The sequence below is a fragment of the Gilliamella sp. wkB108 genome (assembly GCF_001690195.1).
Lineage (GTDB): Bacteria > Pseudomonadota > Gammaproteobacteria > Enterobacterales > Orbaceae > Gilliamella > Gilliamella apicola_L.
This window is the reverse complement of the sequence record NZ_LZGM01000117.1, coordinates 1-41071: the sequence shown is the minus strand read 5'-3', so window position 1 is coordinate 41071 and position 41071 is coordinate 1. Positions and strand designations below refer to the sequence as shown.

30 protein-coding genes and 5 tRNA genes are annotated in these 41071 nt (G+C 34.7%); 5 read left to right on the top strand and 30 right to left on the bottom strand.

Going from position 1 to position 41071, the window contains the following annotated elements:
- Nucleotides 1-412 precede the first annotated feature (412 nt).
- Nucleotides 413-1213 carry a YdgH/BhsA/McbA-like domain containing protein gene (locus A9G11_RS12480; RefSeq protein WP_065619922.1) on the top strand — a complete coding sequence of 267 codons (801 nt, stop codon included), beginning with the start codon at nucleotides 413-415 and terminating at the stop codon, nucleotides 1211-1213.
- 232 nt (nucleotides 1214-1445) lie between these two features.
- Here the strand turns inward: A9G11_RS12480 and A9G11_RS12475 are convergent.
- The 7 genes from A9G11_RS12475 to A9G11_RS12445 all read right to left on the bottom strand — a co-directional run bounded on the left by A9G11_RS12475 (nucleotide 1446) and on the right by A9G11_RS12445 (nucleotide 3827).
- Nucleotides 1446-1520 (bottom strand) — tRNA-Gln (locus tag A9G11_RS12475).
- A 20-nt stretch (nucleotides 1521-1540) separates the two neighbouring features.
- Nucleotides 1541-1625: transfer RNA gene (locus tag A9G11_RS12470), tRNA-Leu, on the bottom strand.
- 76 nt (nucleotides 1626-1701) lie between these two features.
- A tRNA-Gln gene (locus tag A9G11_RS12465) sits at nucleotides 1702-1776 on the bottom strand.
- 25 nt (nucleotides 1777-1801) lie between these two features.
- Nucleotides 1802-1886, bottom strand: a tRNA-Leu gene (locus tag A9G11_RS12460).
- Between the two features lie 37 nt (nucleotides 1887-1923).
- Nucleotides 1924-2000: transfer RNA gene (locus A9G11_RS12455), tRNA-Met, on the bottom strand.
- 117 nt (nucleotides 2001-2117) lie between these two features.
- On the bottom strand, nucleotides 2118-3215 hold the full coding sequence (locus A9G11_RS12450) for a hypothetical protein (protein WP_065619921.1): 1098 nt from the start codon (nucleotides 3213-3215) through the stop codon (nucleotides 2118-2120).
- Nucleotides 3216-3827 carry a TIGR04211 family SH3 domain-containing protein gene (locus tag A9G11_RS12445; protein ID WP_065619920.1) on the bottom strand — a complete coding sequence of 204 codons (612 nt, stop codon included), beginning with the start codon at nucleotides 3825-3827 and terminating at the stop codon, nucleotides 3216-3218.
- 233 nt (nucleotides 3828-4060) lie between these two features.
- Here A9G11_RS12445 and A9G11_RS12440 point away from each other — a divergent pair, with 233 nt between their 5' ends.
- The 3 genes from A9G11_RS12440 to A9G11_RS12430 all read left to right on the top strand — a co-directional run bounded on the left by A9G11_RS12440 (nucleotide 4061) and on the right by A9G11_RS12430 (nucleotide 10988).
- On the top strand, nucleotides 4061-6178 hold the full coding sequence (locus A9G11_RS12440; RefSeq protein ID WP_065619919.1) for an alpha-galactosidase: 2118 nt from the start codon (nucleotides 4061-4063) through the stop codon (nucleotides 6176-6178).
- Nucleotides 6179-6532: 354 nt separating this feature from the next.
- A complete protein-coding gene (locus tag A9G11_RS12435; RefSeq protein WP_065619918.1) occupies nucleotides 6533-7537 on the top strand; it encodes a substrate-binding domain-containing protein in 1005 nt (334 codons plus the stop codon).
- Nucleotides 7538-7898: 361 nt separating this feature from the next.
- Complete coding sequence (locus A9G11_RS12430; protein WP_065619917.1) at nucleotides 7899-10988, top strand: beta-galactosidase; 3090 nt, start codon at nucleotides 7899-7901, stop codon at nucleotides 10986-10988.
- Between the two features lie 195 nt (nucleotides 10989-11183).
- Here A9G11_RS12430 and recB read toward each other — a convergent pair whose 3' ends face one another.
- The 3 genes from recB to A9G11_RS12415 are packed head-to-tail and all read right to left on the bottom strand — an operon-like array spanning nucleotide 11184 to nucleotide 15398.
- Nucleotides 11184-14654 (bottom strand): exodeoxyribonuclease V subunit beta, encoded by a 3471-nt coding sequence (gene recB / locus A9G11_RS12425; protein ID WP_065619916.1) that lies wholly within the window; start codon nucleotides 14652-14654, stop codon nucleotides 11184-11186.
- Entirely contained in the window at nucleotides 14633-15076 is a 444-nt protein-coding gene (sixA, locus tag A9G11_RS12420) for a phosphohistidine phosphatase SixA (RefSeq protein ID WP_176701279.1), read from the bottom strand. Before sixA ends, recB begins: the two co-directional genes overlap by 22 nt.
- 25 nt (nucleotides 15077-15101) lie before the next feature.
- Nucleotides 15102-15398: a YfcZ/YiiS family protein gene (locus tag A9G11_RS12415; RefSeq protein ID WP_065619914.1), complete on the bottom strand. Its 297-nt coding sequence runs from the start codon at nucleotides 15396-15398 to the stop codon at nucleotides 15102-15104.
- Between the two features lie 289 nt (nucleotides 15399-15687).
- Here A9G11_RS12415 and A9G11_RS12410 point away from each other — a divergent pair, with 289 nt between their 5' ends.
- Nucleotides 15688-17088 carry an MFS transporter gene (locus A9G11_RS12410; protein WP_065619913.1) on the top strand — a complete coding sequence of 467 codons (1401 nt, stop codon included), beginning with the start codon at nucleotides 15688-15690 and terminating at the stop codon, nucleotides 17086-17088.
- Between the two features lie 242 nt (nucleotides 17089-17330).
- On the opposite strand, the gene A9G11_RS12405 is transcribed toward A9G11_RS12410, so the two are convergent.
- The 20 genes from A9G11_RS12405 to A9G11_RS12315 form a co-directional block, all read right to left on the bottom strand.
- A complete protein-coding gene (locus A9G11_RS12405) occupies nucleotides 17331-19112 on the bottom strand; it encodes a DEAD/DEAH family ATP-dependent RNA helicase (protein ID WP_081298571.1) in 1782 nt (593 codons plus the stop codon).
- A gap of 394 nt (nucleotides 19113-19506) precedes the next feature.
- Complete coding sequence (nlpI, locus tag A9G11_RS12400) at nucleotides 19507-20358, bottom strand: lipoprotein NlpI (protein WP_065619912.1); 852 nt, start codon at nucleotides 20356-20358, stop codon at nucleotides 19507-19509.
- Between the two features lie 24 nt (nucleotides 20359-20382).
- Complete coding sequence (pnp, locus tag A9G11_RS12395) at nucleotides 20383-22497, bottom strand: polyribonucleotide nucleotidyltransferase (RefSeq protein WP_065619911.1); 2115 nt, start codon at nucleotides 22495-22497, stop codon at nucleotides 20383-20385.
- A 315-nt stretch (nucleotides 22498-22812) separates the two neighbouring features.
- On the bottom strand, nucleotides 22813-23082 hold the full coding sequence (gene rpsO, locus A9G11_RS12390) for a 30S ribosomal protein S15 (RefSeq protein ID WP_065619910.1): 270 nt from the start codon (nucleotides 23080-23082) through the stop codon (nucleotides 22813-22815).
- A gap of 148 nt (nucleotides 23083-23230) precedes the next feature.
- Nucleotides 23231-24154 carry a LysR family transcriptional regulator gene (locus tag A9G11_RS12385; protein ID WP_065619909.1) on the bottom strand — a complete coding sequence of 308 codons (924 nt, stop codon included), beginning with the start codon at nucleotides 24152-24154 and terminating at the stop codon, nucleotides 23231-23233.
- Between the two features lie 85 nt (nucleotides 24155-24239).
- Complete coding sequence (locus tag A9G11_RS12380) at nucleotides 24240-24992, bottom strand: TSUP family transporter (protein ID WP_065619908.1); 753 nt, start codon at nucleotides 24990-24992, stop codon at nucleotides 24240-24242.
- Nucleotides 24989-26062: a chorismate synthase gene (gene aroC / locus A9G11_RS12375; RefSeq protein WP_065619907.1), complete on the bottom strand. Its 1074-nt coding sequence runs from the start codon at nucleotides 26060-26062 to the stop codon at nucleotides 24989-24991. Before aroC ends, A9G11_RS12380 begins: the two co-directional genes overlap by 4 nt.
- Nucleotides 26063-26076: 14 nt before the next feature.
- Nucleotides 26077-26982, bottom strand: a complete 906-nt coding sequence (prmB, locus tag A9G11_RS12370; protein ID WP_065619906.1) for a 50S ribosomal protein L3 N(5)-glutamine methyltransferase — start codon at nucleotides 26980-26982, stop codon at nucleotides 26077-26079.
- Between the two features lie 592 nt (nucleotides 26983-27574).
- On the bottom strand, nucleotides 27575-27907 hold the full coding sequence (locus tag A9G11_RS12365) for a tail fiber assembly protein (protein ID WP_065619905.1): 333 nt from the start codon (nucleotides 27905-27907) through the stop codon (nucleotides 27575-27577).
- A 1-nt stretch (nucleotide 27908) separates the two neighbouring features.
- Complete coding sequence (locus A9G11_RS12360) at nucleotides 27909-29291, bottom strand: hypothetical protein (RefSeq protein WP_065619904.1); 1383 nt, start codon at nucleotides 29289-29291, stop codon at nucleotides 27909-27911.
- Between the two features lie 791 nt (nucleotides 29292-30082).
- Nucleotides 30083-30334 (bottom strand): hypothetical protein, encoded by a 252-nt coding sequence (locus tag A9G11_RS12355; RefSeq protein WP_065619903.1) that lies wholly within the window; start codon nucleotides 30332-30334, stop codon nucleotides 30083-30085.
- 76 nt (nucleotides 30335-30410) lie between these two features.
- A complete protein-coding gene (locus A9G11_RS14710; RefSeq protein ID WP_255308548.1) occupies nucleotides 30411-30536 on the bottom strand; it encodes a hypothetical protein in 126 nt (41 codons plus the stop codon).
- A 21-nt stretch (nucleotides 30537-30557) separates the two neighbouring features.
- Nucleotides 30558-30890 (bottom strand): tail fiber assembly protein, encoded by a 333-nt coding sequence (locus A9G11_RS12350; protein ID WP_065619902.1) that lies wholly within the window; start codon nucleotides 30888-30890, stop codon nucleotides 30558-30560.
- A 1-nt stretch (nucleotide 30891) separates the two neighbouring features.
- Nucleotides 30892-32610 carry a hypothetical protein gene (locus A9G11_RS14640; protein WP_065619901.1) on the bottom strand — a complete coding sequence of 573 codons (1719 nt, stop codon included), beginning with the start codon at nucleotides 32608-32610 and terminating at the stop codon, nucleotides 30892-30894.
- 45 nt (nucleotides 32611-32655) lie between these two features.
- Nucleotides 32656-36456: a TipJ family phage tail tip protein gene (gene gpJ / locus A9G11_RS12340; protein WP_065619900.1), complete on the bottom strand. Its 3801-nt coding sequence runs from the start codon at nucleotides 36454-36456 to the stop codon at nucleotides 32656-32658.
- A 7-nt stretch (nucleotides 36457-36463) separates the two neighbouring features.
- Nucleotides 36464-37081 (bottom strand): tail assembly protein, encoded by a 618-nt coding sequence (locus A9G11_RS12335; protein WP_065619899.1) that lies wholly within the window; start codon nucleotides 37079-37081, stop codon nucleotides 36464-36466.
- Nucleotides 37071-37793: a C40 family peptidase gene (locus A9G11_RS12330; RefSeq protein ID WP_065619898.1), complete on the bottom strand. Its 723-nt coding sequence runs from the start codon at nucleotides 37791-37793 to the stop codon at nucleotides 37071-37073. Before A9G11_RS12330 ends, A9G11_RS12335 begins: the two co-directional genes overlap by 11 nt.
- 1 nt (nucleotide 37794) lies before the next feature.
- Nucleotides 37795-38529, bottom strand: coding sequence for a phage minor tail protein L (locus tag A9G11_RS12325; protein WP_065619897.1), 735 nt, complete (start codon nucleotides 38527-38529; stop codon nucleotides 37795-37797).
- A gap of 62 nt (nucleotides 38530-38591) precedes the next feature.
- The gene (locus A9G11_RS12320; protein ID WP_065619896.1) at nucleotides 38592-38933 is read right to left on the bottom strand and encodes a phage tail protein; all 342 of its coding nucleotides are present in this window, start codon (nucleotides 38931-38933) and stop codon (nucleotides 38592-38594) included.
- Between the two features lie 214 nt (nucleotides 38934-39147).
- On the bottom strand, nucleotides 39148-40854 hold the full coding sequence (locus A9G11_RS12315) for a phage tail tape measure protein (protein ID WP_065619895.1): 1707 nt from the start codon (nucleotides 40852-40854) through the stop codon (nucleotides 39148-39150).
- Nucleotides 40855-41071: the final 217 nt, after the last annotated feature.

Here is a 41071-nt window from a genome sequence, read left to right as displayed (position 1 = left end):
AAGTTATTAATAAAAAATGACACTTAAAAAAATTCTACTAATAAACTTATTGAATAATAGCAAATTTTTCCTGCTATAAAGATAGCGATTAGAAATTAAAAAACTGAATATGCAGTAATTTTTATCAATTTTTAGCACTTTTTTGCAAAAAATGCGGAAAAAGAGATGTTTTTAACAGAAATACCTTGAGAATCATCCTTAAAATCTTATATATATACTGTAAGTTGTTTAAATATTCTTTTATAAACAACTTTGTGTCTAAACGCTTTTAAAAAGTAGAAAAAGGACAAAACATCTAGGAGCACCTCGAGATCTCAATACTCTCTAAATTATATCGTTACATCTGCCAATTAAGTAAGCGTTAAACAATGATATTTAATTTTTACCAACTTATAAAATAAAGGATATTATCATGAAACGTTTTAATAAATCTTCTATTGCATTAGCTGTATTACTATCTTTACCTGTTGCTAATCTTTATGCAGCAGAGTCTTTATCAGCAACTGAAAGCAGTCGTTTAGTACCAATGAAAGAAATTTCTGTCACAGGTAATTATTTACAAGCGCAAAATGCTGCTAACGATATTTCAAGAGAGGCTGATTTAGCAGGTGCTAAATATTATCATATTAAAGCGATTGAAAATGCCACAACCGGAGATTCATCAGATCGTGCTATAGTTTATGCGGATATTTATCAATCCAATGCACCAACCGCAGTAAAAACAGATGAAACAACTTATAACGGCGTTGTTGCATACGAACGAAATAAAGCCCTATATTATCTACCATTTGAAGTTGCTAAATTCAAAGGCAACTATAACAATGTTTCTGAAATTACCAATACTGCAAGTAAATTAGCTGCAGAAAGAAATGCTTATGCATTTTATATTTACTCTATTGCCCCTGATGATATAAAAAATCAAGCACAAGATATCGAAGTAGCTTTCTATAAAAAAGATGCTCCTACTAGAGATTATATAGTTCAAACCGCCACTAGTGACCAAGATGCCTACGAAATCAGTAGTGATGCATTCAAAATCATGACTCCATATGAAACCATCGTTTTCCATGGTGCATTTAATAATACAACTGAAATTAGTGCTGCTGCGCAAAAACATGCTATTGCTAATAATGCACATTTTTACTATGTTAAAGAAGTTGCCGCTAACGCAGCAGGCACCGCGCAAACTGTTTATGTAAATTTATATAAATAGTCTTTTCTCCCTTTCATGGTTTTCCACGTGTAAAGTTGATACTTAAACACGTGGAAATATCATGTTCTGATAAATAACCGCAGTTAGGTCAAGTTAATAAAATAAAGCAGGTTGTATTTGAATCTAAGATCTAAACTTCAAACGCTTATAGTCATATAAAGAAAATGCATTTATGGATTAGAGCTTGATATTAGAATTGGAATTGGAATTAATTTGTTATCAATTTTGACAATGGCTGGGGTACAAGGATTCGAACCTTGGAATGGCGGAATCAGAATCCGCTGCCTTACCGCTTGGCTATACCCCAACATAAACAAGGAAGATATCTGGTACGGGTAGTGAGATTTGAACTCGCACACCTTTCGGAACTAGAACCTGAATCTAGCGCGTCTACCAATTCCGCCATACCCGCGTAGAATATTGGAAAAGCTATATGCTAAAAAATAATACAGATTGAACTAAGATATCATCAAATATGCAGATTGGAATGGCTGGGGTACCAGGATTCGAACCTGGGCGTGGCGGGATCAAAACCCGCTGCCTTACCGCTTGGCTATACCCCATTAGAGTATGGATATTAAGATTAAATGGTGCGGGTGGAGAGACTTGAACTCACACACCTTGCGGCGCCAGAACCTAAATCTGGTGCGTCTACCAATTTCGCCACACCCGCAATGTATACTTCCGGTAAAAGTACAACTTAATCTTAATGGTGGCTACGACGGGACTCGAACCTGTGACCCCATCATTATGAGTGATGTGCTCTAACCAACTGAGCTACGTAGCCATTTCATTCGCAACGTCATAACCAACACTGCGAGGCGCATTATGCTTGTGTTACGCCAAATCGTCAACCCTTTTTTTTGCATATTTTAAAAAAAAATCGCGATTGATTAAGATGCAATCAAATCCAGTTTAATAACACTTCAATTCGCTGTTTCTGTAATTCAATCTGTATCAATTTACCTGTAAACCCTTTAGCAATAATATCTTGAACATTGACTGTTTGAGTTATTTTATAGGCTTCTTCAAGATATTGAGCTTGCAAATATGTTTCACTTTCAGCAAACGCCCGACTGGCTATAATCAATTGTTTAAGATGCTGAGGGTTACGCCATACATCAATCTTATTGAATAAGTCGAGTATTTGTTGAGCCGTAAGTTGTTTGACATTTTCTACTTGTTTGTGGTGTTGCTGAACCATAACAGCCATTTTGCTAAAATGATTGGGTGTTTTAATTTTTCTGCATAGAGATTCAACCGCAGTTTGAGTTAATATCTCTCCACACAATACACCAAAACGAATGGTTAAATCATCCGTCAATAAAACTGAGCGCTTTAGCGCTGCAATAATATTTGCTGTTAAGCTCAATTCAGGAAATAAATAAGTTAGCGCCCCACATTGTTCAAGAACTTGAAAGTAGATTTGCGGATTTTGAGTTGATAATGCCTTTTCAGTCTCTTTCCAGATGCGTTCAGAAGTGAGATAACTAACCTCACCTGCTACTACCATTTGCTGCATCAAAGACATGGTCTCTTTGGCAATAACAAAACCTAACTGATGATAACGTGCAGCAAAACGGGCAATACGTAAAATCCGAAGTGGATCTTCCCGAAAAGCTAGTGAGACATGTCGAAGAATTTTATGATTAAGATCATCAAGTCCATGATAGGGATCAATAATATTCCCTTTATCATCCATAGCCATAGCATTGATAGTAAGATCGCGTCGAATAAGATCTTGCTCTAAGGTGATTTCTTTTCCAAAGTCACAAATAAAACCAGTATAACCTTTGCCAGATTTCCGCTCGGTACGTGCTAATGCATATTCTTCATTGGTAACGGGATGTAAAAATACAGGAAAATCTTTACCTACTTGTTGATAACCTAAGGATATCAACTCATCAGGTGTAGCGCCAACAACGACCCAATCATGATCAACGACAGGCAGTTGTAATAATCTATCCCGAACGCTACCCCCTACAAGATAGATTTTACTCATTTAACGCATCCAATTACTTCTGCGCCGTCTTGGTATGATAATCGGTAACAGCAGACCTAAAAGGAAGCCACCACCAGCAACAAGACCACCATAAGTAAACCAAGTCATAATCAGATCGCGACGTTTATCATCCACTTGATTTAACATAGATTCGATTTGTTTACTCTGCTCTTTTACTTGTTCTTCTAATTGACTATTTTTAGTTTGGAGGGTTTGAACTGATTGCTCTGCTGTTTTTAATTTTTGAGCATAATCATTAATCTCATTTTGGTGATACTGATCAGCATTATCAACTTTATCTTTATATTCAGCTAACTGAGCTTCAAGTGAAGGGAATATCTCTTTATAGCTCGGTTTTTCATTTAGTTTGTTTGTCTCAATCCATGCCACAATACCGTCACTAGTTTGAATACGTGTAAATCTGCCATCTGCGTTTTTTTCAAGTTCAGTAACTTTGTCACCCGTTTTAACTGAGTAAGAGTAAGCATACTGACTACCTGGTCCTCGTCGCAAATGAACATCAACATCATCTGTTACATATTTATCAATAGCGTGAACATTAAAAGCAATCGTAAAAAAAGAAAGTAATGTAATAAAATTTTGTTTTTTCATGAAATTTCAATTAATCGCCCATAAATGCCCACATAATAGCACAAAAAGTCTACTTTTCGCATAATCATTTTAAAATATCTATCTATAAAGTTATTTTTATTAAAAATAATCTTCAAAAATGAAATCGATTACATTTAATGAGATCTTTATCACAAAACAGTGAATTAATGATATTCATTTTAATAAATTGTCATTATCTTATAGTAGTTAATGGATAAATTCTTGGAGACATTATGAACTACCGACTAAGTAATAGTAATATAGATATTCTTCTACGTACTCAACCTTATGCTGAACTCTGCTATTTTGGTAAACGATTACAAAGCCTGCAACCTGAAGCCATTGAGATGTTAGTTCCTGCCGTACCAAATTCTCGAATCGATATAGATGTACCATTTACCCTTTGTCCTGAAGAAGGTCGAGGTAATTTTAGTACACCAGGACTTGAAGGCCATCGAAATGGTAAAGACTGGTCACCTATTTTTATCACTAAAGAAGTTATCAAAAAAGAAAACGATATCACAATTATTAGTGAAGACGCTATTGCTAAACTGCGTTTAACCTCTCATCTGATTTTAGATGATAGTGGAGTTTTACAATGTCAAAATAGCCTAACAAATTTAGGCGAAGAACCTTATCAAGTTAATCGTTTTTCAATTACCTTACCTGTACCGGAACGCGCTCAAGAATTAATGGCATTCAGTGGTCGTTGGATCAAAGAGTTTTATCCACACAGAACCAAAATTGAACATTGTGGTTATTTACAAGAAAATCGTCGTGGTCGTACATCGCATGAATACTTCCCTGGAATGATTGTCGGCACAGAAGGCTTTAAAGAACAAACAGGTGAAGTGTGGGGAATTCATCTAGCTTGGAGTGGTAATCACCGTATTCAAATTGCCGTGAAAAGCAATGGTAAGCGTTTTATTCAAGCAGAAGCATTATACCTTGCTGGCGAAATATCTTTAGCAAAAGGCGAAACGCTTAGTACACCTTGGTTATACACAACTTATAGCGATCAAGGCTTAAATAAAATGAGCCAACATTTTCATCAATATCTACGAAATAATATTATTCATTTTCCAAATAATAACATTCGTCCTGTTCACCTTAATACATGGGAAGGGATCTTTTGGGATCACAATCCTGAATATATTATGCAAATGGCTACTAAAGCTGCACAAATTGGTGTTGAACGTTTTATTATTGATGACGGCTGGTTTGGACGACGTGATGATGATTATCAAGGATTGGGAGATTGGTATCTTGATGAGCGCAAATACCCGAACGGATTAGAGCCAATTATTAAGCATGTCAAAGATCTTGGTATGGAGTTTGGCATTTGGGTAGAACCTGAGATGATCAACAAAAATTCAGATCTTTATCGCTCTCATCCAGATTGGTTACTTGAGTTACCTGGCTATCAACAACCACCTGGACGACATCAATTCTTACTTGATCTACAAAATCCAGCGGTATTTGAATACTTATTAGAACGATTAACATGGTTACTTGGAAGCTACGATATTGATTATATCAAATGGGATATGAACCGAGAAATTTGCCAAGGAGGTCATGACGGTAATCCAGCGGTTATGGGGCAAACTCAAGCTGTTTATAAATTAATGGATATTTTACATGATAAATTCCCTAAGGTTGAAATTGAATCATGTTCATCTGGAGGTGGTCGTATTGATTATGAAATTCTCAAAAGAACACAACGCTTTTGGGCATCAGATTCAAATGATGCATTAGATCGTCAAACTATCCAACGAGGTATGAGTTACTTCTTCCCTCCTGAAGTCATGGGCGCTCATATTGGTGGTGCTTTATGTCATACTACTTTTCGTGACCTACATATGAATCTACGGGGCTTGACTGCATTATTTGGTCATATGGGCGTTGAACTTGATCCTGTTAAAGAATCAGAAAAGGAACAACAAGCTTTTGCACATTACATTCGTCTGCATAAACAGTTACGCCCATTATTACACAGTGGTAACAGCGTACGTTTAGATGTAGATGATAGTCCTGCTATGCAAAGTTATGGCGTTGTCAGCCAAGACCAAAATGAAGCAGCGTTTATCGTCGCGCAATTAATTTTACCAACTTACGCTTTAAGTGGTAACTTACGCTTAGCTGGTTTACTGGCTGATAAACAATACCGTATAGAAGTGCTTGATTTACCTGATAACATTGATCCAAAAGTCAACGGACATGCGATGAAATCACTACCTAAATGGATGACTCAAACTGCGGTTCTTTCAGGTGATTGGTTAATGAATGTAGGATTACCTCTTCCAGTTTTAGATCCTGCAACGGCAATGCTAATAAAGCTCACGGCTAAATAATCAAAATTGACATTGTCAATCTGCAATTTGTCATTAAAAAACAGAGGAATAAAGTTATATACTTATTCCTCTTATTAAGATATTTATACTGAAACGATTCAAAGGTCAATACAATGATTGGCAAATGAATTTTTTTATCTTATTATGATTATTTGATCCAAATATTCAGTGTATTACAAACTGAGTCAACCTGAAGATGTGGATAATAGATAACATTTTATGTGTGGCTCTCCGTTCTATGAACCTCCTTAATTTCCAGTAGCCAGCTGGTGCTGCATATAAAAGAAATTCATATTTATACATTATTTAAAGACAAACAATTTTATTTATAGTAATTAATTAAAAGGTATTTTTATGGCTACAATCAAAGATGTTGCACGTTTAGCAAAAGTCTCAGTTGCAACAGTTTCTCGCGTTATCAATAACGCAAACAATGTGAGTGATAAAACTCGTCATACCGTAAAACATACCATGGAAAAATTAAACTATTATCCCGATGCCAATGCGCGTGCTTTATCTCAACAAAACTCTAACACAATAGGAATAGTCGTAGCTGATGTATCCGACCCATTTTTTGGTGCGATGGTTAGTACAGTTGAAAAAGTTGCATACCGTACCGGTCACTTTTTATTAATCGGTAATGGATATCATAATGAAGAACAAGAATATAATGCAATTACACAATTGATAGAGCATCGCTGTTCATCGCTTGTCGTACACGCTAAAATACTCTCTGATAACACCCTAAAAAAATTAATGCAACAAGTGCCAGGCATGGTACTGATCAACCGCATAATAAAAGGACTCGAAAAGCGTTGTATAGCTTTAGATGATCGCTATGGATCATATTTAGCGGTTAAGCACTTAATCCAAAATGGTCATACTCGAATTGGTTATTTATGCTCCAACCATGAAATTTCAGATTCATCGGATCGTCTGCAAGGTTATAGAGATGCTTTAGCTGAGCATCATATAAAAATTGATGAAAATCTTATCGCTTTTTCTTCGCCTAATGAAATAGGTGGAGAACAAGCGATGATGTACTTACTGGAACGAAATCGTCAAATCACAGCAATTGCTTGTTATAATGATTCTATGGCGGCTGGTGCAATGTCAGTGCTTTATGATAATGATATAAAAATCCCAGCAGACGTTTCAATCATAGGTTTTGATGATTTATTACTTGCTCGATATTTACACCCAAAGCTCACTACTGTGCGCTATCCTTTGCAAACTATGGCTGAGCAAGCGGCTGAATTGGCTTTAACTCTAGCTAAAGGTGAAACCGCTCCAAGGAATTTAATTAATATTTTCGTACCAACGCTAACTAAACGTTACTCAGTAAATTGTATCGAATGATTGATTATCATATTATCTATTCTCAACAGCTACAGTTAAAAAAGTAAAAGCAAAATCTTGGTATTTTACTTTTACAACGAATACATGGCTGATTAGTTACTTGCAATAATAAATAAATCTTGTAAAGAAGTTTCAGGTTAACTATACGTTAGCGTATAAAAAACATATGTAATCGAATACTATAATTAATAAAATTACTTAGAACAATTAAATTTAAATACATTATGTATACGATTACACAAATGTTAACTGGATCACTGTTTTTAATTAGAACCTCTCTATAATAAAAAACAATCAAATGATGATTAATCAACTGATATTAACGCGAAATCGACCGTAATTAGCATAAAATGGTGACCATATGTATCCTTCTTTTAATGAAATCATAAACCGACATGATTGGAATAATTTATCTGTTTTAAGTATCAATCGACTAACTACCCACCCGAAATTTCATAGCTGGCGAAATAAACAAGATGCCAAAAACAATACCCATTCAGATAGCATTATATCTCTAAATGGTGATTGGTTTTTTAGTTATTTTAATAATCCTAATAGTGTACCTGAGTCTTGGTTACAAAAAGAGATAGATACAACCACAATCCCAGTACCTTCAAATTGGCAACTTCATGGTTATGATGCGCCGGTTTATACCAATATTCGTTATCCATTTCCCTATAATCCACCTTTTGTACCTGATGATAATCCAACTGGTTGTTATTCTCGTTACATAAATCTTACCGAAGAATGGCTTGCTAAAGGTGATACTCGAATTATATTAGACGGCGTAAGTTCCGCTTTTCATATTTGGTGTAATGGACAATGGGTAGGTTATTCGCAAGATAGCCGAATTGCAGCAGAATTTGACCTAACTCCTTTTTTAAAAGCTGGTGATAACCGAATTGCCATTCTGGTATTGAAATGGTGTGACGGTAGCTATCTTGAAGATCAAGATATGTGGCGATTAAGTGGGATTTTTCGTAACGTTTCACTACTTAATAAACCGAAATCACATCTACGTGATGTTCAAATTCAAACCTCTCTTGATGCTTGTTACCATAATGCCACATTATCACTAAAAATTGATGTAACTGATACTAATGATATGGATCAACTTAATGTAGGAATCGAATTATGGCAACAAAACAATTTAATTGTGGAACATGTTCAAGCAATTGGTAGTGAAGCAGTAGATGAAAAAGGCGGTTATCATGACCGTTTATCTTGCCATATTCCCGTTGCAGCACCACAATTATGGAGTGCAGAGATCCCAAATCTTTATCGTGTGGTTGTCAGTTTATATAATAAAAATACAGGATTAATAGAATCCGAAGCTTATAATATTGGTTTTCGTTGTGTTGAGATCAAACATGGTCAACTTTGTGTAAACGGAAAACCATTACTTATCAGAGGAACCAATCGCCACGAATTTTATCCAGATCAAGGGTATGCAGTAACCGAAAATGCAATGCTTCATGATATAAAATTGATTAAACAGCACAATTTTAATGCCGTTCGTTGTAGCCATTATCCGAACGATCCTCGTTGGTATGAACTATGTGATCAATATGGACTTTATTTAATTGATGAAGCTAATATTGAATCTCATGGTATGTTTCCTATGTCCCGACTATCTGATGATCCTAAATGGTTAGCTGCTTATAGTGAACGGGTAACCCGAATGGTACAACGTGATCGTAATCATACCTCAATTATCATTTGGTCACTCGGTAACGAATCAGGTCATGGCGCTACACATGATGCACTGTATACTTGGATAAAAAGTAATGATCCTACCCGTATGGTGCAATACGAAGGTGGTGGTGCAAATACCGCCGCGACAGATATTATATGTCCTATGTATGCACGCACTGAACAAGATCAACCTCATCCAAAAGTACCAAAATGGGCAATTAAAAAATGGATATCTATGCCAGATGAAAATCGCCCACTAATTTTATGTGAATATGCCCATGCCATGGGAAACAGTTTGGGGACTTTTTATAAATATTGGCAAGCTTTTAGACAATATCCAAGACTACAAGGCGGATTTATTTGGGAATGGGCAGATCATGGGATCCGTTGTCAAACATCATCAGGTGAAAGCTACTGGGCTTATGGTGGTGATTTTGGTGAAATATATCATGACAGGCAATTTTGTTTAGACGGTTTAGTATTTCCGGATCGCAAGCCACATCCTAGTTTAATTGAAGCCAAAAAAGTTCAACAACCATTTCAGTTTAAGCTGATTAGTCAGCAACCATTAGCCATTGAAATAACTAACGAATATTTATTCCGCCATACAGATAATGAAATTCTACAATGGGAATTATTAATCGACGGTGAAAAACAGTTAAGTGGAAAAATTACACTTGATATCAAACCTAATACCACGATAAAAATGGTATTACTTGATAATCTGCCTGATAATCTTAATTGCGAAAATCTACATCTTACCGTTAAAGTGGTACAAAATGAGGCAACAAGTTGGTCTGATGCTAGTCATTTAGTCGCTTGGGAACAATGGCGATTATCCAATTCATTTATATCCCCACTTGCATTCAGTCAAGTTAAAAGCGAGCTTACATTAACTGAAGATTCGGAACACTATATTGTTAGTTATCAAAACCAAATGTGGCAATTTAATAAAACAACAGGACAACTTTGCCAATGGTCAAAAGCAGATAAGCCATTATTGGTTGCTCCTTTTGCAGATCAATTTATTCGCGCTCCGATAGATAATGATATTGGAATCAGTGGAGATTTTGATAGCAATAATAATCCATTTGCTTGGGTAGAACAGTGGAAAGCCTCTGGCTACTATGATCTAGCTCATCAATGTCTAGGTATACAAGCAACGCCGTCCGGAGATCAGATTATAATTGAAGCATTACATGGTTACTTTGTAAAAGGTAAAAAAGTCATTCAAAGTAAATGGTTACATCAATTTAATTGTGAAGGAACTTTAATCTTATCGGTACAAGTCGATATTGCTAATGATATGCCAGCACCTGCCCGTATTGGCTTAACTTATCAACTAAAACAGATCCCTGAGCAAGTAAAATGGCTTGGTCTTGGACCACATGAAAACTATCCTGATCGAAAAAGTTCGGCTATATTTGGTTTATGGGCGTTACCATTTTCTGAACTCTATACGCCATATATCTATCCATGTGAAAATGGTCTACGCTGTGATGTACAAAAGCTACAACTCAATGAAATGATCATCACTGGTCATCAATTTAAATTTAATATCAATCAATTTGGCACTAAACAATTGACCGAAAAAACACATCGTCATTTGTTAGAGCCTCAATTGAGTGCTTATGTAAGTATCGATGCTTATCATATGGGTATTGGAGGAGATGACTCTTGGACACCTAATGTCCATCCTGAGTTTTTATTAACAGACAAACATTATGCTTATCAATTAAGCTTTAAAGCTGAGTAGTCAAGCTACAATTGAAACAATTTTCATGATAAATGGAGTACAAGATTAATTCTTGTACTCCTTTAATTTATGTAAGGATAAATAGAACGATGACTAGTGTTTAAAAAACACATTGATATAAAGCTGTGTGAAAATATAGTTGTAAACTATTCATGTAAAAAAAGAGATTACTTTTTATTTAAGGTGATAAAAAAATCAATGTTCTATGTTGTTGCCATCAAATAAATTATCTAAATCCTCAATGAATTGCTGATCGGGTAAATGGTAAAAAATACCATTTTGAGGCATTCCACGTAAAAAAAGATAAAAAACACCACCAAAATGTTCTTGATATTGATAGTTGGCTAAACGACTTTTTAAAAAACGATGCAAAGCGATTGAATAAAGTTGATATTGCAGATCATAACGATGTTCACACATCACTTGATTTAATGCTTCATGACTATAATTGTCAACCGTATCTCCTAACCAATTTGACTTATAATCAACAATATAATATTTACCTGCAAACTCAAACACCAAATCAATAAATCCTTTTAACATTCCTTGAACTGTTTCAAAATCTAACTCGGGACACTGTTTGGATAAACTATCATATTTTTTACAAAGCTCATCCAATTGTTCACTAGTCACGGCTTTACGTATAGGGAGATAAAATTGCAATTCATTGATACAGTTACCTTTTAATATGTTCGATAAAGTTAAATCATATGGATTGAGTTTAGCCGTTAATACTTGTTGCAACCATGCCGTTAATATATCTATCCAAGCTGAATCCAAATTAAGTTTATTAACCATATCACTGCATAACTCGTTAATATTATCCAAAGAAACTGTTTCCATTATTTTATGCAATAGCGTCCCTACATGCGCACCTTTAGGAAAATGATGAATATCATATTGTAAATTAGTGACTTGATTGATTGCTGATTGTGACTGTTCCTCATCCCAATCATTAATAATATCGGAATTTAGTGGTATGACTGTATTATGTTTTTGTAATTCAGTATAACTAGTTACCCGCCAACTATTAGCAAGCTTTCGATGAAAAACATTAGCTGATAAAGTTTGATTTAGTGATACTGGTGGAATATATAACTTATTTATAATAGGTAACTCAATCTCAATTAAATTTGCTATTTTGCCAATATTACTTAATTCGTTTTTTAACAAATGATTAATTGCTGACTGACTTTTTTTCAGAAATGCCAAACCAATACTACAGTGATAAATAGAGCGAGTCATAGCCACATATAATAAACGTAAATCTTCAGCCAGTCGTTCATTCTCAATCTGTTGTTTAATCTCGTCGGTTAATAACCAAGCATAGGTTGGTTGATAATCATCATCCTTATTGTGATAAAACTGGGTATCGCTTGAACGATACTGTGATATAAATGGCAACCAAACTAATGGAAATTCTAGGCCTTTTGATTTATGTATCGTAATAATTTTAACCAAATTTTCATCACTTTCTAAGCGTTGTTCATGATTCTCTAGATTAAGATCGGGATTTACAATCTGTTTAGTCAACCAACGAATTAAAGCATGAGGACTATCTAACTCATCAGCAGCTTCTTGTAACAACTCCCCTAAATGCATTAAGTTGGTTAATATCCTTTCACCACCTTGACGCGCCAAAATATTTTCAGCTAAATGACGTTTTTTCATCATTCGGCGTAACATAACTAATACACCATAATATTGCCAAACAACTTGATATTGCTTAAACTCTTCGACTAACGTTTCCCATTTATCTTGATCATCAGTGATCTGCTCTAGCTCAGTCATAGTCAGACCTAATAGTGAAGTCATCAATGCTAAACGTAATGAAGTTTCATTTTCAGGCATTAATACCGCTTGCAGTAAACAAAGTACATCTTTCGCCTCTATTGAGGTAAAAACGCTATTATGGTTAGATAAATAGACACTTTTAACGTTACACTCTGCCAATTTTTGTTGGATAATTTCAGCTTCTCGCCCTGTACGAACTAAAATAGCTATATCTGCAGAAGTAACAGGACGTTGTTCGTTCTGATTATGAATTAATAATGAGGGATTAGAAAGCCAAGTAACAATTTGTCTGGCACAACAATTTGCCATATGTTCTTGATAATCAGCAACAGTTGCTATCTCTTTAGGTAACAAATAAGCCGTTAATGCATCAACTTCCTGCTGATTAATACTTAATGATTTTTGTTGATTTTTATCAGCAAAATTCATCGGCAAAAAAGGAATATTCTCAAATATAAATGGCTTTTCATGGTAGGCGAAAAGTTGATTAACAGCCGTAACCATTGATGCCGATGAACGCCAATTAACATCCATCGTAAAATGATTTTCACCCACTGATTGTTTAGCTTTTAAATAGGTGAAAATATCTGCCCCACGGAAACTATAAATAGCTTGTTTCGGATCACCAATAAATAACAAACCACTATCTTGATTTTGATACCGATAGATACGATCGAAAATTTGATACTGAACAGGATCAGTATCTTGAAATTCATCAATCAAAGTAACACAATATTTTGTAGCGATACTGTTAGCTAAACGTTTCCCCGTACTTGCACGCAAGGCTCGATTAAGTTGCGAGAGTAAATCATCAAAACTCATTTCACCCCGTTTGATTTTTTCGTAATAAATACCTTTTTTAACTAGGGCAACAATGTCCATTAAAATTAGGCTACGTAAATCAAGTGGTTCAGCAAATAAATCTTCAATTGATTCAAAAAGAGTATGAGTAGGTGGTAATTTGCCTTTATTTGTTTTCGCGATTAACACGGATTGACTAAATTTTTTAAGCTCACTAGGTAGTTCAAAAGTTTGCGTCTCTTTTTCTGCCCATTTAGTGACTTTAGCCAGCCAATCAGGAAAATAACGACTATTATAAGATTGCTTACTTACGCCTGAATTAGTAATAATGTCAGCGATTTCATCAACATTATTTAACCACGCTTTTTTAACCGCTTCGATCTTCTGAAAATTATGCTGATAAAAAGCATCTATAGTAGTGACAATATCAGGATTTAACTCTACTTGGTTATTTACCTCTAGCTTTAAATAAGGGGTAAGATCGGCAAGTAATAAGGTAGGATCTTGCCAAGAGGCAAGCACTAAATAAGCCAGTTTTTTATCTAGTGGTATAAAATAATGACGCCAAAAATCTTGTACAACTTGTAAATTGAGTTGATATTCGTCAGCGACCAAAGTTTGTTCAAAAAGCACACCTGATTCAAAAGCATGGCTGGTAAGTATACGTTGACAAAAGCTATGAATTGTATAAATCGCAGCATCATCCATAGATTGCTGCGCTTCGGTTAATTTTTGAATAGCTACTTTATGATCGTCTATTAGCTCAATTAATTGCTGATATATGGGATCGTCATGTTTACCTTGCAATAATCCAAATTTTAACTCTTGAATATTTTGTCTAATGCGTGAACGAAGCTCTTGTGTTGCAGCTTTTGTAAAGGTAACAACTAAAATTTGACTAACATCGAGAGGTTTAGGATAACTATTTTTCCCAATACCCAACAATAATCTAAGATAAATAAAGGCAAGTGAATAAGTTTTACCTGTCCCTGCCGAGGCTTCAATTAACGTTCGACCAGTTAAAGGTAAATCAAAAAGATTAAGTTTTTTCACCCCGCCTGATGAAACCATTCAAGCTTTCCTACAACATCGGAGGATAAATCAATACATGCAATTGCAGCTGTAGCAAACATAGGAGGAGATACATCAGGACAAAGCTCATTCACTAAATATCCAACTAATGGAAGATGTGATACCACTATTACGCTTTTTATATTACTCATTAGTGACTCTATTAGTCGATTTACTACTTGAGCAGGATCACCGCCCGGTACAAGCGCTTTATTCGTTTCAACCTGAAAAATAGAAGCATGTGATGACAATTGCTCCAATGTTTGCTGAGCGCGTATATAAGGGCTAACTAATCCTAAGTCAAATTGGAAATTTTGCTGTCGAAGCCAAAGCCCTGCTTTACTGGCTTGTTCACAACCATATTTAGTAAGGGAACGACTAGAATCAGATGAAGCAGAAAAGCCTGCTTCACCATGTCTCATAATACAAACTTTCATTAAATAATTATTAACGTAATTTTAATTGGAAGATCATACATTCAGCACCGCAACAAAAAGTAAATTTTGCGATTAATTTAAAACCATCATTTACTTTTTCAATGCTACTATTAATTTCGCAAGGTTCAGTTTCGACATCTTTTGCAGCTTGCGTTAATGATGCTAATTTAGCTTGAGCTTCTGATTCAGTAGCAAAAACGCGTTCATATTCAGCGCTACAATCTTCATTATCAATGATAGTCCCTACATCTACGCAACAACATGCAGGAGTTTCATTTGCCTTACATTTGTTTAAAGAATCTGCCATAACTTTACCTCTATTTACCGATTAATTTATCTTATAGTATACCCTTAATCATATCTAAGGGCAAAATTCTAAACTATTTTGTTTTTATATTTCCTTCCATTTTTATTAAGTAAATTATCAGAATTAATCACATTCCTTTCTTGTTAAAAACAAGAGATTTCAAATCAAGATAAAAGTACAAAATTCACCATACAAAACTTAATCTATTCCGTTTAAATTTAATTTATTAACTTAAAATAGCTTTGCTATATAATGAATTGACTTTTCTGACTTTGGTAATTATTTTTTTATGTCTTCCTATAATCACGTTCGTAAAATAGCCATTTTAGTTGCTGCTACCTTTTTCATGGAAAACTTAGATGCAACAGTAATAACTACTGCGATGCCTGATATGGCGAAATCATTCTTGGTTAATCCACAAGATCTGTCTATCGGAATTAGTGCCTATATGCTAGCTTTAGCGATAGGATTACCTGCCAGTGGTTGGTTAGCCAATCGTTTTACTGCAAAACGTATTTTCATTATTTCAATTATTTTATTTATGCTAGCCTCACTACTATGCGCCCTTTCAAATAATCTCACCACCTTCACCTTAGCAAGATTATTACAAGGATTAAGTGGATCGTTAATGGTGCCAGTTGGTCGAACTGTGGTATTAAGTCGAACAGAAAAAAAACACCTAGTTAATACAATATCAATTTTAGTCTGGCCAGGGTTAATTGCACCAGTAATGGGGCCGGTGATCGGTGGTTTTTTTGCACAATATCTCTCATGGCATTGGATTTTTTTACTTAATATCCCGCTTGGGATTATAGCGATGTTTTTTGCTTTACGACTTCTACCTAAAGAGCTACCACAAAAACATTTATTTGATTGGATTGGTTTTATCTGTTCTGGTACTGGTTTATTGCTTTTTGTTTATGGATTAGAAATGATCTCGCACTCACAAAAAAGTCTCTGGTTAAGTTTATTAATAACATTTATCGGTTGTGGCATTATTACTGTGGCTATTTACCATTTACAGCATACACCAAACCCATTAGTACGTTTGCATGCTTTTTCCAAACGTACATTTAAAACGACATTTTTAGGTGGTTCACTATTTCGAATTGCACTTTGTAGCGCACCATTTATTTTACCCCTTATGTTTCAAGTTGCATTTGGTTGGTCTCCAATTAAAGCTGGTACATTATTACTTTCGTTGTTCGCTGGTAATATCATTATAAAATTAATCACTACACCCTTGATTCATAAATTTGGATTTCGCAATATTCTAATTATTAATGGGCTACTGGTCTCAATCAGTTTTATTTTATGTGCCTTTTTCACCAAGCAGACACCGATTGTCTGGATTATCATCACACTCTTTTTTTCTGGTGGAGTCCGTTCAATACAATTTACCACTTTAAATACAATGGGATTTTCTGAAATAGAAAAAAATGAAGTTCAAAGCGCCAACATTCTATCAACGATTGCTCAGCAAATTAATAATGTATTAGGTATTGTCTTAGGTGCATTGTTTCTATTCATTTCAGCGCTTTATCATGGACATAATAAAACTGCATTAACAATTGAAGATTTTAAACTGGCATTGCTAATTATTGCCAGCTTGACAATTTTAGCTTTAATCGATTTTATTACCTTACCAAAAGGTGTTGGTGATCATGTTCGTGAACAAAACAGAGGGTAAAAATCCTACGCATTTATAAAAAAGAAAAATTAAAATTGGCGATTTGTTAGATAACTATTTGCACGTGTTAATAAAACAGCGGTAATACTGGAAGTATGTTAAATAAGGCTTGCTAGTTATTGTCTGTCTGACAATTTTAGCTTTAGACAAGTCTATTACTTTATCACGAGGCGTTTTAGATCATGACTATGAGCAAAACAGAGGGTAAAAAATTCCTCTGCCGATATAGCAGAGGAACAGACTTAAAATTGTGGAGCAGAAGAACGACCACTTCCGGCTGGTCGACCACGTTTTTTAGGCATAGGACTAGTGCCTGTTTCAGATTTATTACTTCTACGACCACGTTTAGATTCAGACGAACCTGTTACTAAACTCATTTTCATAGGTTGATTAAGTACTCTAACCTTTTCAAAATGTTTTAATATGTCTTTTGGCATCCCTTTGGGCAATTCAACTGTTGAATAGGTTTCATAGAGTTTAATATTACCAATATAACGGCTACTAATATCCGCTTCATTAGCGATAGCACCAACGATATGACGAACTTCAATACCATTTTCTTTACCAACCTCGATACGATACATATCCATTTCACCAACATCACGACGCTCACGGCGTTTAGGTGTTTCTCGGTTATCTCCTCGTAATCTTCGTTCGCCACTGCGACTATCACGATCACGTGATTCCCGTGACGGTTTGAATACTGGATCGGGAGGAAGAATTAAAGGTCGTTCTCCTTGTGCCAACTTTAATAAGCCAGTCGCAATAGTTTCCAGATCGGCACCACAATTTGCCTGTATTTGTGCTAACAATGTTTGATATTGATCTAAATCACTGCTTTCTAGTTGCTTTTGAACTTGCTCAGTAAATTTAGCTAAACGACGTTTTTCCAACAACTCTTTTGAAGGTAACCCAACTTCAGGTATTGGTTTTTTAATTGTTTGCTCAATATTTTTAAGCAGACGGCGTTCACGGCTATCGACAAACAAAATAGCACGACCAGCACGACCAGCTCGCCCAGTTCGACCGATACGATGAACATAAGATTCTGAATCTAACGTAATATCATAATTAATAACTAAACTAATACGTTCGACATCTAAACCACGCGCAGCCACATCGGTAGCAATTAAGATATCTAATCGACCATTACGTAGACGATCTAAAGTTTGTTCTCGTAATTGTTGGGTCATATCACCATTTAAGGCTGCACAACTATAACCATGCTTTTCAAGTACTTCAGCTACATCTAGAGTTGCAGTTTTAGTGCGGACAAAAATAATAGCTGCATCAAAATCTTCTGCTTCTAGAAAACGGATAACCGCTTCATTTTTCCGCATACCTCGTACCAACCAGTAGCTCTGATCAATATCTGGTGCCGTTTGATTGGTCGCTTTAATCTGAACTTCTTTAGGGTTATGCATAAATCGTTTAGTAATACGACGGATTGGTGCTGGCATAGTTGCTGAAAATAAAGCAGTTTGATGATCGTCGGGAATCGTGGCCATAATACTCTCAACATCATCAATAAAGCCCATTCTTAACATTTCATCCGCTTCATCAAGCACTAAACCTTTTAAATTAGAAAGATCTAATGTTTTACGATTTAAGTGATCAAGTAAACGACCCGGCGTACCCACCACAATTTGAGGACCTTGCTTCAAAGCCCGGAGTTGTACATCATAACGTTGTCCACCATAAAGCGGTAATACTTTTAACCCTTTCATATATTTTGAATATTCGCTACATGCGTCAGCAACCTGAATAGCTAGTTCACGTGTTGGAGCTAAAACTAAAAGCTGTGGAGCTTTTAAATTTATATCAATATTCATTAAAAATGGAATTGAAAACGCAGCTGTTTTTCCACTACCTGTTTGTGCCATACCCAGTACATCATTTCCTGCTAATAATAGAGGAATACATTCAGACTGGATTGGTGATGGTTTGCTAAAACCAAGATCATTTAGAGCATTAAGAATTTCCTCGGATAAACCAAGGTCCATAAAAGAAACTTCTGTTGTCATGTAAACTCGCTTATAAAAACTAAATGTATATAAACTTTATTATTCGAATTGCAATACTATTGATATCCGTCACTAGCATGAATGAATTATTACTAAGTATAACTTAGTAACTTATTTTATTTTTTTGCTTTTCAAATGAAAGAAAGTGTATATGAATATAATGCCAGCTCACTAAATTGAAAATTTACAACTCACCCCAATAACTAACTGCCGAAATTGAGTTAATTGAAAATAAGATATGAAAATTACGTAGATACAGAAACCTGCTCTTGATTAATCACATCAAAGATAAAATCAACTAACTATATTTTTCCAATAATTGGAGAATATATTATCGGCAAATCAGAACTACGCTATAACAATATTTTCACTTTTAAAACTGGCATGACCCTTGTTACTTTTCCTCAAGTAACTTCATTTCGTAAAGTGCCTGTTGATGTTCAACAAAGTTATAAATATTATTAGCTAAAGCATATTTAAATAACATTTTGGCACGCTCTATGTCACCTTTATTTTGGTAGTATTTACCTAAATAAAAGTACGTTTCACAAAGGCGTTCGGCTAACTGCCGATTACTTTCAACACCTTTTTGAAGATTCTGCATTAATTTAGACTCACTAACCTTGCCTAAATAAAATGCGATAATATCAGCGCTATAAATCGTTTTATCATTCATTAGATTATAACGTTTTTCTAGCATTTTTAAGGCGGCTTTTTTATTTGTTTCTTTCTCAATCAAATAAAGCCATAAAATTCTAATAGGTTCATTCACATCATATTGATAAAACTTCAGAGCATCTTGTTCAGCTGATTGGTAATGTCCTGTACGATATGATGCAATTGCCCGATTTAAATAAGCATAAGCATAAGCACCATCAAGTTCTAATGTTGTATTAAATGACATAAAAGCAGCATCAAAATCACCTTCTCTTAATGCATAAGTTCCTAAGAAATTATACACATCAGGAATTTCAGGATTAAAACTCAATAGATGAGAAAAATCACTTTGTGCAAAAGCTTTAAAACCTAAAGAATCATAAACGATACCACGTTCAAATATAAGTTGCATACGGGTTAACGTATCAATATCTTTACGTGATAATTGCTGGCTGATCTGAGCAATTTTCAATTCATCTTCATATGAAACTTGTTCAGGAACAGCAAGCAAAGGCAGAGAACTAGAACAACCTGATAACAGAATAACAGCTAATAAAAAGCATACAACCCTCAGGTTGAATAGTCTCATTTTGAACTCCTAGTGAATAACATCTTATTCCGCAGTAGAAGCAAATTCAGTAGCAGATTCTACTGCATCTTTCATACTTAAACGAATTCGACCTTGGCGATCAATTTCGAGTACTTTAACATTTACTTCTTGCCCAACTTTCAGGTAATCAGCAACTTTTTCAACACGATGATCAGCTATTTGAGAAACGTGAACAAGTCCCTCTTTTCCACCAATAATAGAAACAAATGCACCGAAATCAACTATTCTTGTTACTTTACCTTGATAAATTTTACCAATTTCTACATCAGCAACTAAATTATTAATACGATTCATAGCATCTTTAGCTTTATTACCGTCAGATGCTGCAATTTTTACTGTACCATCGTCAGTAATTTCAATCGTTGTTCCTGTTTCTTCAGTTAATGCACGAATAGTTGCGCCACCTTTACCAATGATATCACGAATTTTTTCAGGGTTTACATTCATAGTGTACATACGTGGTGCAAATTCTGAAATTTCTTGACGTGGCTTATTAATCGCTTGTTCCATAACACCTAAAATATGTAAACGTGCGCTTTTAGCTTGATTTAATGCCACTTGCATTATTTCTTTGGTAATACCTTCAATCTTAATATCCATTTGCAATGCACTTACACCTTCACGAGTACCTGCAACCTTGAAGTCCATATCACCAAGATGATCTTCATCACCTAAAATATCAGATAATACAACAAAATCATCACCTTCCTTTACCAGTCCCATTGCAATACCCGCAACGGATGACTTAATTGGTACACCGGCATCCATAAGCGCAAGCGAAGCTCCACAAACCGACGCCATTGAAGATGATCCATTAGATTCTGTAATTTCAGATACTACACGAACAGTATATGGAAACTCTTCGCGACTAGGCATTACTGCAGCAACACCACGCTTAGCTAGACGACCATGACCAATTTCACGGCGTTTTGGTGAGCCAACCATACCTGTTTCACCCACAGAATATGGAGGAAAATTATAATGCAATAAAAATCGTTCAGTATATTCACCAGTTAACTCATCAATAATTTGTGCATCACGTTCAGTACCTAATGTTGCGGTAACTAATGCTTGAGTTTCACCTCGAGTAAATAACGCACTACCATGTGTTCTTGGCAATAGACCTGTACGGATATCAAGCGCTCGGATCATATCTTTTTCACGACCATCAATACGTGGTTCCCCTGCAATAACACGCTTACGTACAATCTGACTTTCCAATGCTACAATCATGTTGATCACTTCATTTTCATCAAGTTCTTCATCTTGTGCTTTTAAGGTAGTTAAAACTTCATCTTTGATTAAATCGATCTGTTCATAACGTGCAGTTTTTTCAGTGATACGATAAGCTTCGCCTAAACGGTCTTTAGCCAATTCAGTAACGGCATTATATAATGCTTCATTTTTGGCTGGTGCAACCCAATCCCATTTTTGACAATTTGATTTAGCTACAAATTCATTAATATTATCAATCACAACTTGTTGTTGTTCATGACCTAATACTACCGCAGCCAACATCTGATCTTCTGTTAATAGATCGGCTTCAGATTCTACCATTAATACAGCGCTTTTAGTACCAGCAACAACTAAATCTAAACGACTATTGGCAAGCTCTTTGACTGATGGATTTAGTACAAACTCTCCATTTATAAATCCTACTCGCGCAGCCCCAATTGGTCCGTGGAATGGAACACCTGATAAACAAAGAGCAGCCGAAGCACCAATCATTGCAACAATATCTGGACTAACATCAGGATTTACAGACACTACCGTTGCAATAATTTGGATTTCATTAACGAATCCTTCAGGAAATAGTGGGCGTAACGGGCGATCGATTAAACGGGCAATTAGTGTCTCGCCTTCACTTGGGCGTCCTTCTCGTTTAAAAAAACCACCAGGAATACGACCGGCAGCATAGCTACGCTCTTGATAATTGACTGTTAAAGGGAAAAAGTCTTGACCTTCTTTAACCTTTTTATTAGCAACTACGGTTACAAATACCGAAGTATCATCCATATTAACCATAACAGCTGCAGTGGCTTGACGAGCCATAACACCCGTTTTTAGTGTTACTTTATGACGACCATATTGAAATTCTTGATTTACCGGATTAAACAAAATAATCTCCTCTTGTTATTAAATATGTTGAAGTTTGCTATTTCGACAGAAAGCCGTTTTTAAACTGAACTCATTGATAATCACTTCAACAATGTGGGGGTACTCAACAAAAGATTATTTCACTGTCACGACTAATGACAAATCTATAATTTATAGAGCTCTCATTAGTCGCGCGAAACATGAGATACAATCTTTTATTTTGTCGACTTACTTATAAACTATTAATTTACTTTTTTTCGAACTCATTATTATATCAGAGACCTGATTTTTCACAACGAAAAAGAGGCCTAAGCCCCTTTTCAAGTAGATTAATAATTAGCGACGTAAACCTAGTCTCTGAATTAATTGGTTATAACGTTCAATATCTTTACGACGTAAATAATCTAATAATTTACGACGACTAGATACCATGCGTAATAAACCACGACGGCTATGATGATCTTTTTTATGCTCAGAAAAATGACTTTGTAAATCATTAATACGAGCAGTTAAAAGTGCAACTTGAACTTCAGTTGAACCTGTATCATTTGTACCGCGACCATATTCAGCGACAATTTTCGCTTTTGCTTCTACAGTTAGAGACATAATAAACCTCTTAAAATAAAAATTAAAAATGAAGTGACCAATCTCTAATTCAGACACTCCTCGGCATTCATACAATATATGATGAATTGGGCGCAATTATACTGGAATTTACTAAAATAGCAATTTGATTTATCTCATAATACAAGACTTACTTAAGCTGAAAGCCATATTCTTCCTGAATCAATTTTTTTAATGCCTCAATATAATTCTGTGCTGACATGCTTAATTGAGCTTTTTGCGATGTGATCCAACCAATTAGTATTTTTTCTTCAACATCTAACGGAATAGATAAAATATCAGAGCCATTTAAATCAGTACTCAAAACCCCGGTACTAATGGTAAAACCATTCAATCCATGAAGTAAATTGAATAGTGTAGCTCGGTCACTAACATGAATACTCTTTTTATGGTAAACAGTACTTAAAATCTCTTCTGAGAAATAAAACGAATTATATTCCCCTTGTTCAAAAGATAAATAAGGGTAATCTTCCAAATCATTTAACGTTAGCGATTTCATTGATGCTAAAGGATGATTGGTACTAATAAATACATGAGGATGAGCTTCAAATAACGGATTAAAGGTTAACCGATGCTCTTTAAGCAAGCGTAAAATCACTTTCTGATTAAAATCAGTTAAATATAAAATACCTACTTCGCTACGTAAATTAGCTACATCGGTAATAATATCGTAAGTTTTGGTTTCTCTTAGAGTAAATTCATATTCATCAGTATGGTTTTTTTTTATAAGATTCACAAATGCGTTTACGGCAAAAGCATAATGTTGTGTAGAAATACTGCATAACTGTTTGGAAGGTTCTTTTTTAGAATAGTGTTGTTCTAATAACTCTGCTTGATCTAAAACCTGCTTAGCATATCCAAGAAACTCAACACCATCAGTCGAAAGCGAAACGCCTTTAGAAGTCCGTACAAAAATCTCAATACCAAATTCTGCCTCGAGATCTTTTACCGCTGTAGACAAACTAGGTTGAGTAATATATAAATTTTTAGCAGCTTCATTAATCGAACCTGAGCGGGCAATCTCTAAAATATAACGTAGCTGTTGAAGTTTCATACTAATGGCTAAATTACTTAAATAGTGTTGTAATTATCTAATAAATTATTATTTCATCCAACAAAATAAATAACGATCTACATGTTTAAAAAAAATTCTCATAAATCAACTTAATACTCATAATAGTAGATACAGTAATTAACATAGGTCTAATCAATTTACGACCTTTGGCAATAACCATCTTAGCACCAAGCCTAGCGCCAATAAATTGACCAACTAACATAACCAGTCCAATTGCCCAAACAACCTCTCCCCCAACAATAAAAAAAAGTAACCCAGCAAAATTGGAAGTGAAATTTAATACTTTCGTGTGAGCTGTTGCTTTAGTTAAATTAAAGCCTGCAAGGGTAATATAGGCTAAAGCATAAAACGAACCCGCACCTGGACCAAAAAAACCGTCATAAAAACCGATAGTCAAAGCGGGAATGAGGGCAAATTGTAATATGGATAAACGACTTTTACGATCATTTTCACCTATGGTAGGCGAGAGTAAAAAATAGAGACCAACACTAATGGTTAATATTGGTAATAATAATTTTAAAAAATCAGCTTTAATATGCATTACACATAAAGTGCCTAAACCTGAACCAATAAAAGCAAATACAATCGCCCATTTTTGTTGTTTCAGATCAACCATTCGTTGGCGAATAAAATAGAGACTGGCGGAGAATGATCCTCCACAACTTTGCAACTTATTAGTCGCTAACGCACTCGCTGGTGGTAATCCCACAGCCAGCAAAGCTGGTACCGTTAATAATCCACCGCCTCCAGCAATTGAATCAATAAAACCGGCCAAAGTAGCAATGGCAAAAAGTAAAACTAACAGTTCATAATTCATAACTGATTTACATCACCACATTGCGCACGATAACGCAGATAATGATCCATAATAACAATAGCTACCATTGCTTCGGCTATTGGCACCGCTCTAATTCCAACACAAGGATCATGCCGTCCATGTGTAGAAACATCTACCGATTCACCATAAATATTAATTGATTTACCGGTTATTTCAATGCTTGGTGTTGGTTTTAGCGCAATGCTAGCTAAAATAGTTTGACCTGAACTAATTCCACCTAAAATACCGCCGGCATGGTTAGATAAAAAACCTTGTTTAGATATCTCGTCACGATTTTCACTACCACGTTTATTAATAACAGCAAAACCATCACCAATCTCAACACCCTTTACTGCGTTAATACTCATAAGTGCATGAGCAAGTTCTGCATCTAATTTATCAAAAACAGGTTCACCAAGTCCTACAGGTACATTTTCAGCAACTATACAGACCTTCGCTCCGATGGAATCCCCTTCTTTTTTCAATGATCGCAATAGTTGATCAAGCGCTTCTATTTTACTTTCATCAGCACAAAAAAATGGATTTTTTTCAACTTGCTCCCAATCTTTAAGTTGGCACTCTATCTCTCCCATTTGAGCTAAATAGCCACGAATAGAGATACCGAGTTTTTCTTGTAAATACTTTTTAGCAATTGCACCAGCAGCAACTCGCATCGCTGTCTCACGTGCAGATGAACGCCCACCACCCCGATAATCACGAATACCATATTTTTTTTGATAAGTATAATCGGCATGGCTTGGTCGAAAAACATCTTTGATTTGGCTATAATCTTGCGAACGCTGATCGGTATTTTCAATTAACAAACCGATACTGGTACCTGTGGTAACTCCTTCAAAAACTCCTGATAATATTTTTACCTGATCAGCTTCACGGCGTTGGGTTGTATAACGTGAAGATCCTGGGCGACGGCGATCAAGATCACGTTGCATATCTGATTCTGTCAAAGCAAGACCTGGAGGAACTCCATCAACAATACAACCTAATGCAATACCATGAGATTCACCAAATGTAGTAACTTTAAATAGGTTACCAATTGAATTTCCAGACATATATTTCGTTCCAATTATTGAAAACTATTCATAAAAAAGTGTCGATATTTAACAAGTTCTTCGCAGGTTATAGAAAATACTCCAAGACCACCACGCTTAAATTCGATCCAATTAAAAGGTACATCAGGATACTGTTCTTGTAAACTCACCCAACTATTACCCACTTCACAAACTAACACACCTTGAGGGGTCAAATAGTCTACAGCATCAATTAAAATTCGTTTTACTAAATCTAATCCATCAACTCCAGCTTCCAACGCCAATTTTGGCTCATATAGAAATTCATCAGGCAGATCACTCATATCTTCATTATCAACATATGGTGGATTTGAAACAATCAAATCATATTGTTTTTTTTCTAAATCATTAAATAGATCAGATAATATTGGGGTAACTTGAAATGCCATTTCATGCAGGTCTATATTAGTTTGAGCAACGTCAAGAGCATCTAAAGAAATATCGGTAATATCAACTTGCGCATCGGGAAAAGCATAAGCACAGGCTATACCTATACAACCACTACCTGTACATAAATCCAAAATATTTTTTGGGTTAGATGACAATAACTGTTTGAAATGATTTTCAATTAATTCACCAATGGGTGAACGAGGAATTAATACACGTTCATCCACATAATAACTCTGTCCACAAAACCAAGCTTGATTAGTTAAATATGGTGTTGGAACACGGTCTTTAATACGTTTTTGGATAATATCAAACAATTGATGTTTTTCATCATTGGTCAGGTTAGCTAAATAAAATTCAGGGGGAATAAACAATGATAGTCCAAGTGTAGCTAAAATAAGTTGCTTAGCTTCATCAATAGGATTATCGGTACCATGCCCTAAATAAATATCTGATAGACTAAATTGCGAAGTTGTCCAGCGAATAAAATCCTGAACTGTTCGTAAGTTTTCCATAATAACTCCAAATGATCGAGGAGAGGCAGGTACTACGCATCATTTATAGCGACTTATCTAAAGAAGGTATTGCCAAAATAACACCCAACGTTAATCTTAACAACATTTTTAGAACCTAACGGCTCTGAGTCTTTGAAGATTCAATATAAATGGCGGTGAGGAAGTCCGCAATAAATATACATCGACCAATACCAATACGCTACTCACTCGATACCATAATTAAAATCATAATAACAGATTTAATAAACAAATATGTTAATTGGACTAGATATTATCAAAATAATTTAATTTTTCCAATTGATAATATAATTTAAAACCACCTCACATAACAATGATATCCAATAGTAAAAAACTGATAATGTAATGAGACCACATTACAGTTCGTTTAATATAGAATGAACTAATATGATTAATCCCTATCAAATAAACGAGCTACAAAAAAGTCGATAGTAAAATTTAAAAATATGACTCAAAAAAATGAGCCATTTTTGAAGGGATTATTTTGCTAAAAAATAATTCAGATTGCTAAAAGAGATTAGCTATCTGAATCAGCATTGCTCATATTATTGACTAAATAATCTAAACGTTAAAATTATTCAGGTTTAGCAGGAAATATAACTTTAATATCTGATGTATCAACACGAGTGAGTAAAATGCGATATTTTTTCCACTGTTTTAGCTGTTCCTCTTCATTAGATTCTTGCATATCTAAATCAATGATATCTTGAAGGACAGCTATTTTTTCATTGGCTTTAGTTATTAATGCATTTTTCATAGTTTGATTTTGCGAGATAATTTGCTCATCAGATAAAACAATAGGTTCTGATTCAACAATTTTTAATTCACCATCAATTATTTTTAATGACTTACCGTCTTTATTGGCTTTAATAGCCATTTCCGCATATTCTTCGTTTGTAAATGTCATATTAATACCCTCTTACCGTCCATCTAATTAGCGTTGCACCAGGATTCGCCTCTGTGTACGAACATAGTATGAATGAATTGCAATTTATATTACCACACGCAAATCTGACCCATCCCCAAGGTCCACCATTTGAATATAGATCAACACTAACTCCATAGTTTTTTGTTTTCATTGGTTTTAATAGATTGATCGCCATAAATTTAATCTTTTGAATTTCATCTGTACCCGATAAAATCACACTTGATTGCTCAATAAACCCATTTGAATACACATTATACCAACTATCACCATTTTGATATGATTCAATAATGTAAATCGGTTCAGTACCTGCTATTTTGGGTTTTAAATCAAAATTAACTTGATTACCCACCTTGTAAATAGGTGCATTATTTGCACCAGTTTTTACGGCTGGTAACGCTCCTACAGTATCAGCGTTGGTGTTGTTTGTTGTCATAAACTCACACCATTGATTCCAGATATTTAGCCTACCTGACCGTGTTTTTACGCGGTTGCTGAGCAAATCTAATGCAATTTGAGCTGATTCGGATTTACTGTCTCCAGATTGAATTATTTCAGCAAAATCAAATGGCTTATTTCCAATGGTTGAATTATCAACGAAACCAAAACCATTTAATTGGAACGAATCGACGTCAGATAATAGATTTCTATTACCGATACCATGTTTTTTCAAATCTACAGTTGAAGCCCAGTTTTTGGCATCTAATGCAGATTGTTTAGCTTCTGTTGCTGATGTTTGCGCGCCTGTTTCTGCGGTTTTGGCTGATGTTGCGCTATTACCTGCATTTTTTGCTGATTGACTGGCTGAATCAGCAAATTTAGCGGCATTATCAGCACTGGTCTTAGCACTACTTTCACTGTTTTTTGCTGATTGACTGGCATTATTTGATAATTCAGCGTTTTTGATTGTAATTTCTGAAAAATTTTTACCTTTTTCGACTAGTTTTATTAATTCATCTTGAATTGAATATTGCGATTTTATTGTCACAATGCGACCGTCTGGTGCCGTTAATGTAACCTCGCCTTGACCTGTTAATACTGTTTGCCAACCCTCCATTTGTTGTTGATAGTAATTTAGCATCTCGGATATTAGCAATGCTAAATGTTCAACTGAAACATTAGGAGCAGTCGGGATCTCATAATTAACACCAGTTTTAGTCACTCCCGCGTATTTATTGGCTAATGTTAATTGTGTGTCAGATTGAACTGATGCTATTTCACAAATTTCTATTGTATCTTTTGTTTTTAGTATCAGCATTTGACCTGCACAAATCCCAATTAAAGGATTTGTCCATTTTGTACCAACGCCTGTTACTGTTTTACTGCCATTTGTTAGATTTACTGAACCTGTTGTATACCAAGACATATGTTTCCTCGAATTTAAGCGTAAAAAAACCATTACATAAGCGGTTTTTAAAATATCTATTAATTTTTAATCAGTAATAAAAATAATGTTTCGTGAGATGTAAAAACACCTCTAACTAGACTTGTTCCTATTACTATGTTCTCTTCTTTTTCCGTTGTTTAATGTTGAATGTAGGTAACGATAGATATTCTTTTATAGTTAATTTAGTGTTGACGATGAGTTATATAAAAAGTTAATTTTGTACGTTATGCCACAATTAATTCACAATCCGTACCAACCAGATAAACAAAATAGATACTGATTTTTGAATGTTATAAAAAAAGAGGATGTTAAATGGTGGGGGGTGGGGAATCGAACTCACAACAAATTAATCAAAAGTGACAAATATTTAGAGTTGAAAATAATTTGACTTATTAAAAAACAATGAAATGACAGGCTATCTATTCCTAATTAATGTGTATCTATTCATTACTTTTAGTTCATTTGGCATAACTTTCAGTACAAATCTATCTCACGACAATATCAACCATCAAATATTAGTTTATGATCAACAGAACTTACTAATTTTTTACAACATGATCACAATAAACTACACAATACCAATTTATATCAGAATGACGCCCGAAAATTAAGAGGTCTAATTACCGTACCATTACTACATTATCAATAGCGATGGCGATCATAATTATGTATTCTATCAAATTCAGAAAAAACTATATGATGTAGCAGATTTTGTGATGTTAGGTAATGCGGTAGAGTATGTGAAATTGAAAATTGATAGTATGAATTGATTATTCGCCGGTTGCGGTTGGTTCTACTGTTGTGTTTGGCATCGTCATTTTTGATGCTGCGAGAAACATCTCATCCCCCTGCTCGTCCGTTAAATTAAATAGCCGTTGCGCGGTCATAACAGGGAACGATGTACGGCTAAACTCTGATGCGGTCTCCCATGCTGTTTTTAAAATTATATTTTCATCTGATTTATCATCCAAATTATTAACATAATCATTAATCCAGTCATACATAGTTCTACCTGCATACATTGTAACCCTCAAAAATGCTAACATCTGAAATCTACTAATTTCCGTAGGAACCTTATTTTCGATTGCCGCGCGTTGTTCATCCTCTTATTGTTTTCGTCTCTTGTTCGGATATTTCAATTAATCCATTCCCTATAAAATCATATTGAGAGTCATCACCATCATATGAGAAAATTTGATTTTTATCTGTTTTATAATATTTCATTTGTACTCCTATTATATTGAATTACTCAGGTTTAGAGGGAAATACAACATTAATATCTGAGGTATCAGCACGAGTAACTAAAATTCGATATTTTTTCCATTGTTTTAATTGTTCCTCTTCATTAGATTCTTGCATATCTAAATCAATGATATCTTGTAAAATAGCTATTTTTTCGTTAGCTTCGTTTAATAGTGAATTTTTCATTACTTGATTTTGTGAGATAATTTGCTCATCAGATAAAGCAATAGGCTCTGATTCAACAATTTTTAATTCACCATCAATTATTTTTAATGACTTACCGTCTTTATTGGCTTTAATAGCCATTTCCGCATATTCTTCATTTGTATATGTCATATTAATACCCTCTTGCCGTCCAACGAACCCAACATTCACCAGCAATACTAGAATACGATGCGAGCCAAAACGCGGTGGTATATGATTCTGCCTGTGCGTACTCTGTTTGCGCCCATGGACCGCTATTAAATTTATCGATGCTAACTCCATAATTTTTCGTTTTCATTGGTTTTAATAAATTAATAAATGTTCCGCAAACAGAATTTACAGCGGTTGTCTTTATATTAATCGTTCCTGATTGCTCAATAAAACCATTTGAATACACTTTATACCAGCTATCGCCATTCTGATAGGATTCGACAATATAAGTCCTGTTGCCAATTTCGTTTAATTTGTTTTGTATCGCTGAAACATCAGTAATGACTGATTGTCCATTTACTGTTGGTGTTTGTGAGAAATCAACTTGATTACCTATCTTGTAAATAGGTGCATTATTATCACTTGTTTTTACGGCTGGTAACGCGCCAACAATATCGGCAGAGGCGTTCGCAGTTGTAATTGCCTCATACCATGCCTGTTTACCATCATTTTTGGTATCAGTACGATAATAAATTTTTGGGGTTCTTCCATTAATAACCGATAACTGCTCAACCTTCCAATGCGGGCTATCGCTTGGTAATACGAGTAGGGATGAAGCGCAGCCTTCACCTGTAAATGGTAAATTAGGAATTTTAGCGGTATTCGTCCCATAAAAACCACTATTTAGATGTTCATCCAGATTTTGAGCGGTAGTACCAGTTGGCGCACCGATGCCGTAATCACCTGTTTTCAATATTGATTTACCACCAATGGTCACATCACTGGTATTTTCAAAACGCCAAGCGTTACTACTGGACTCGTTACGAAATCGTGATGTCCATTTTCCGTCACTATTTTTATTAAAAATAGAAAATGAACCGTCTAAATGGATTCGCAACATCCACTCCTCATTTTTATTATTTTTCAGTGATACTGCTGACGAATCACTATTACTGATAGTGAGATTGCCTGACATCGTATCACCTGATTTTTTAACAAGTTCGGAAAAGTCTACTGTTGAAACCCAGTTTTTGGCATCTAATGCAGATTGTTTAGCTTCTGTTGCTGATGTTTGTGCGCCTGTTTCTGCGGTTTTGGCTGAGGTTGCGCTATTACCTGCATTTTTAGCCGATTGACTGGCTGAATCAGCAAATTTAGCGGCATTATCAGCGCTGGTCTTAGCACTGCTTTCGCTATCTTTTGCTGATTGACTGGCATTATTTGATAATTCAGCGTTTTGAATTGCAATTTCTGAAAAATTTTTACCTTTTTCGACTAGTTTTATTAATTCATTTTGAATTGAATATTGCGATTTTATTGTCACAATGCGACCGTCTGGTGCCGTTAATGTAACCTCACCTTGACCGGTTAATACTGTTTGCCAACCCTCCATTTGTTGTTGATAGTAATTTAGCATCTCGGATATTCGCAATGCTAAATGTTCAACTGAAACATTAGGAGCAGTCGGGATCTCATAATTAACGCCGGTTTTAGTCACTCCCTCGTATTTATTGGCTAATGTTAATTGTGTGTCAGATTGAACCGATGCTATTTCACAAATTTCTATTGTATCTGTTGTTTTTAGTATCAGCATTTGACCTGCACAAATCCCAATTAAAGGATTTGTCCATTTTGTGCCAACGCCTGTTACTGTTTTACTGCCATTTGTTAGATTTACTAAACCTGTTGTATACCAAGACATAAAATTTCCTTGAATTTTAATATGAAAAAACTTAAATAGTTATGATTAATCAATAAAACCCTCTGAATTATTCATTAATAATAATAAATTATTAATATTGAAATTAAGATAAATTGACCCTGAGATTCCTTGATTATCAATGAGCGATATATCAATTCTAGAACCGTTTTCAAAAGGAGGGATTGGAACACACAAGTTTTTCATGGAATTATTTTGGTTTATATCAAATGGATATTGATTGTTAAATAAAAAACACACACCTTTACGATCACCAAATTCAAACCTCTTAATTACATCCTTAAATTTAAGGTAGAAAGCAATATCAATATCATCAACAAAACAAAGAGTTTGCCAGTTCCCGTTGCCTTTGACACTCATCAAATATTGGTTATTATTTTCACTGTCCAATGTAACTATTTTTTTTAGCATTTTTGCTGACAAAATATTACCGTGGATCTGATTGACATTTAAAGTACCACGTATAGAGCAATTTTCATTAATTATAACATTATTAAGTTCACCTGATGTGGCTTTCAATTTTCCTGAAATATCGGCATTAACAGCTTTTAATTTTCCTTCGTTTTTTGACAATTGCCAACCTGAAACGCCTTCTTTAAAATTATCTGATTGAATAACATTACCAATTTTTGCGTTAGTGATAGATCCATTTCCAATAGCTGTATCTTTAATAATAACTTGATCACCATTAGTTGTGAAAATAACATTGGGGGTTCCACCTGCTCTATTCATAATTGAGAATCTATCTTGGAGAAAAATCACATTAGATTGAGTACCGGCAGATGTTTGTTCAACACCCATTGTCATGCCCGCAACATACTGTTGCCCTTTATTATCAACCTCAACTTTCATGGTTCGTTGCGCGGAGACTTTCCCATCCAAATTATTTACAGTCTTACTAACATCTGAAATTGATGTTGAGACATCTCCTACCTGTGTTGTAATGTTCTGAATTGATTGAGCCATAGCAGAGTTTTGCTCAGATGTAGTCTGCTTGAGTTCTGCTAAGTTACTATTTACATCACCAACTTTACTGGTAAGAGATTGAATGGATTTAGTAGTTGCAACGTTTTGCTCGGCGGTGGTTTGTTTTAATTCAGTTAAATTACTACTTACTGTGCCATATTTAGAATTAAGCTCTTTTAATGCAATAGCTGTCGCTTCTTTTTCAGTTAATAAAACCGAGTTGGTCTCTTTAATTTCTGCTGATAAGTTGCCATTTTCAAGTCTACGTTGCCTTGTTTCGGTATCAATTGCTAACGCATTTTCAATAATTGATTTTGCGTTTTCAATTGAACTAATAGTCGTTTTATCTACGGAATCAATGAGGGAATGCCAAGCATCAGTCTCTTTTATTTCCTCAAAAATATGATCGGTTAAATCATTGGTATTAGTACTAGAAATACCTCTTACCCATTCAGTCCAATCACTAACATTACCGATTTTATCGACTAACCGCGCTCGATAGAAAAACGTTTGACCTACCACTAGCCCTGTTTGTGAATAGTTACAACTTGGATAGGTGACATTAGTTAAGGACAACACATTTTCTTCATTTTCATGAGAAGAGTATTGGATTTCTGTATGACTGGTATCTCCACTGCCAATAGGAAATAACCAATTTAAATCAATGCCAAATACAACATTGTCTGTAGCATTGAAATTTACAGGTTTATCTGGTTTTCCTAATTTACCCTTGATATTTGTTGATTGAGAGTATCCCCAAGACGATGAAGTATCAACAGTATTAATCGCACGTACACGAACATCATAATTACCTGAATAAATACCATCAATGGTGAAACTTGTACCATTTGTGTGACCTATGTTGATCCAAGATGAGTTATCTTTTCTCCATTGCGCGACGTAATTTGTAGCTCCCTCAACAGCATCCCAAGTTACATTTAATGAAGCAACCGATAACCCTTGCGATATATAACTATTTTCTGAAATTATGATATTTTTAGGTGTAGTGACTGAACTTTGTGGTATTACTGTAATCGGTTTTGGCTCTATTCTTATCCCTTCATCAATGTATTTGAATTTATCGGGATCATGTTGAATAGCTGTTATTGTGAATTGCCCATTACCATTTGCTGATATTGATGTCACTCTAAAATATTGAATCGCAATATTATCACTATCTATGCACCAAACTGCACCTACAGCAGGTTCAACTTTGTAATTGGCTGAAACCGTAATTGTTTTTTTATCTGCACTAATGGATTTTATTGTTCTACTCTGTGCTGTTCCGTCAGGTAAATTGATAACCAGACGATCACCTGCATCATAATCCACTTCCCGATCTAATGTTATTTTTCGTCCTGCAACCTCATGAATACGTCCGCCGTTCTCCTTGCCTGAACGAGAGGGATCAGCAATACCAATAATTCTAGCCGGTAAAGGAATATAACCATCTAAACCAACCGAAAATGTAACAATGCCATCTTTTGCATTCGAAAGTAAAGCCCAACGCCCGCGCCTGTGTGCTTCTGCCTGAGAAGTACAACCAATCGCTGTTAATTTCATGACATTCACATCATATCGACGCATTAAATCATGATCCCAAACAGGCTCTACATCATCATTATAGTGATTATTAGGATCAGAATAGGATACTAAACAAGAGGTATAACGATTTTTATAAGAACCGCCAGAATAAGCAAAATCGCCAATTACATTTGATGGATGATAAATAAAATCAGGTTCATCTTGTGGCATATCTGCCGTTAAACATATTTGATCGTTACCCCAAAAAATAATGCCACGGAATGAAGCAACCAAATCTTTAAGTACTGTATAAGCGTCTTCTTGACTTTGTATATATTCATTACATGTAAATCTTGGCTCTTTACCTCCTTGACCATCTGATACCATTTGATCACAATATTGGCCTAATTGGTAAATTGACCATTTGTCCAACATGGCAGAACCAATTCTTAGTCCCATTCCTGCTATTTCATCTCGCATTAAATAATGAGCTATCCAGGCTGGATTATTCGTATAAGCCATTTTAAAACCACCTGTCCAAACACCTAAATAGGTACGGTTTATAGGATCGTAATTATCAGGAACAGGAATAGCTTTACCTTTTAACAAACAGCTTATTTTAGGTACAGAACCATTAAATTGACTTGCATCTAATTCGATATAAAGTAATGCGGTATTTGGATATCGCATTTTGCTATCTATCACTTCAGCATAGGAAGATACACCAAAGGCATTAATTAATTTACTCGATTTTGAATCAGGTGTTAATCGTCTGACGCGTATAGTCCAACCGTCTATCGCATTAGGTAAATTAATTCGGTGATCTCGTTGATACTCAGAGGTGGTTTTACCGTCAAATTTACCATTTACAACGGTTTCAAAAGCACTTCCATCTGTTGATAAATCAATAGAATATTGAGTTACAGTACCAACTGTATCGCCGTTATCTTTATATTGAACATGAGTTGGTAAGCTCAATTTAATTCTGATAGCATCAAGATCTAAATTAGAAAATGAACGTACCCATGGTTTGTCTTTTTTCACCACAAAATTAGCTCTTAATTCATTGCTAATTTCTGGTATACCTTGAATATAATCCTGAGGTTGGGAACCATTGCGAAATTCCCATTTGACACCTGTAAAATTATAAGAACCATCTTGATTAATTAACGGAGTGTTATCAATAAAAATATTTTGACCGGTTAAATCGCCTTGCACTTCTCCTTCACTTAATGCCAAAAGTACTTTGAGTTTAGCTGTTGAAAGCAAATTATCAGGTTGCTCATACGGATTGTGTTGCTTTTTTTTACCGCCTTTTTGACCTTCTATTAATTGCATAATTCACCTATTGTTGATCTTCTGAATAAATACCGGCATTAATCACGGCACCACCTATTTCACGCTCACCCAATAAAATTGGTACAGGATAACCAATCGCATTGGTATTAATCGGACCACCAAACCCATAGTTAGGTTTATTTTCTGTGCTTGATGACGTACCTACATTAAATTTAGGTTGAGGTGTAAGTAACTGAACTACGCCGCCAAGCATCATACTGATACCAATACCGGTTAAAATGGATGTTGCAGACATTGTGCCAGCAGTCATTGCTACACCCCATGCAGTTAGTGACATACCTGCTGTGAAAAATGCTGCCACCAAAGCAACGGCTCCTATGATGATTTGTAACATTCCATTTCTTTTAGAACCTTGCGTTACAGGCATGATCATATAATTTTCACCATTAGCATTAATATCGAATTCATCTATTCCGATATTTTTACCGTCAACAAAAAAAGCAAACTTGATACCCTTCATATGTGCCGAACACATGTATTTTTCAAAACCCTTTATCGTTGCGCATAACGCTCTTATAAGCTCTTTAATATTTTGCACATCATATTGATGATTTTTACCGAACTGTTTAGCCATGGCACCTTTAAACGTTAAATTACTTAGCATCAAATAACTCCTTATGTCTTACTATACGAACAGTTCTATCTCGAAAATATTTACCATAAGGTGTTCGTGAAGATAATTGACCATATAAATGGTGTAAAATGAGATTATCACCAACATAAATACCTGCATGATTGGTCACCGGTGCGCTAATACGCATCATAATTATATCCCCTACTTTCATTTCATCGAGGTTGACTTCAATAAATCCTTCAGAACGCCAATTATCATCATAAAGATCTTCCTTACCACTTTCCCACCATTCACTCGAGACAGAATAGTTTTTTAAACTAATGCCATGTTCTCGCTGGTAATAGTCCATGATTAAAGACCAACAATCAGCATGACCTAACAACCACTGGCGCCCGGTATAATCTCGATTTATTCGTGGTGAGATTGTACAAAAATCACCATCAGGATATGACATGATCCCCCATTCAATACCTGAGTAGTCACATTGAATACGATCAAACTCAGAGGGTATTAGTTTTGGTACATCCGGGTGAGAATGTATAATCATGATAATTTCACCCTGCTTTTCGGCTTCTAATTGTTCATCAGAAGAGATTAAGAAGTGTTCTGTCGGATTCTCTGATATGTTTTTACATGGTATATATTTTTGGGTTTTACCAGTATCAACAATCAAACCGCACGCCTCATTAGGATATTGGCTTTCAACATGTTTTTTAATTGAATCTAATAACTTTTGTCGCATATTATTTGCCTTGTAGATTAGCAGCAGGGAAACCACCATAAGGAAGAGGATTTTTGCCATATCTGGCTTTGCAATCTTTTAGCAGTCCCCCGCATTCGTCTTTAGCTGGGTCATCAGTTGGTAAACCTTCTTTGGTAAAATATTTATTACCGGCATAATCACAACCAGTACCACTTCGATACCAACCACGCATACACCATGTACAAACAGTGGTTATTTGCCTGGTCGGTAACTGTAGATTTTGAATATCAAAAGGTGAACATAATTCAAATTCAACCATCGTTTTATTTTCTAATGATTTATTATTGATAAAAAATAACTGAACTCGTTCTTGAGTCGGATCCGCTTGAGGATTACCATTTATCCAATTAGAAGAATCAAGGTATTTCGCCATTGTTGTATGAATTTTAACTTTAGCTTGAACTAAATCATCATAATCGAGGCAAAGTTTGGTGACTCTGTTATCTATATTTCCAACCGATAATTTTGGTGTAGGCTGAGCGCCTGTACTACTAAGTTCTATATCTTTGATTTCATAAGGATACGGTAGATATTCTTTACCCTGCCATTTAATAGACGGTAAATTTTCAGCAATGAATGAGTTCCAACCTTCCGGAGAAATATTAAGGGCATGAAATCTGAGTATCTCGTCAAGTCCAAACTTGGTTCCATCAACTTCTATAAGTTGTATTAATTGATTACCTTCAAGCGATTGTAAATCTTGTGTAATTGACATTTTTCTATCTCCACAAACAAAAAAACCACCTTAAGGTGGTTATTAAACGAATATTGTTATAATTAAGGTGAATAAGCTTGGATAAAAGTGAAGTTTAACTTTACCAGTTTATTTGTGATAAATTCAGACTTAATCGATTGGTTTTGAACTCTGTATAATTTATCTTCCCCCCAAGGATTTACCCATTTGAAAGATTTAATAATATGGTTATTCAAAAATTGTCTTAACTTAGCTACTTCATCAGAATTTCCCGTAAAAGATAACTCCCATGTTTCACTAGAATTATTGATTCCAGATGACCAAATCTGGGAATAACCATCATTAAATTTAGATTCGTTGGTACTCACTTGTTCACTTCCAGATGGAGAACTTTGTATTTTCCATTTAAATCTATCGACTGTCATATTCTCCCCTATTAATATAATTGTTTAAATTTTGATAGGTATATATAGTGTTTAATAACACTTAGGTTAGGTGTTTAATAAGAAATTCTTTTCTTTGATAAAAGAACTCATTGAAAAAAGTGCTTTATGATAGAAAATTAGAGGCTGTTATTATTTGTATTACTTTTCAAACCTTAAATAAAAAACATTCACTGAAAATCAATAAAAGATTTCATTATCTCATTGTTTTCATAACGTTATATAATTCTCCTCCTGGAGAAACGGATTTTTTAAATGTTTCATTTAGCTGTTTTTGAATAATAGCGCCAATCTGATTTTGAGCCGATTGGGCATTTACATTATCTGAATCAACCGAAGATTGGTTTTCTGATAGCATATTTACAGCAACATTAGCGTTAACATTTAAGTCATTAAATGACCGATTTGCCTGCCGATTAATTGCAACAGGAGTTGTATTTCCTACATCAACATAACCATCTTTATCAAAGGTATTTTCCTTGTCATTCATAAGAGCATAGAGATAATTAGTCCCTAAACGTTTTGTCGCCTCTTTAGTAAAGACAAATTCACCTTTATGTACAATTCCAGCAGGTTTATATTTATTGCCATAACCTGTAAAACCTCCTGGCTTATCGTTATATCCGACACCACCTCCAAGAGCATAACCTTGAATATAACCACCATCATAAGCACCTATATTCATCCACTTGAATACTGACCGAAAAGCCTGAAATATCACTAATTTCTGTATAATTTCAATAATATTGGCAATAATTGATTTGGTAAAATCCTTAAAATTTAACTTACCGGTATTAATAAATGTCAAAAGCATTCCTGTTAGTTGATTCATTGTATTGTTTGCGAAATCCTTTACCATGCCGGAGACATCTTGAGCTTTATTAAGAAATTCTTCTATACCTATTTTCAACCAATCCAACCAGTTGCCCTGATTCTTTTCTTCCTGCTCCCAACTTTGTTGTAATAGTTGTTTAGCTTCGGTATATCTTTTTGTAATATCAGTAAGTACTAATGGATCATGAACACCTTCTTTTTCTTTTTCTTCTTTTTGTTCAAGTGCTACTAATTGTGCTTTTCTATTTTCATTATTCAATGCTGCTTGGTTAACAGAATTATCAGTGTTGAATCTATCTATATACACTTGAAGAGTTTGGAGAGATTTTCCAACTATTGTTTTTGGATCATTGGTATCAGATTGAGATTGACTTGTCTTATTGACATTAGTGTCTGACCCCCAATTTTTTATCCAGTTAAATATCGAACTTAAGGCTTTAAACACTAATAATTTCTTTATGATTTCAAGGATATTTGTAATAATTGATTTGGCAAAATCCTTAAAATTTAACTTACCTGTATTAATAAACTTTAATAGCATACTGGTTAGATTTTTCATTGTATTATTTGCAAAATCTTTTACCATACCTGAGAGATCTTGAGCTTTTTTAAGATATTCTTCTATACCTGCTTTCAGCCAATCTAATAAATTGCCTTGTTTCTTATCTTCATGTTCCCAACTTTCCATTAATTTTTGTTTGGCAACTGTGTACTCTTTTGTAATATCAGCAAGTACCAATAGATCATTAACACCCTCTTTTGCTTTTTTTTCTTCTTGCTCAAGTTTTGTTAATTGTGCTTTTCTTTTAGCATTTTTGGATGCTGCTTGGTTAACAGAATTATCAACTTTAAATTTATCAATGTATACTTGAAGGTTTTTGAGTGTATTATCTACTAATACTTTTGAATTATTACTACTCAATTGATTTCGTTGAGATCTATTTAAAATTGCATAAACATTGGTAATTTTTATTAAGTTCTCTGTAATAGATTTTATTAACCTCGTTATATCAGTCATGCTTTTATTGTAACTATTAAAATTAGAGGATAATGTGTTATTTGTTGCCATATATTTACCTATAAATAATCAAGCCCCAGATATGGGTGGTAATTTTCTGAAATATATTTAGTTAATTAATTTTTCATAACGTATTTGTATGATTGAATAATTAATTCTTTCACTTATAAGCGATAACGATTTTGCATCATTTCACAATTAATAAGTGTTTTTAATTAAATATCAGTAGAATAGAAATAAAAAAATTGTTCTCTTATATAAATATAAA

Excerpts from the sequence above, each read along its gene's own strand:
- A9G11_RS12480 (WP_065619922.1), top strand. The coding sequence starts at position 413 with ATGAAACGTTTTAATAAATCTTCTATTGCATTAGCTGTATTACTATCT.
- A9G11_RS12450 (WP_065619921.1), bottom strand. The coding sequence starts at position 3,215 with ATGAGTAAAATCTATCTTGTAGGGGGTAGCGTTCGGGATAGATTATTA.
- A9G11_RS12445 (WP_065619920.1), bottom strand. The coding sequence starts at position 3,827 with ATGAAAAAACAAAATTTTATTACATTACTTTCTTTTTTTACGATTGCT.
- A9G11_RS12440 (WP_065619919.1), top strand. The coding sequence starts at position 4,061 with ATGAACTACCGACTAAGTAATAGTAATATAGATATTCTTCTACGTACT.
- A9G11_RS12435 (WP_065619918.1), top strand. The coding sequence starts at position 6,533 with ATGGCTACAATCAAAGATGTTGCACGTTTAGCAAAAGTCTCAGTTGCA.
- A9G11_RS12430 (WP_065619917.1), top strand. The coding sequence starts at position 7,899 with ATGTATCCTTCTTTTAATGAAATCATAAACCGACATGATTGGAATAAT.
- recB (WP_065619916.1), bottom strand. The coding sequence starts at position 14,654 with ATGGTTTCATCAGGCGGGGTGAAAAAACTTAATCTTTTTGATTTACCT.
- sixA (WP_176701279.1), bottom strand. The coding sequence starts at position 15,076 with ATGAGACATGGTGAAGCAGGCTTTTCTGCTTCATCTGATTCTAGTCGT.
- A9G11_RS12415 (WP_065619914.1), bottom strand. The coding sequence starts at position 15,398 with ATGGCAGATTCTTTAAACAAATGTAAGGCAAATGAAACTCCTGCATGT.
- A9G11_RS12410 (WP_065619913.1), top strand. The coding sequence starts at position 15,688 with ATGTCTTCCTATAATCACGTTCGTAAAATAGCCATTTTAGTTGCTGCT.
- A9G11_RS12405 (WP_081298571.1), bottom strand. The coding sequence starts at position 19,112 with ATGACAACAGAAGTTTCTTTTATGGACCTTGGTTTATCCGAGGAAATT.
- nlpI (WP_065619912.1), bottom strand. The coding sequence starts at position 20,358 with ATGAGACTATTCAACCTGAGGGTTGTATGCTTTTTATTAGCTGTTATT.
- rpsO (WP_065619910.1), bottom strand. The coding sequence starts at position 23,082 with ATGTCTCTAACTGTAGAAGCAAAAGCGAAAATTGTCGCTGAATATGGT.
- A9G11_RS12385 (WP_065619909.1), bottom strand. The coding sequence starts at position 24,154 with ATGAAACTTCAACAGCTACGTTATATTTTAGAGATTGCCCGCTCAGGT.
- A9G11_RS12380 (WP_065619908.1), bottom strand. The coding sequence starts at position 24,992 with ATGAATTATGAACTGTTAGTTTTACTTTTTGCCATTGCTACTTTGGCC.
- aroC (WP_065619907.1), bottom strand. The coding sequence starts at position 26,062 with ATGTCTGGAAATTCAATTGGTAACCTATTTAAAGTTACTACATTTGGT.
- prmB (WP_065619906.1), bottom strand. The coding sequence starts at position 26,982 with ATGGAAAACTTACGAACAGTTCAGGATTTTATTCGCTGGACAACTTCG.
- A9G11_RS12365 (WP_065619905.1), bottom strand. The coding sequence starts at position 27,907 with ATGACATTTACAAACGAAGAATATGCGGAAATGGCTATTAAAGCCAAT.
- A9G11_RS12360 (WP_065619904.1), bottom strand. The coding sequence starts at position 29,291 with ATGTCTTGGTATACAACAGGTTCAGTAAATCTAACAAATGGCAGTAAA.
- A9G11_RS12355 (WP_065619903.1), bottom strand. The coding sequence starts at position 30,334 with ATGTATGCAGGTAGAACTATGTATGACTGGATTAATGATTATGTTAAT.
- A9G11_RS14710 (WP_255308548.1), bottom strand. The coding sequence starts at position 30,536 with ATGAAATATTATAAAACAGATAAAAATCAAATTTTCTCATATGATGGT.
- A9G11_RS12350 (WP_065619902.1), bottom strand. The coding sequence starts at position 30,890 with ATGACATATACAAATGAAGAATATGCGGAAATGGCTATTAAAGCCAAT.
- A9G11_RS14640 (WP_065619901.1), bottom strand. The coding sequence starts at position 32,610 with ATGTCTTGGTATACAACAGGTTTAGTAAATCTAACAAATGGCAGTAAA.
- gpJ (WP_065619900.1), bottom strand. The coding sequence starts at position 36,456 with ATGCAATTAATAGAAGGTCAAAAAGGCGGTAAAAAAAAGCAACACAAT.
- A9G11_RS12335 (WP_065619899.1), bottom strand. The coding sequence starts at position 37,081 with ATGCTAAGTAATTTAACGTTTAAAGGTGCCATGGCTAAACAGTTCGGT.
- A9G11_RS12330 (WP_065619898.1), bottom strand. The coding sequence starts at position 37,793 with ATGCGACAAAAGTTATTAGATTCAATTAAAAAACATGTTGAAAGCCAA.
- A9G11_RS12325 (WP_065619897.1), bottom strand. The coding sequence starts at position 38,529 with ATGTCAATTACACAAGATTTACAATCGCTTGAAGGTAATCAATTAATA.
- A9G11_RS12320 (WP_065619896.1), bottom strand. The coding sequence starts at position 38,933 with ATGACAGTCGATAGATTTAAATGGAAAATACAAAGTTCTCCATCTGGA.
- A9G11_RS12315 (WP_065619895.1), bottom strand. The coding sequence starts at position 40,854 with ATGGCAACAAATAACACATTATCCTCTAATTTTAATAGTTACAATAAA.